The organism is Raoultella sp. T31 (assembly GCF_002806725.1).
Lineage (GTDB): Bacteria > Pseudomonadota > Gammaproteobacteria > Enterobacterales > Enterobacteriaceae > Klebsiella > Klebsiella electrica.
This window is the reverse complement of record NZ_PIBO01000005.1, coordinates 57,672-114,363: the sequence shown is the minus strand read 5'-3', so window position 1 is coordinate 114,363 and position 56,692 is coordinate 57,672. Positions and strand designations below refer to the sequence as shown.

Here is a 56,692-nt window from a genome sequence, read left to right as displayed (position 1 = left end):
AGCGCTTCATCGCGGAACTCCAGCTCAGCGCCTTCGAGGTTGAACAATGCCTGATACTGTTTAGTCAGGGCATTTTTCGGCTCTTTCAGGATCTGAATCAGCGCTTCTTCGCTCAGCTCATTCAGCGTTGCGACGACCGGCAGACGACCGATGAACTCCGGAATCAGACCAAATTTGATCAGATCTTCCGGCTCAACCTGCGACAGCAGCTCGCCTTCGCTCGCTTTGTCGGATTTGGCTTTTACCGTCGCGCCGAAACCAATACCTGAACCGGTTTCTACACGATGGGAAATGACCTTATCCAGACCGGCAAACGCGCCGCCGCAGATAAACAGGATCTTAGAGGTGTCAACCTGCAAGAACTCCTGCTGCGGATGCTTACGCCCGCCCTGCGGTGGTACCGCGGCAACGGTCCCTTCGATAAGCTTCAGCAGCGCCTGCTGCACGCCTTCACCAGAGACATCGCGGGTAATCGACGGGTTATCCGATTTACGCGAAATTTTGTCGATTTCATCGATGTAGACGATACCGCGCTGCGCTTTCTGTACGTCGTAGTCGCATTTCTGCAGCAGCTTCTGAATGATGTTTTCGACGTCTTCACCGACATAACCGGCTTCGGTCAGGGTGGTGGCGTCAGCCATGGTGAACGGCACATCCAGCAGGCGCGCCAACGTTTCCGCCAGCAGCGTTTTACCGGAACCTGTCGGCCCAATCAGCAGAATGTTACTTTTACCCAGCTCAACGCCGTTGCTGGTATCACCATTGCGCAGGCGTTTGTAGTGGTTGTATACCGCAACGGCCAGCACTTTTTTCGCCGGCTCCTGGCCGATAACGTAATCGTCCAGGTGATGGCGGATTTCGTGCGGCGTCGGCAGCGCACTGCGTTCACGATGCGGCGCGACTTCTTTAATCTCTTCGCGAATGATGTCGTTACATAAATCAACGCATTCGTCGCAGATATACACGGATGGCCCGGCGATCAGCTTACGTACTTCATGCTGGCTTTTGCCGCAAAAAGAGCAATACAACAGTTTGCCCGAACCATCTTTGCGTTTATCTGTCATGAGTCCAAACCTCTTATTAAGTTCTTTGTGCCGCACACGACGACGCAAATGCCATTATCAGGCGCAAGCCGCTGACACGCGTTGTGCCGCCCTACTCCAGACAAGTATAGCGGCCCCCTTACGCCAGGGGCATCAATTACGATGGGCCAAAATGGAATCGACCAGGCCGTATTCCACCGCTTCGGAGGCTGACAAGAAACGGTCACGCTCGGTGTCGTTCTCAATCTGCGCCAGGGATTGACCCGTATGGTGTGCCATCAGTTCATTCATCCGCCCTTTCACTTTCAGGATCTCGCGGGCGTGAATTTCGATATCCGTCGCCTGACCCTGATAGCCGCCCAGCGGCTGGTGGATCATCACGCGGGAGTTCGGCAGGCAGAAACGCTTGCCTTTTGCCCCTGCAGTCAGCAGGAATGCGCCCATCGATGCCGCCTGGCCCATACAAATGGTGCTCACGTCAGGCTTGATGAACTGCATGGTGTCGTAAATCGACATCCCGGCGGTGATCACCCCGCCCGGAGAGTTAATGTACAGATAAATGTCTTTTTCCGGGTTTTCCGCTTCCAGAAAAAGCATCTGCGCCACGATCAGATTCGCCATGTGGTCTTCCACCTGGCCGGTCAGAAAGATGACGCGTTCCTTGAGCAGACGGGAGTAGATATCAAAAGAACGTTCACCGCGCGAGGTCTGTTCAATGACCATCGGCACCAGGGCCATATGGGGTGCAAAGTTATCTCGTTCGCCACTGTATGACATTTCCGTCTCCTGGATTAATTTTGAATAAACCTGCCGCACTGATTGTAACCTTATGGACGGATTATCAGCCAGAGTCTTCTGTCCGTCATCATTCAAATTACCTGAATATCAACCTGACACCCACAACCTGAACGAATCCCGACAGACACGCTTCGTCATTATGCATGATTTCACGCATGCGGTTTCGTCTCCTCGTAGTGGGGGCGATGCAATCATAATTCAAGCATAACAAGCTTTTGTCGTAACGCTATCATTGATATCGCATTTTCGCACTCATCCTGAAGCTATTGCTGCGATAAAAAAAAACCCGCCGCCTCTCGGCAACGGGTTTTACCTGAACGTTAAACCGTGGGGCGAAATTACGCCTGCTGGTTCATCAGCTCATTGAAGGTGGTGGCTTTTTCAGACACTTTCGCTTTTGCCAGAACGGCTTCAACAGCCTGCTCTTCCAGCGCGACGTTGCGCATGTTGTCCATCAGTTCGTTGTTTTTGCTGTAGAACTCAACAACTTCTTTCGGATCTTCGTAAGCGGAAGCCATCTCTTCGATCAGGCCTTTAACGCGATCTTCGTCAGCTTTCAGCTCGTGGGTACGAATCACTTCGCCCAGCAGCAGACCGACAACAACGCGGCGTTTAGCCTGCTCTTCGAACAGTTCGCGCGGCAGTTCCAGAGCCTGTTTCTCATTGCCACCGAAACGCTGAGCAGCCTGACGACGCAGAACGTCGATTTCGCTGTCGATCAGGGCAGCTGGCACGTCGATGTCATTGGCTTTAACCAGACCTTCGATAGCCTGAGACTTCACGCGGTTACGCACGGCGCCTTTCAGCTCGCGATCCATGTTTTTACGCACTTCAGCGCGCAGACCTTCAACGGAACCATCTTCAACGCCGAAACGTTTGATGAATTCAGCAGTCAGTTCCGGCAGTTCGCGCTCTTCAACTTTCTTCAGGTTGATAACGAACTTAGCCGCTTTACCTTTCAGGTTTTCTGCGTGGTATTCTTCCGGGAAGGTCACATCGATAGTGAACTCTTCGCCCGCTTTGCGGCCTTTGATACCGTCTTCAAAGCCCGGGATCATACGACCCTGGCCCATCGCCAGTACGAAGTCAGACGCTTTGCCGCCTTCAAACTCTTCGCCGTCAACAGAACCGGTGAAGTCGATGGTTACGCGGTCTTCTGCATCAACAGCGCCATCTTTGTCTTTCCAGTTAGCCTGCTGCTTACGCAGAGTGTCCAGCATGGTGTCGACGTCAGCGTCGGTCACTTCAACAACCGGTTTTTCAACTTCGATTGTTTCCAGACCCTGCAGCGCAACTTCCGGGTAAACTTCGAACTCTACCGCGTAGGTGAAGTCTTCACCCAGCTTGTATTCGCCCGGAACGTAGTTCGGCGCGCCGGCCGGATTGATTTTCTCTTTGATGATCGCGTCAACAAACTGACGGCTCATCAGGTCGCCCAGCACGTCCTGGCGAACGGATGCGCCATAACGCTGAGCAACAACATTCATCGGCACTTTCCCTTTACGGAAGCCGTCAATGCGAACTTTTTTCGCCACGTTGACCAGCTCGCTTTTGACAGCATTCTCGATGCTGTCAGCGGCGATAGTAATCGTTACACGGCGCCCAAGGCCCTGAGTGGTTTCAACTGAAACTTGCATCTTGTTACCTCAAAAAAATCACAGTGCTCGGTCAACTCTGGAAGCGCGTGTACGTTGCTTCGCAGAACCGGGATGCCCTCTTCAAATCAGAAACACATTCCCTGTCGTCAGAATCATCCCGAAGACATTCATATAAGACGCGGCATTATAGCGGCATCACTTTTGTGAGTCGAGAACGGTTGTCGCCCACTGCTGCGGCATTTTTCACATTTCCCGCGCAAATTTGTCTTTAAAAGCGCCCACTGCGCACATTTTCAGACAAAACAAAACGGCCCGCAGGCCGTTTTTGATAAATCTTCACGCAACATACTGGAAAAGTTCCCGCGGTTGCAAATACGATTTCTAGGCGATAGTTCCCGCGCCGCGGCAAGGAGGAGAGGCAAAGACCGTGTCCTGGAGACCTTCCCACTCTTTAATCGTATAGGTATGCAGCGCCAGCGCATGCACAGTGCTCGACAGCTCCTCAGTCAGCGTACCGTAGATCATACGGTGACGGTTCAGAAAACGCTCGCCGGTGAACCGATCGCTCACCAACACCACTTTAAAATGACTTTCAGAGCCAGCCGGGACATTGTGGCGATAACTTTCATCCACGACTTCGAGATACACGGGGTCGAACGCTGCCCTAAGTTTTGCTTCGATCTGTTCACGTATCATCATGAATTTTCTCCTCCGACAACGCTGAGATGCCGCCATTCCTTTTAAATGTTAGCCGCTTTTACCGCTTCCATTAGGGGAAAACAACAAAAAATTAGCATTCTTCTGATATTTTCATTCAAAAGTATCAAGTTTACTGACTCTCTCCCGCCGAACAGCCGCCAGGATCGCGATAAAAATGGGAGAAGGCGATAAAATGTACAACGCGATGAATTTACATGCGCTGCTACTTCCCCTCGCCGTTGGCGATGTTATGATGGCGGTAATTTTCCTCAATGACCCCAAATAAAGTTGAGCGACGAAGGCTATAAACGGGAAAGTCCTCAGGCGCTTGCTGAAGTCAGCGACGAGGGCCAACAAGAGCCGCTAACGCAACCGTTGCTTGATGTATGACGGGTATAACAACACCATGCGCTGAGACCCTGAACATGTTTAAGAAAATTCTTTTCCCGCTGGTCGCGATGTTTATGCTGGCAGGATGCGCGACGCCTCCGACCACCATTGATGTATCGCCGAAAATGAGCCTGCCGCAGCAGGATCCAAGCCTGATGGGCGTCACCGTCAGCATTAACGGCGCGGATCAGCGTCCGGATCAGGCGCTGGCGAAGGTCACCCGTGATAACCAACAGGTTACGCTGACCGCGTCCCGCGATCTGCGCTTCCTGCTGCAGGAAGTGCTGGAAAAACAAATGACCGCGCGCGGCTATATGATTGGGCCGAACGGCGCAGTCGATCTGCAGATCATCGTGAACAAACTGTATGCCGACGTTTCACAGGGCAACGTGCGATACAACATCGCTACGAAGGCAGATATCGCGATTATCGCTACCGCCGCGAACGGCACCAAAATGACCAAAAACTATCGCGCAAGCTACTCTGTTGAAGGCGCCTTCCAGGCCTCCAACCAGAATATCGCCAATGCGGTGAACAGCGTCCTGACCGATACCATCGCCGATATGGCGCAGGACACCAGCATTCATGATTTCATCAAGCAAAACGCGCGTTGATCGTCAGCAAACCCGGCCTCGCGCCGGGTTTGCGTCATAAGCTATGTCCAACCACTACTTACGCATTTTCCAGCAGCCTAAATCAGCTATTTTGCTGATCCTTGGGTTTGCTTCCGGTTTGCCTCTCGCGCTGACCTCCGGCACGCTCCAGGCGTGGATGACCGTTGAAAACATCGATCTGAAAACGATCGGCTTCTTCTCACTGGTTGGTCAGGCCTACGTCTTTAAGTTCCTCTGGTCGCCGGTGATGGACCGCTACACGCCGCCGTTCCTTGGCCGGCGCCGCGGCTGGCTGCTGACCACCCAGTTTCTGCTGCTTATCGCCATTGCCGCGATGGGGTTCCTTGAGCCCGCCAGCCAGCTCCGCTGGATGGCGGCATTAGCGGTAACGATCGCCTTCTGCTCCGCATCGCAGGATATCGTCTTCGACGCCTGGAAAACCGATGTGCTGCCGGCCGAGGAACGTGGCGCTGGCGCGGCCATCAGCGTACTGGGCTATCGCCTGGGGATGCTGGTATCCGGCGGTCTGGCGCTGTGGCTGGCTGACCGCTGGCTCGGCTGGCAGGGAATGTACTGGCTGATGGCCGTGCTGCTGATTCCCTGCATTATCGCCACCTTACTGGCACCAGAACCGAGCGATGTGATTCCGGCGCCGAAAAGCCTCGAACAGGCGATCGCCGAACCGCTGCGCGATTTCTTCGGACGCAACAACGCCTGGCTGATCCTGCTGTTAATCGTCCTTTATAAGCTCGGCGATGCCTTTGCGATGACGCTGACCACCACGTTTTTGATTCGCGGAGTCGGTTTTGATGCCGGCGAGGTCGGAATGGTCAATAAAACGCTGGGACTTTTCGCGACGATTGTTGGCGCGCTGTACGGCGGCATATTAATGCAGCGCCTGACCCTGTTTCGCGCTCTGTTGATTTTCGGCGTGCTGCAGGGTGCCTCCAATGCCGGCTACTGGCTGCTGTCGATTACCGATAAACATCTTTATTCCATGGCGACGGCGGTCTTTTTCGAAAACCTGTGCGGCGGTATGGGCACGGCGGCGTTTGTCGCCCTGTTAATGACGCTGTGTAATAAATCGTTTTCCGCCACCCAGTTTGCTTTGCTGTCCGCGCTATCGGCAGTCGGTCGCGTGTACGTCGGGCCAATTGCCGGTTGGTTCGTCGAAACGCACGGTTGGCCAACGTTTTATCTGTTCTCTGTCTTTGCCGCCGTCCCGGGGATCCTGCTGCTGCTGCTCTGTCGGCAAACCCTGGAGTACACGCAGCGCACCGGCAACTTCATCCCGCGCACGCAATATCCGCAGACCTATACCCTGGCGCTGCTGATTCTGGCTACGGGTTCGCTGATGCTGGGCGTATGGCTGTTGCTGCTGATACTCAATGCCCTCGACTTCACCGCTTTTTCCTTCCTGCCCATGCTGCTGGAAATTGCGGCCATCACCGCTATCGTCGGCATTGTGCTCGGAAGTCTGCTTGACTACCTGGCGTTGCGGAAGAGCGCGCTGATTTAACGCGCACTTGTGGTGTTATTAGCCGTTGTAATCACTGATCGTAATTATAACGGCTTATTAACGATTTTATATTGTTCATTTTTCATTTGCTGTTTTGTGCGCTTTACATTTTGGGAAGTTATTGACAACTTTTACTCAAAACATTAAATAATTTAACCGATTCAGCAAAAACTGATTTAATATCGCCATAGCGCAATGTCTTTTATTTGATAATTAATTGTTAATTAGTTGTGTTATTTTTTGGTGTTTATACTCATTACCTCATAAGCCAATAGCTTCTTATCTCTTTCGTTATAGATCCCGCATGTAGCGGGCGTTGCAAGCATTAGCATCACACTCAGTTACATATGTGACAAAGCGAGCAGAACCTGCTAACACAGAACTGACACAGCTCCAATCATGTTTACAGTAATGCAACCTTCCCGTAAAATGCCCGAACACTTTAAGCGCCACCAGATTCCGTGGAATTGAGGTCGTTCAATGAGACTTAGGAAATACAATAAAAGTTTGGGATGGATGTCATTAATCGCAGGTACTGTATTACTCAGTGGTTGTGATTCTGCGCTCCTTGACCCAAAAGGACAGATTGGACTGGAGCAACGTTCTCTGATACTGACGGCCTTTGGCCTGATGATGATTGTCGTTATTCCCGCCGTCTTAATGGCAGTAGGATTTGCCTGGAAGTATCGTGCGAGTAATAAAGATGCGAAGTATAGCCCGAACTGGTCACACTCCAACAAAGTTGAAGCTGTGGTCTGGACGGTTCCTATTCTGATCATCCTGTTCCTGGCCGTTCTGACCTGGAAAACCACTCACGCACTCGAGCCAAGCAAACCGCTTGCTCACGAAGAGAAACCGATCGTCATCGAAGTCGTTTCGATGGACTGGAAATGGTTCTTCATCTATCCGGAACAGGGTATTGCTACCGTCAACGAAATCGCCTTCCCGGCGAACGTACCGGTACACTTCAAAGTGACCTCTAACTCCGTGATGAACTCGTTCTTTATCCCACGTTTAGGCAGCCAGATTTACGCAATGGCCGGGATGCAGACTCAGCTGCACCTCATCGCGAATGAAGCTGGCACTTATGACGGTATCTCCGCAAGCTATAGCGGCCCGGGCTTCTCTGGTATGAAGTTCAAAGCTATCGCCACGCCGGATCGTGCAACCTTCGATCAGTGGGTAGCGAAAGCGAAACAGTCGTCGAACACCATGGACTCCATGGCGGCTTTCGACAAACTGGCTGCGCCTAGCGAATACAACAAAGTGGAATACTTCTCTGACGTGAAACCGGATTTGTTTAAGGATGTTGTGAACAAATTTATGTCTCATGGCAAGAGCATGGATATGTCCCAACCTGAAGGCGAGCACGCAGCGCACGAAGGGATGGAAGGCATGGACATGAGCCACGCGGAAACCGCTCACTAAGGGGCCGAGGAAGAAAACGATGTTCGGAAAACTCACACTGGATGCAGTGCCCTACCATGAACCCATTATTGTGGTTACGGTGGCTGCGATTATCATCGGGGGACTGGCGCTTCTGGCGGCAATCACTTACTTCGGTAAGTGGTCCTACCTTTGGAATGAATGGCTGACTTCGGTCGACCACAAAAAACTGGGTATCATGTACGTTATCTTAGCCATCGTGATGTTGCTACGTGGCTTTGCTGACGCCGTTATGATGCGTAGCCAGCAGGTACTGGCCTCGGCCGGGGAAGCTGGCTTCCTGCCGCCTCATCACTACGATCAGATCTTTACCGCCCACGGCGTTATCATGATCTTCTTCGTAGCGATGCCGTTTGTTGTCGGCCTGATGAACCTCGTGGTTCCTCTGCAGCTCGGCGCGCGCGACGTGGCCTTCCCGTTCCTCAACAACCTGAGCTTCTGGTTCACCGTTGTCGGCGTAATTCTGGTTAACCTCTCTCTGGGCGTCGGTGAATTCGCACAGACCGGTTGGCTGGCCTATCCGCCGCTGTCGGGAATCGAGTACAGTCCGGGCGTTGGGGTCGATTACTGGATCTGGGCTCTCCAGCTCTCCGGTATTGGTACGACGTTAACCGGTATTAACTTCTTTGTAACGATTATCAAGATGCGTGCCCCTGGCATGACCATGTTCAAGATGCCGGTATTTAGCTGGGCATCTCTGTGCGCCAACATCCTGATTATCGCCTCCTTCCCAATCCTGACCGTCACCATCGCGCTGCTGACCCTGGACCGCTACCTGGGCACCCATTTCTTTACCAACGATATGGGTGGCAACATGATGATGTACATCAACCTGATTTGGGCCTGGGGCCATCCGGAAGTGTATATCCTGGTTCTGCCGGTCTTCGGGGTGTTCTCCGAAATCGCGGCGACCTTCTCGCGTAAACGTCTGTTTGGCTACACCTCGCTGGTCTGGGCAACAGTCTGTATTACCGTTCTGTCGTTCATCGTTTGGCTGCACCACTTCTTCACTATGGGTGCCGGCGCGAACGTTAACGCCTTCTTCGGTATTACCACCATGATTATCGCCATCCCGACCGGGGTTAAGATTTTCAACTGGCTGTTCACCATGTACCAGGGCCGCATTGTCTTCAACTCAGCAATGATGTGGACTATCGGCTTCATCGTCACCTTCTCTGTCGGTGGTATGACCGGCGTACTGCTGGCGGTACCGGGCGCGGACTTCGTGCTGCACAACAGTCTGTTCCTGATTGCCCACTTCCATAACGTCATCATCGGCGGTGTGGTATTTGGTTGCTTCGCGGGTCTGACCTACTGGTGGCCGAAAGCCTTTGGCTTCACGCTGAACGAAACCTGGGGCAAACGCGCCTTCTGGTTCTGGATAATCGGCTTCTTCGTGGCGTTTATGCCGCTGTACGTACTGGGCTTTATGGGGATGACCCGTCGCCTGAGCCAGCAGATTGACCCGCAGTTCCATCCGATGCTGGTTGTTGCGGCCTGCGGCGCGGCGCTGATTGCCTGCGGTATCCTCTGCCAGCTGATTCAGTTCTACGTCTCTATCCGCGATCGCGAGCAGAACCGCGACCTGACCGGTGACCCATGGGGCGGCCGTACGCTGGAGTGGGCAACCTCTTCTCCGCCGCCGTTCTACAACTTCGCCATCGTTCCTCACGTCCACGAGCGCGATGCGTTCTGGGAAATGAAAGAAAAAGGCGAAGCGTATAAGAAACCGGCTGGCTATGAAGAGATTCATATGCCGAAAAACAGCGGCGCGGGCATCGTTATTGCTGCTTTCGCAACGGTGTTTGGTTTCGCGATGATCTGGCACATCTGGTGGATGGCGATTGCAAGCTTCGTCGGTATCCTGGTGACCTGGATTATTAAGAGCTTTGACGAGGACGTGGATTACTACGTGCCGGTTGCAGAAGTCGAAAAACTGGAAAATCAGCATTTCGACGAGATTAACAAAGCAGGGCTGAAAAATGGCAACTGATACTCTTGCGCATAACGCCCACGCGCACGAACACGGGCACCACGATACAGGGCCGATGAAGGTATTCGGCTTCTGGATCTACCTGATGAGCGACTGCATTATCTTCGCCACCCTGTTTGCGACCTATGCCGTTCTGGTGAACGGCACGGCTGGCGGACCGAGCGGTAAAGATATTTTCGAACTGCCGTTCGTTCTGGTTGAAACCGCGCTGCTGCTGTTCAGCTCCATCACCTACGGCATGGCGGCTATCGCCATGTACAAAAACAACAAAAGCCAGGTGGTTTCCTGGCTGGCGCTGACCTTCCTCTTCGGGGCAGGGTTCATCGCGATGGAACTGTATGAATTCCATCACCTGATTGTTGAAGGTATGGGCCCGGATCGCAGCGGCTTCCTGTCAGCGTTCTTCGCGCTGGTGGGTACCCACGGTCTGCACGTCACCTCCGGTCTTATCTGGATGGCGGTGCTGATGGTTCAGGTTTCACGTCGCGGTCTGACCAACACTAACCGTACCCGTATCATGTGCCTGAGCCTGTTCTGGCACTTCCTGGACGTAGTGTGGATCTGCGTGTTCTCGGTTGTCTATCTGATGGGGGCAATGTAATGAGTCATTCTGGCGATCATCACGGCGCTTCTCACGGCAGCGTAAAGAGCTACATGACAGGGTTCATCCTGTCGATCATTCTGACGGCGATTCCGTTTGCTATGGTTATGAGTGGCTCCGCATCGCATGCGGCTATTCTGGGAACTATCCTCGTCACTGCTGTTGTGCAGATTGTGGTACACCTGGTGTACTTCCTGCACATGAACAGCAAGTCTGACGAAGGTTGGAACCTGACCGCGTTTATCTTCACCGTAATCATCATTGCTATCGTTGTTGTGGGCTCCATCTGGATTATGTGGAACCTGAATTACAACATGATGATGCACTAAGAGCGGCAAGTATGTTTAAGCAATACCTGCAAGTAACGAAACCTGGCATCATTTTTGGCAACCTGATCTCCGTGATCGGCGGTTTCCTGTTGGCCTCCAAAGGTCACATTGACTATCCGCTGTTTGCATGGACGCTCCTTGGGGTGTCCCTGGTGGTCGCCTCGGGTTGTGTATTCAACAACTACATCGACCGCGACATCGATCGTAAGATGGAACGGACGAAAAACCGGGTGCTGGTCAAAGGGCTGATCTCGCCACAAGTTTCGCTGGTATACGCCACCTTGCTGGGTATTGCTGGCTTCATGCTCCTGTGGTTCGGCGCGAATCCCCTGGCCTGCTGGCTGGGGGTCATGGGGTTCGTGGTTTATGTCGGCGTCTACAGCCTGTACATGAAACGCCACTCCGTCTACGGTACGCTGATTGGTTCTCTCTCCGGCGCGGCGCCGCCGGTGATTGGCTACTGCGCGGTAACCGGTCATTTCGATAGCGGCGCGGCGATTCTGCTGGCTATCTTCAGCCTGTGGCAGATGCCTCACTCCTACGCCATCGCGATTTTCCGCTTTAAGGATTATCAGGCGGCGAACATTCCGGTGCTGCCGGTGGTGAAAGGCATTTCCGTGGCGAAGAACCACATTACGCTGTACATCGTGGCTTTTGCTGTCGCCACGCTGATGCTCTCTCTGGGCGGCTACGCCGGGTATAAATACCTGGTCGTGGCGGCCGCGGTGAGCGTCTGGTGGCTGGGGATGGCGCTGCGCGGTTACAAAGTGGCGGATGATAAAGTCTGGGCGCGTAAGCTGTTCGTCTTTTCTATCGTCGCCATTACCGCGCTGTCGGTCATGATGTCCGTCGACTTTATGGTGCCCGATTCACACAATCTGCTGGCCTACGTCAGATAAGATTGTCGCTCTGACAAGCCCCGCTCCGGCGGGGTTTTTTATTGCCTGGAGTTACCCCACCAGCATCGCCTGCGCGCTATAGAGCAGATCCAGATGGTCGCGACACAACGCATCCAGCGAAGTCCGCGACTGGTGAGAAGTCAGGCTCAGCGCCCCCCAGTACAGCCCTTCCCTGTCGGATAAAGGCACCGCCAGAACCAGCATCCCAATTTCAAACTCCTGCTCGATAGCGGCAAACCCCTGACGCCGCACCACAGCAATTTTCTCCATCAGCATCGCCACGTCCGTCACCGTATACGGCGTGCGCTGTTCACGCTTAATACGCCGCAGAATCCTCTCGCACTCCTCTTCCGGCAGCGAGGCCAGCCAGAGCCGCCCGCCGGCGGTGCAAAATATCGGTACCCGCTCCCCTAACCGCACCGAGGTCGAGTTAAACGGCGTATGTTTGCTGCGCGCGATATACACCAGTTCATCTTCATCAACCACCCCCACCGACGCATGTTCTTCGGTGCGGCTGGCAATGTACTCAACGATGGGGCGGACCATACGCGGAAACTGTGCCGAATCGACATACGCCTGACCGAGGCGCAGCGCTTTTGGCGTCAGCCAGTAAGCGCGACCGTCGGTCTGCACATAGCGCTCGTGCAGCAGCGTCAGCAGAAAACGTCGTGCGGCGCTCTGCGTCAGGCCGCTCATTTTCGCCGCCTGAGGCACGGTGAGACGGGGAAACTCTTTGGAGAAAAGCTGAATCAAGGCCAGTCCTTTTTGCAGACCGACTATCAAATCGCGCGGATGTATTGTGTTTTGCATATCAGCTCACATTTTTGCAACATTACCATCGATTCACTGCGATTATCGCAGTGGTGGTGCGATTAACAACCAATACGTCCGAATTCTGCGTTGTCGCTCTCAGGTTCCGCTGAAATACTTTCACAACATTCATTTAACAAATGAGGTTTGAAATGGTCAGTGGATTCACGCAGGTGGTTGCCGTTATCGGCCATCCGATTACTCAGGTTAAATCCCCGGAGAACTTCAACCGCTACTTTGCCGACCAGCAGATGGACAGCGTCATGATCCCGGTCGATATCGCCCCGGAAGCGGTGGCGGATTATTTGCTGGCGTTACGTGGATGGCTGAACATGAGCGGCGTACTGGTCACCGTGCCGCACAAACAGCGCGCCGCCGCGCTGGTTGATGAGCTAACGCCGCGCGCCCGTCATCTCAACGCGGTGAATGTCATTCGCAAACTGGCGGATGGCCGCCTGCAGGGCGATATGCTGGATGGCGTCGGCTTCTCGCTTGCCGCGGCGGCCCACGGTTTTCAGGCTGAAGGGAAGACCGCGCTGCTCTCCGGCTGCGGCGGCGTCGGCAGCGCCATCGCCTGGGGACTGTGTGAAGCCGGGATTCGCCAGCTGGCGCTACACGACCAGAATCCGGCCACGTTACAGCTGCTGCATAACCGCCTCGCCACCCATTTCCCCCAGGTCCATCTCACTACGCTGCCCGACACCCTGAGCGGCCTTGATCTACTGGTGAACGGCTCCCCGGCCGGGATGGCAAACTTCGATCCGCTGCCGCTGCCGCAGGCTTTACTGGAGAGTCTGAGTCCGACAACCCACGTCGCGGACGTCGTGACCGCCCCGGCGATCACGCCGCTGCTGGCTTTCGCCCAGGCGCGCGGCTGCGTAGTACAAACCGGCCCCGAAATGGCGCTGGCGCAGATGAAACTCATGGGGCAGTTCATCGGAGCCATCCCGCAGGAACAAGGAGCCGCGGCATGAAAAGCTGGGATGTGATTGTCATCGGCAGCGGTGCCGGCGGGTTTGCCGCCGCCGTCACGGCCTGCTGCAAAGGGCTGTCGGTGCTGATGCTGGAAAAAGCGCCGCAGTTTGGCGGCACCTCGGCGATTTCCGGCGGAGCGGTATGGATCAACGATACCGACCAGGCACGCGCGCAGGGGAAAAGCGGCACCGCGGACGCGATCAAAACCTACCTGAAAACCATCATCGGCGAACAGAACTATCGTCCGGACATCGTCGATGCGTTTGTCGCTTCCGGGCGCGAGGCGCTGGCGTTCCTCGAACAAGAGGGCGCGGTGAAGTACAGTCTGCGCCCCCTCTCACCGGACTATTACCCTGATGAACCGGGCGCCGTAGACTGCGGACGCGCGCTGGAAGTTGTGGAGTACGACGGGCGCCAGCTCGGCGATCGCTTTCGCGATCTGCGCTCTCCCCCACCGGGGATGCTGTTATTTGGCGGCATGATGGTCAACCGCGTGGATATCCAGCATTTTCTGGAGATGCGCCGCTCGCTGCGCTCGTTATCGCACTGCGCGAAGCTGCTGCTGCGCTATGCGCGCGATCGCCTCAGCCACCCGCGCGGTACCCGGCTGGCGATGGGTAACGCCCTAATTGCCCGCATGGCCACCGTGGCGCTGCGCAAAGGCATGACGCTCCGGCTCAACGTCAACGTCCTTTCGCTGGTTGAACACGAGGGTGCGGTCACCGGCGTCAATATTGAATGCGACGGCCAACAGGAGACCTTACAGGCGCGCTGCGGCGTGGTGCTGGCCGCCGGCGGCTTTGCCGCAGGAGCGCTGGCGGCACGCTACCGGCCGCATACCCGCGAGCATTACTCCATGTCACCTGCCGCCAATGATGGCGCCGCATTCCGTCTCGCCGGCGCACTCCATGCCTGTGAAGGCGCCGACCTGTCGTCCAATTTTTTCTGGGCGCCGGTGTCGGTACTGCGCCACGCCGACGGGCGCGAAGAACGCTTCCCGCACCTGGTCACCGACCGGGCCAGGCCGGGGGTTATCGCCGTCAACCAAAAGGCGGAACGTTTCGTCAACGAATCAAACTCTTACCACCATTTCGCCAGCGCCATGCAAAGCCAACCCGAAAACGCCCCCTGTTTTCTGATCTGCGATGCCCTGGCGATGAAACGCTACGGCCTCGGTCTTGCGCGGCCCGCGCCGGTGAACAACGATGCGCTGATCGAGGCCGGCTACCTGCACAAAGCGGACTCCCTCGCCCGGCTTGCTCAACAGCTGGGGCTTGACGCACAAGCGCTCGCCGGGACGGTGGCCCGCTACAATCGCGATGCCGCGCAGGGAGAAGATCCGCAATTCGCCAAAGGCGGCAACAGCTATAACCGCGCGATGGGCGATCCGGCCCATCAGCCGAACGCCTGCAATGCCCCGCTGCTGAACGCTCCATTTTATGCCATCACCCTCTACACCGGTGATCTGGGCACCTCGCGCGGGCTGGTCACCAGCGAGAATGCCCAGGTTCTTAATCAACAACGTCAGCCGATCCAAGGCCTGTATGCCGTGGGTAACGATATGGACTCCATGATGGCGGGCACCTACCCCGGTCCCGGCATCACGCTCGGCCCGGCGCTGACCTTCGGCTATCTCTCTGCCCGCCATATGGCACAACAACAGACCCCATAACAGGAGAAACACCATGATCTATGAAAAACGCACCTACACCCTCAATCCGCTGAAAATGGCCGACTGGCTGGCGCTGTACAAAAGCGATGCTTACGCCGTCCAGACCGAGCACCTCGGTAAGCTGATCGGCTTTTTCTTCACCGAAATCGGTGTGGTCAATCAGGTCGTGCATATCTGGGCTTACGAGAGCCTCGACGATCGCCTGGTACGCCGGGCGCGCATGGCGCAGGACGAACGCTGGCTGACCTTCTCGCGTAAAAACCGCGAGCTGGCGGCCGTTGAGCGGCTGGAGTCGGTCCTGCTGCGTCCTGTTGATTTTTCACCGCTGCAATAGGGGGCCGGAGATGAGCGGGCATAAAAAGGTGGATGTGCTGGTCGTCGGTTCCGGCGCAGCGGGGCTTTCCGCCGCGGTGACCGCCGCCCTCAAGGGTGCCAGCGTCCTGCTGGCCGAAAAGGAGTCGGTCATCGGCGGCACCAGCGCCTGGTCAGGCGGCTGGCTGTGGATACCGCGCAATCCGCTCGCCCGCGAAGAGGGCATCCAGGAGCAAGAGGACGCGCCGCTGACCTATCTGCAGCACGAGATGGGCGGCCAGCCCGCCGATGCCCGCCTGCTCACCTTCCTGCAGCAGGGCCCGGAGATGATCGACTTCTTCCGCCGCCATACGGCGGTGCAGTTTCTCTCCGGCAGTCAGATGCCGGATTTTCACATGTCGCCGGGCTACGCCCGGGGTGGGCGTTCGGTGACGGCACAACCGTTTGATGGACGCTTGCTGGGCGACTGGCTGCACCGCCTGCGCCCGCCGCTGGAGACCATCAGCCTGGCCGGGATGGGCATCGCTGGCGGCAACGATATGGCGCACTTTTTTAATGCCACCCGCTCCCCGCGATCGGCGGTGTATGCCGCCCGGCGTCTGCTGCGTCACGGCTGGCAACGACTGCGCGCTGGCCGCGGACAGCATCTGGTTAACGGTAACGCGCTGATTGGCCGCCTGCTGCGGTCGGCGCTCGACGCAGGCGTCAGTATTCAACTGAATGCCCCTGTCGTTCGCCTGCTGACATCATCGACAGGGGTCAGCGGCGCGGTACTGCGCAGCGATGATGGCGATATTGAGGTTCAGGCCGATGCCGTAATCCTCGCCTGCGGCGGCTTTCCGCACGATCGTCAGCGCCTGGCGCAGCAGGTTCCGCACGCGGCGGGCGGCTACGGTCACTTCTCCGCCGCGCCGCCGGGTAATCAGGGCGACGGTATCCGGCTCGGGGAATCGGTCGGCGGTCAGTTCAACGCCTCGCTCAAACACGCCATGGCCTGGGCGCCGGTCTCCCGCGTCACCCTCGCGAGCGGCCTGCAGCTGGTCTTCCCGCACCTGGTGGAACGCGCTAAGCCGGGGTTTATCGCCGTCTTGCCCAACGGCAGGCGTTTTACCAATGAAGCCGACTCCTACCACGACTTTATTGCCGCGCTGCTCGCCGCAACGCCTGCGGGAGAACAGCCGGTAGCGTGGCTGCTGGCCGATAGCCGGACGCTACGTCGCTACGGTCTGGGCCACGCCCGCCCCTTTCCGTTTTCACCCGCAGCATGGCTGCGCACGGGCTATCTCCGCTCGGCCCCCACGCTGGCGGCGCTGGCGGAGCAATGCGCCATCGATGGCGGGCAGCTGGCGGAGACGGTGGCGCGCTTTAACGACTACGCCGCGCGAGGGGAAGACCCGGAATTTCAGCGCGGCGCCTCGGCCTATAACCGGGCGCAGGGAGATGCCAGACATCCTCATCATCCCACGCTGGGTCCGCTGCGCCACGCGCCCTTTTATGCGGTGCGTATTTTACCGGGTTCGCTGGGCTCTTTTAGCGGGCTGAAAACCGATGAACAGGCGCGCGTGCTGGATGCGCATCAGCAGCCGATCGCTGGCCTCTACGCCATTGGCAATGATATGTCGAGCGTGATGCAGGGGTACTACCCCAGCGGCGGTATTACACTCGGCCCGGCCATGACCTTTGGCTATCTGGTGGGGAAAACGCTGGCCGCCAGGATAACAAAAACAGCATCGTAACCGACATCTTACCAGGGACGGCAGTACACATAACAACAATCACCTGCAACTGTACCGGAGTCTTTAATGAACATGCGAACTCTGTCCCTCGCCGCGCTCACCGTGCTCGACGTTCCGCCACCGGAACAGGTGCGGATCGCGGCACAAACCGGCTTTACTCACGTTGGCCTGCGTCTGCTCCCCGCCACGCCGACCGATCCTGACTACGCTATGCTCGGCGATACCGCAACCGTTCGCGCGACCCTCTCTGCGCTGATGGAGACCGGCATTCACGTATCAGATGTCGAAATCGTGCGTCTGACAAGCGATTTTTCGCTTAATGCCCGCCTGGAAAGCTTTCTTGAAACCGCCGCGCGCCTGGGCGCCCGGCAGGTGCTGGTGGCCGGTAACGATAACCACCTGACCCGCAGCGCTGAAAATCTTGCCGCGCTCGCCGAAACCGGCCGGAAGTATGGTTTAACCATGAATCTGGAGCCGATGCCGTGGACCCAGCTGCGTACCATCGCTGACGCCAGACGGCTGATTTCCGCCAGCGGACGGGCGGACATCGGGATTCTGATTGACGCCATCCACTTCTGGCGCGCGGGAGAGTCGCTCTCCAGCCTCGCCGACCTGCCGCCAGAGTGCCTCAACTATATGCAGCTGTGCGATGCTCCGGCGCAGATTCCCGATAACGAACAGGAGTTGATCTATCAGGCCCGCGCCGCGCGGAAGGTGCCGGGCGAAGGCGGGCTGGATCTGCATGGTCTGATGTCCGCGCTGCCGACGACGCTGCCGGTCTCACTGGAAGTGCCGTTAAGCGGCGCCCAGGGCGCTCTGCCGGCCCTCAACCGCGCGCGGTTGCTGTTCAATGCCGCCCAGTCTTACCTGCGTGCTTGCGCATAAGGAAAACCCTATGACTCAGACCCAACGCCTGGATGTCAGAGAGTTAATCAACAACAATCCGCTCAGCCGTTTCCAGAAACTGGTGGTTTTCTTAGGCTTTTGCGTGATTGCGCTCGACGGTTTTGATATTGCGATTATGGGGTTTATCGCGCCGACGCTGAAGCATGAATGGGGCGTGACTAACTATGAGCTCGGCTTCGTCATCAGCGCGGCGCTGATTGGCCTGGCCCTGGGGGCGCTCCTCTCCGGACCGCTCGCCGACTGGCTGGGGCGAAAAAAAATCATCGTCAACAGCGTCTTTTTCTTTGGCTTCTGGACTATCGTCACCGCCTTCTCGCAAAACATCGAACAGATGATTTTCTTCCGTTTTATGACCGGACTGGGACTCGGCGCGGCGATGCCCAATATCGGCACGCTGGTATCGGAGTATGCCCCCGAGCGTCGGCGATCTTTTCTGATTACGGTGATTTTTTGCGGCTTTACCTTTGGCGCGGCGGCGGGCGGCTTTTCCGCCTCGTGGCTGATCCCGCGCTTTGGCTGGCATTCGCTGATGGCGCTCGGCGGGATTCTTCCGCTGCTGTTTGCGCCATTGCTCATCTGGCTGCTGCCGGAATCGGTGCGCTTTCTGGTGGTTAAACGCGCGCCGGCGGCACGTATCCGGGCGATATTACAACGGCTCTACCCGGGACAAATTGCGGATAACGCTGAATTTACGCTCCCGGCGCAGCCCGTCAACGCCAACGCCATGCGCCTTGTCCTCTCGCGCCAGTACCGCCTCGGCTCGCTGATGTTATGGCTGGTCTATTTTATGGGCCTGTTTCTGGTTTATATCCTCGGCAGCTGGCTGCCGACGCTGGTCAAAGAGGTCGGGCTGACCGTCAGCCAGGCCGCGGTGATGACGGCGATTTATCAGGCCGGCGGCACCATTGGCTCTCTGTTCGCTGGGTGGCTAATGGACCGCATTAACCCCCATCGGGCACTGGGGATGATTTACGCCATCGGCGGCCTGTTTACAATGGCCATAGGCTACGCCGCCGCCAGTTTTGCGCTGCTGTGCCTGCTGGCCTTCGTCAGCGGCGCTTGCCTGAACGGCGCGAATACCGGGATGAATGCGCTCTCCGCCCGCTACTATCCGACCCAGGCGCGCGCTACCGGATCCAGCTGGATGCACGGCGTCGGCCGAATGGGCGCCATCCTCAGCGCCTTTGCCGGCGCGGAAATGATGGCGCTGAATCTCAGCTTCGAAAGTGTCTTTTTAATCCTTGGGATCCCGGCAGCATTCACCGTCATCGGTCTGGTGGTGAAGGGGCTGTTTGCCAGCGATGCCGAATCAGCCTCCCCAACCCCCTCCCCCTCACTGAGGAGTCTGTCGTGAGCAAAATTCATCTTGCCGTCATTGGCGCGGGCGCCATCGGACGCAAACATATTGCGGTGCTTCGCGCTAACCCACGGGCTGAGCTGGTCGCCCTCGCCGATCCTTTGCCCGAAGCGCAGACACCTGGATATCGCAGGGTATGACAACGTTGAAGCCATGCTGGATGCGGTACAGCCGCAGGGCGTGATTAACGCCACGCCCAATCTTCTGCATGTGCCCTGCGCGCTGGCGATCCCGCAGATGCAGTGCTGGCGCTATGCGAAGCGGGCGGCTGGCCAGGCGGCCTAATCCGCATCCACAGGCACCGGCGCAATCCCGCATTGCGCCGACTTTTCAGCGCGCTTTGGCGTGCGAGGCAAAGGAAAAATAAATTTCATTTAAAGATAAAATGAATATTAATCGTTCATTATCTCAGCGTCCCACGTCGCAGCATCACGCTTTCCCGGCCAGACGCACCAGTTAAACCAGCGTTAATCATCTCATTTCATACGTTTTTAACCAAACGACCGTTCATCAGGTGCCCAGCGGACGGTGGGATAATCTTGATGATTTTTCGATCCTTCTCGCATAAATAAAAATTTAATTTCATATAATGAAAAAATGAAATAAATATTTTTATACCTGTTTTAACCTTCCTCAGGCCGCCGTTTGGTCGCCAGGCTGGCGCCAGGGTCCTGTCCCGCTTCCTCATGCAGGGAGCGAATCTCATCAGACATCCGTACTTTGTATCAAGGAGAACACCATGTTAAACGGCATGAAACCCCTGCCCCGCTCCCTGCGCTGGGGAATGGTCGGCGGCGGAGCCACCAGCCAGATTGGCTACAGCCACCGATCGGCCGCGCTGCGTGACAATGTCTTTACCTTGCTGGCCGGCGCCCTGGATATTGATGCCGAACGCGGACGCCAGTTTGGTGAACAGCTAGGGATCGCGCCGGAGCGCTGTTATGCCGATTATCAAACGCTGTTTCGCGAAGAGGCGCTGCGTCCTGACGGTATAGAAGTGGTATCGGTAACCACGCCGAACAATACCCACTTCGCCATTACCAAAGCGGCGCTGGAAGCCGGACTGCACGTGGTCTGTGAAAAACCGCTCTGCTTTAGCGCCGCCGAAGCCCAGGAGCTGCGGGAGCTGAGCATCAAGCATAACAAAATCGTCGGCGTCACTTACGGCTATGCCGGGTATCAGATGATTCAGCAGGCGCGGCAGATGATTGCCGACGGGCTGCTCGGGCAGATTCGGATTATCAATATGCAGTTTGCCCATGGTTTTCATAATGAAGCCGTCGAACTGCAGGCGGAGTCCACCCGCTGGCGCGTCACGCCGAAGTATGCCGGACCAAGCTACGTGCTGGGCGACCTGGCAACGCATCCGCTCTTTGTCGCCGAAACGATGGCGCCGCACCTCAACATTCGCCGCCTGATGTGTTCCCGCCAGAGTTTCGTCGCATCGCGCGCGCCGCTGGAAGATAACGCCTTTGTGCTGATGGAATACGACAACGGCGCCATCGGCTCAATGTGGACCAGCGCGGTCAACAGCGGCGCTATGCACTCGCAAAAGGTGCGGATCGTCGGAGAGAAAGCCAGCATCGAGTGGTGGGATGAGCATCCCAACCAGCTAAGCTATGAGGTACAAGGTGAGCCGGCGCGGGTGCTTGAGCGCGGCATGCCGTATCTCAGCGCCGCGGCCCTGGCCGACGATCGGATCGGTGGCGGTCACCCGGAAGGGCTGTTTGAAGCGTGGGCAAACCTCTACCGGCGCTATGCGATAGCCATCGATGCGATGGATCGCGGCGATCGTGGGTTTCTGGAGCACTTCTGGTACCCGGATGTTGAAGCCGGTCTGCACGGCGTCTACTGGGTCGAGCAATGCGTGAAATCCGCCGACGCCGGCAGCCAATGGGTTGACTTTAATTTACAATAAATGCCATCAACCAGTGGAGCCTTCGCCACTGGTTTCTTTATTTTCCCCGCGCTTACCGCATCATGCAACACAGCGGTAATATCTGTTAAACAAACATTTATTTACGCTTCTGGCTGCCACCACTACACTAGTCGCAGTTTGTAGATTGAGGTGGTAATGAACGACAATAAAATGACGCCAGGTGAACTGCGCGCGACCTGGGGTCTGGGGACCGTATTCTCGCTGCGTATGCTCGGCATGTTTATGGTTTTGCCGGTTTTGACCACCTATGGCATGGCATTACAGGGCGCCAGCGAAGCGCTGATTGGCCTGGCTATTGGTATTTATGGTCTGGCTCAGGCCATATTCCAGATTCCGTTCGGCCTGCTTTCCGACCGCATTGGCCGTAAACCGCTGATTGTCGGCGGCCTGCTAATCTTCGTTATCGGCAGCATGCTAGCTGCGCTGAGCGACTCCATCTGGGGCATCATTCTTGGACGCGCGCTGCAGGGTTCCGGCGCGATTGCCGCGGCGGTCATGGCGCTCCTCTCCGATTTAACCCGCGAACAGAACCGCACGAAGGCGATGGCCTTTATTGGCGTCAGTTTCGGCGTCACCTTTGCCATCGCCATGGTGCTGGGGCCGATTATTACTCACCAGCTGGGCCTGCATGCGCTGTTCTGGATGATCGCCATCCTGGCGACGATCGGCATCCTGCTGACGCTGTGGGTGGTGCCGAACAGTCACAACCACGTCCTGAACCGCGAATCCGGCATGGTGAAGGGCTGTTTCAGCAAAGTGCTTGCCGAGCCGAAGCTGCTGAAGCTCAACTTCGGCATTATGTGCCTGCATATTATGCTGATGTCCACCTTTGTGGCCCTGCCAGGGCAGCTGGAAGCCGCCGGTTTCCCCGCCGCCGAGCACTGGAAAATTTACCTGGTCACCATGCTGATTTCGTTTGTTTCGGTGGTGCCGTTTATCATCTACGCCGAAGTGAAGCGCAAGATGAAACACGTGTTCCTGTTCTGCGTCGCGCTGCTGCTGGTGGCCGAAATTGTCCTGTGGGGCGCGGGCGGCTATTTCTGGGAGCTGGTCGCCGGCGTTCAGCTGTTCTTCCTCGCTTTTAACCTGCTGGAAGCCCTGCTTCCCTCTTTAATCAGTAAAGAGTCGCCGGCGGGCTATAAAGGCACCGCGATGGGCGTCTATTCGACCAGTCAGTTCCTTGGCGTGGCGATTGGCGGCGCGCTGGGCGGCTGGGTAGACGGCTTCTTTGATTCGCAAACCGTATTCCTGCTCGGCGCGCTGCTGGCGATGCTGTGGCTGCTGGTTGCCGGGACGATGAGCGAACCGCCGTACGTCAGCAGCCTGCGGGTCGAAATTCCCGATCAGGTGGTGGCTGATAGCGCGCTGCAGGAGCGTCTGCAGAGCACAGAAGGGGTCAAACAGGTGCTGGTGGTCCCCGACGAACGTTCGGTGTATATCAAGATCGACAGCAAGGTGACCAACCGCTTCGAAATTGAGCAGGCCATCAAAGGGGCGTAAAAAAAGCGGGGACTTCCCCGCTTTTTTTATTGGCTGACGTTTGCAGATGATACGCCAGCGCCGCTCCGGCTTAGTCGCGGAAGTTTTTGAACTGGAACGGCTGTCCCAGGTCGCCACCGCGCACCAGCGCCATCACCGCCTGCAGATCGTCGCGCGCTTTACCAGTAACGCGAATCTCTTCGCCCTGAATTTGCGCCTGCACCTTCAGCTTGCTGTCTTTGATCAGCTTGACGATTTTTTTCTGCGTCGCGCTCTCAATCCCCTGCTTCAGCTTCGCATCGACGAACCAGGTTTTCCCGCTGTGCACGAACTCGTCCGGCACTTCGATAGAACTGCCTTCAATGCCGCGTTTTAACAGCTTGGCACGCAGAATATCCAGCAACTGGTTAATCTGGAAATCAGACTCGCTGAGGACCTTGATGGTCTCGTTTTTTTCGTTCAGTTCGAAGCTTGCTTCAACGTTACGAAAATCAAAACGCGACTCCACTTCACGGGTCGCATTCTCTACGGCATTTCGAACTTCCTGAAGATCGACTTCAGAGACAATATCGAAAGATGGCATCTTTTCCTCTCCTTCTGTTTCTTTTGCGTTGCATAATACCCGCAACGCGACATAACTCAACTGGTTATCCCGCAAGCATAGCCGATGTTCTGATGCTCAAGGCGCGGCTGCAGCCGGCAGCGCAACGAGTATATACTTTAGCTATAAATGCCTGGGGTAGTCGCAGGTGAGGAGGAACAATGAAAGTAACCGTACTCGGATGCGGTGCGCTGGGGCAACTGTGGCTAACCGCGTTATGCAAACACGGACACGATGTCCAGGGCTGGCTGCGCGTCCCACAACCCTTCTGTAGCGTCAATCTGATTGAGACCGACGGGACAATTTTTAATGAGTCGCTAACCGCCAACGATCCTGACTTTCTCGCCAGTAGCGACCTGCTGCTGGTGACCCTGAAAGCCTGGCAGGTCTCTAACGCGGTAAAAAATCTGGCCCAGACGCTACCCGCCTCGTCGCCGATCCTGCTTATCCATAACGGCATGGGAACCGTCGATGAGCTGAAAGGCGTGCAGCAGCCGCTGCTGCTGGGCTCCACGACCCAGGCTGCGCGCCGCGACGGCAACGTCATTGTGCACGTCGCCAGCGGCACGACGCATATCGGCCCGGCGAAAGACTATCCGCAGGATTACAGCGACCTGGCCGATACCCTGCAAAGCGTCCTGCCGGACGTCGCCTGGCATAATAACATCCGCCCGGCAACGTGGAGCAAACTGGCGGTCAACTGCGTGATTAACCCGCTGACGGCGCTGAAGGAGTGCCGCAACGGCGATTTGCGCGACTATCCGCAGGAAGTTGAGGTCATCTGCCGGGAGGTCGCCGCGGTCATGGAGCGCGAAGGTATTCATACTTCACCGGAAAACCTGTTATTTTATGTTCATCAGGTCATTGAAAGTACGGCAGAAAATATCTCTTCGATGTTGCAGGATATCCGCGCGCAGCGTCGTACGGAAATCGACTATATCACCGGTTTTCTACTGAAGCGCGCCCGCGCTCACGGCCTTGCCGTACCGGAAAACGCCCGTTTGTTTGAACTGGTAAAGCGTAAGGAGAATGAATATGAGCGCGTCAGCACTGATTTGCCTCGCCCCTGGTAGCGAAGAGACCGAAGCGGTCACCACCATGGATTTACTGGTCCGCGGCGGCGTGCAGGTCACCACGGCCAGCGTCGCCAGCGATGGCAGCCTGACCATCGTCTGCTCGCGGGGCGTCAAGCTGCTGGCCGATGCGCCGCTGGTCGAAGTCGCCGACGGCGATTATGACATTATCGTCCTTCCCGGCGGGATAAAAGGCGCGGAGTATTTCCGCGACAGCCCGCTGCTGGTGGAAACGGTCCGCCAGTTTCATCTTTCCGGACGCATTGTTGCCGCCATCTGCGCGGCGGCGGCGACCGTACTGGTGCCGCATAACCTTTTTCCAGTCGGCAACATGACCGGCTTTCCGGCCCTCAAAGATCGTATCCCTGAAGATCAGTGGCAGGACAAACGCGTGGTCTGGGACCCGCGGGTCAACCTGCTCACCAGCCAGGGGCCGGGAACAGCGATTGATTTTGCGCTCAAAATGATCGACCTGCTGGTCGGGCGTGAAAAAGCTTATGAGGTTGCATCGCAACTGGTGATGGCGGCGGGGATTTATAACTACTACGAAGCCTGAGCCACAGACGGCTACGCAACCGGTAGCCCGGATAAGGCATGACTGCCGCTATCCGGGATTCTCTTCACGCGAAGCGGCTTACGGGCGGTAAACCTTCACGTTCTCAAAGCCCTGCTCACGCAGGTACAGCGCCTGCAGACGGCTCATCACGCCACGCTCGCACCACAGCAGCCAGGTTTTGCTCTGGTCGAGATTGCCGAACTGGGTGCTCAGCTTGTAGAACGGCAATGACACGACTTCAACGCCTTCAACCTTCAGCGGCTTTTCATCCTGTTCGTCTACGGAACGAATATCCAGAATGACGTCGTTCGGGCTAAAGCCGGTCACGGTTTCTACTTCCACCACGTCCTGCTGAGTCTGCTGGGCGATATCGCGAATATCCACGTTATTCGCTTCCGCCACCACTTTATCGAGGATGCTAAAGTCGAAGTTCTCTTCTTCCGCCTCAATCTTCGCCTTCACCGCTTTCACGGTCGGGCTCTTCGAAATCACGCCGCAATATTCCGGCATGGTGCGGGCAAAATCTTCGGTGCCGATTTCACGGGCCAGATCGATGATGTGCTCTTTATCGTGCGAAATCAGCGGGCGCAGAATCAGGGTGTCGGAGACATTGTCGATCAGACGCAGGTTGGTCAGGGTCTGGCTGGACACCTGGCCCAGCGCTTCGCCGGTCACCAGCGCCTGCACGCCATAGCGTTCGGCGACTTTCGACGCCGCACGGACCATCATGCGCTTCAGCACTACGCCCATCTGCCCGTCGTCGACTTTTTCGAGGATCTCCCCCACCACCGGTTCGAAGTTAATCGCCACGAAACGCACGCGGTGTGAGCTGCCGAAGCGGTTCCACAGGTAGTGCGCCACCTGACGAACGCCGATTTCATGCGCCGCGCCGCCGAGATTAAAGAAGCAGTAGTGTACGCGACAGCCGCGACGCATCAGCATGTAGCTGGAGACGCCGGAGTCGAAGCCGCCGGAAATCAGCGACAGCACATCTTCCTGCGTGCCGATCGGGAAACCACCGATGCCTTCGTAGCGCCCTTTGACCAGCAGCAGGCGATCGTTTTCAATTTCCAGATTGACCGTAATGTCCGGGTCAGTCAGCTTCACGCGCGCCGTTTCGATATGCTGGTTCAGACCGCCGCCGACATAGCGCTCCACTTCGATAGAGGTAAACTCATGCTTCCCGCGACGTTTTACGCGCACGCAGAAGGTTTTGCCTTCCAGCGTTTCACGCCACAGCGGTAGCGTTTGCTCAAAAATATCGTGCAGTGAAGTAAACGGGACGTCTTCGACTTCCAGAATATGGTGGATACCCGGGATTCGGGTCAGCGCATCGCGAATCACCGGACGCTGATTTTCGTCTTTCGCGCGAACTTCGATATGATCCCAATGACGAACGACGGCAAGCGTCTCATCATAGTTTTTAAGAACGTTACGAATGTTCCCGGTTAAGATCTTAATGAAGCGCAATCTCACGGATTGGCTTTTGATGGTGATTTCCGGGAACAATTTAATGATAAACTTCATGGCGACAATAGTTCGTTGGCAAGCCCGACGGGCTTTAAGCAAAAGTTGTACTGCAGCGCACCGCGGTGCCTGCATCCAGGGAGCGCAGTATATCACCATTGCGTACATTGCGCCTCGCATTGCGCGTTTTACATAAAATCATTCAGGATGCGCCCGTGCGGCGGGGGCATAACCCACTTGTCAGCCACCCGTTTGCGCGTTTTCGGCAACGATTCCGCGAAAGGATGAGGTGTATATTTGCTTAACCACGTGACTTCGTTACCATATTGCTGTCGCGACATTACAAGAGTCTATATTCACTATGCCAAAGAAAAATGAGGCCCCGGCCAGCTTTGAAACCGCCCTGGGCGAGCTGGAGCAGATTGTTAATCGTCTGGAAAGCGGCGCGCTGCCGTTAGAAGAGGCGCTCAGCGAATTTGAGCGCGGCGTACAGCTGGCGCGTCAGGGGCAGGCCCGATTGCAGCAGGCCGAACAGCGCGTCCAGATTCTGCTGGCCGACAGCGAGGATAGCCCGCTGACGCCGTTTACACCGGATGCTGAATAAATGGACTTCTCGCAACAATTACATGCTTGCGTTGAGCAGGCCAACGACGCGCTACGTCGTTTCCTCGCTCCGCTGCCTTTTCAGAACACTCCACTGGTTGAAGCCATGCAGTACGGCGCACTATTAGGCGGAAAACGCCTGCGCCCGTTCCTCGTCTATGCCACCGGCGACATGTTCGGCGTCAGCCGCGCGACGCTGGACGCCCCGGCCGCCGCCGTCGAATGCATCCATGCTTACTCTCTGATGCATGACGATCTGCCCGCCATGGACGATGACGATCTGCGTCGCGGTCTGCCGACCAGCCACATTAAATTTGGTGAAGCAAACGCAATTCTTGCCGGAGATGCCCTACAAACGCTGGCATTTTCTATACTGAGTGATGCGCCAATGCCTGAAGTGCCGGACAGCGATCGTCTGGCCATGGTTTCGACGCTGGCGCAGGCCAGCGGCGTCGCCGGAATGTGCGGCGGACAGGCGCTGGATCTGCAAGCCGAAGGCCACCAGGTTGACCTGCAGGCGCTGGAGCGCATCCATCGCCACAAAACCGGCGCGCTGATATGCGCCGCGGTGCGTATGGGCGCGCTGAGCGCAGGTGAACGCGGCCGGGCGGCCCTGCCGGCGCTCGATCGCTTTGCGCAAAATATCGGTCTCGCCTTCCAGGTCCAGGATGACATTCTTGACGTGGTAGGGGATACTGCGACCCTTGGCAAACGCCAGGGAGCTGACCAGCAGCTAGGCAAAAGCACCTATCCTGCGCTTCTGGGACTTGAACAAGCGCGTAAAAAAGCGCATGACCTGATTGAAGACGCCCGTCAGTCGCTGAGTGAGCTGGCCGCGCAATCTCTGGATACGACGGCACTGGAAGCGCTCGCGAATTACATAATTCAGCGTGATAAATAAACAATAAGAGTCTCTGATGAGTTTTGATATTGCCAAATACCCGACCCTGGCGCTGGTGGATTCCACCCAGGAGTTGCGTTTGTTGCCGAAAGACAGCCTGCCGAAACTGTGCGACGAACTCCGGCGCTACCTGCTGGACAGCGTCAGCCGTTCCAGCGGGCATTTTGCCTCCGGCCTCGGCACGGTCGAACTGACCGTGGCGCTTCACTACGTCTATAACACGCCTTTTGACCGTTTAATCTGGGACGTGGGCCACCAGGCCTACCCGCATAAAATTCTGACCGGACGCCGCGATAAAATCGGCACCATTCGGCAGAAAGGCGGACTGCATCCGTTCCCGTGGCGCGGCGAAAGCGAATATGACGTCCTGAGCGTCGGCCACTCATCAACCTCCATTTCTGCGGGCATCGGGGTGGCGATCGCCGCCGCGAAAGAAGATAAACAGCGACGTGCGGTGTGCGTCATTGGCGACGGCGCGATTACCGCAGGTATGGCGTTTGAAGCCATGAACCATGCGGGCGATATCAAACCCGATCTGCTGGTGGTGCTCAATGACAACGAAATGTCGATTTCGGAGAACGTTGGCGCGCTGAATAACCATCTGGCGCAACTGCTCTCCGGCAAACTGTACTCCACGCTGCGCGAAGGCGGCAAAAAGGTCTTCTCTGGCGTACCGCCGATTAAAGAGCTGCTCAAACGCACCGAAGAACATCTCAAAGGGATGGTCGTGCCCGGTACCCTGTTTGAAGAGCTGGGCTTCAACTACATCGGCCCGGTGGACGGCCACGATGTACTCGGCCTGGTCAATACGCTGAAAAATATGCGCGACCTGAAAGGGCCGCAGTTCCTGCATATTATGACCAAAAAAGGTCGCGGCTATGAGCCGGCGGAAAAAGACCCGATTACCTTCCACGCGGTGCCAAAATTTGACCATACCAGCGGGGTTCTGCCGAAAAGCAGCGGCGGCCTGCCCTCCTACTCGAAAATTTTTGGCGACTGGCTGTGCGAAACCGCGGCGAAAGACAGCAAGCTGATGGCCATTACGCCCGCAATGCGCGAAGGCTCGGGGATGGTCGAGTTTTCGAGGAAATACCCTGACCAGTATTTCGATGTGGCGATTGCAGAACAGCACGCGGTGACCTTTGCCGCCGGCCTGGCGATCGGCGACTACAAGCCGGTGGTGGCCATTTACTCCACCTTCCTGCAGCGCGCCTACGATCAGGTGATCCATGATGTCGCCATCCAGAAGCTGCCGGTTCTGTTTGCCATCGACCGCGCGGGAATCGTCGGCGCCGACGGACAAACGCATCAGGGCGCATTCGATCTCTCCTTCCTGCGCTGTATCCCGGATATGGTGATCATGACGCCGAGCGACGAAAACGAGTGCCGTCAGATGCTCTACACCGGCTATCACTACAATGAAGGGCCAAGCGCGGTTCGCTACCCGCGCGGGACCGGCACCGGCGCCACCCTGCAGCCGCTGGCCTCGTTGCCGATCGGCAAAGGCGTGGTAAAACGCACGGGCGAAAAAGTGGCGATCCTCAACTTCGGTACTTTGCTGCCGGAAGCGGCGCAGGTGGCAGACAAGCTCAACGCCACGCTGGTCGATATGCGTTTTGTCAAACCTCTCGATGATGCGCTTATTTTGCAGCTGGCCGCCGACCACGATGTGCTGGTGACGCTGGAAGAGAATGCCATTATGGGCGGCGCGGGCAGCGGCGTGAATGAGCTGCTGATGGCCAATCGCCGTGCGGTTCCGGTGCTGAATATTGGCCTGCCGGACGTTTTTATTCCCCAGGGAACGCAGGAAGAAGTGCGCGCCGACCTCGGTCTGGATGCCGCCGGTATCGAAGCGAAAATCACCACCTGGCTCGCATAACCCCCGCAACGGCTCCTGCTATGCTTAAAAGACCCCCTTTTTTAAGCGCATAGCAGGAGCAAATCAATGCAATACATCACGCCTGAAGCCACCCACCTGCGAGTTTCCCGGCTGTGTCTCGGCTGCATGACCTTTGGCGAGCCGGATCGAGGCAAGCACGCCTGGACCCTACCGGAAGAGAGCAGCCGACCGCTCATTCAGCGTGCGCTGGAAGGCGGCATCAACTTTTTTGATACCGCGAACAGCTACTCTGACGGCAGCAGCGAAGAGATTGTTGGCCGCGCGCTACGCGATTTCGCCCGCCGCGACGAAGTGGTGGTGGCGACAAAAGTGTATCACCAGGTCGGGGATCTGCCGGAGGGCCTCTCGCGTGCACAGATCCTGCGCTCTATCGATGACAGCCTGCGCCGCTTAGGTATGGAATATGTCGACCTGCTGCAGATCCATCGTTGGGACTACAGCACGCCGATTGAAGAGACCCTGGAAGCGCTAAATGAGGTTGTTAAGGCCGGGAAAGCGCGCTATATCGGCGCCTCATCGATGCACGCTCGCCAGTTTGCGCAGGCGCTACAGCTTCAGGAGAGCAACGGCTGGGCGCGCTTTGTGACCATGCAGGATCATTACAATCTGATTTATCGCGAAGAAGAGAACGAGATGCTGCCGCTGTGCCAGCGCTCGGGCGTATCGGTCATTCCCTGGAGTCCGCTGGCGCGGGGCCGACTCACCCGTCCGTGGGGCGAAACCACCGCCCGGCTGGTATCCGATGAGTTTGGCAAATCGCTCTACAGCGCCAGCGATGAAAACGATGCGCTGATTGCGCAGAATCTGGCTGAAGTGGCGGAAGAAGTCGGTGCCAACCGCGCCCAGGTGGCGCTGGCCTGGCTATTGAGTAAACCGGGTATCGCCGCGCCAATCGTCGGCGCCTCCAGGCAGGAGCAGCTCGACGACCTGCTGGGCGCGGTGGATTTAACGCTGACGCCCGAACAGGTAGAAAAGCTGGAAGCGCCGTATAAGCCGCATCCGATTGTCGGGTTCAAGTAACTCATTGTTCCCACGAGGCTCCCGGCTCCCGGCTCGCGCTGCGCTTAGCCGGGCTACAGGTTCACCAACGCCTGCGGGCCGGTAGCCCGCACAGGTGCGCAGCACCGCCTCCGGGAAACGCCTGCCTGCTCGATTTCCCAGGGGCGCTACGCAGGACCGTATTTAGAAAAGACCAATCGGCCAGTGATGGCCTATGACGTACAGCACGCCGGCAGAGATCACCCCGGCGACGATATCATCGACCATGATCCCCATCCCGCCGTGAATATTGCGGTCAAACCAGCGAATGGGCCACGGTTTCCACATATCAAAAATACGGAAAATCACAAACCCGGCGGCGACCCATTGCCAGTCAAGCGTCGGCAACGCCATCAGGGTGATCCACATCCCGACAAACTCATCCCAGACAATACTGCCGTGGTCGTGGGTGCCCATATCTTTCGCCGTGCGGTGGCAAATATACACCCCGATACAGATGCTCATCATCACCACCAGCGAATAGAGCTGCCAGGGGAGAAATGTCATCAGATACCAGAACGGGATTGAGGCCAGCGAGCCCATCGTACCGGGCACCACGGGGCTTAACCCGCTACCAAAACCGGTCGCCAGCAAATGCCACGGATTGCGCATATTGAGGCGACTTTTTGCGACATCTTTACTACGCACCAAAGTGATCGTACCCCTGTAAATCCAGCTGGACCGGTTTACCGGATTGCATCAGCTGCAAACCGTCCGCCTCGGCGCTAATCTGTCCGATGCAGGTAAAGCGCGCCCCAAGCTGGCCGATAGCCACATCAAGCGCGCCGCGGTTAAGTTCAGGCACGGTAAAGCACAGTTCGTAGTCTTCACCGCCAGAGAGCGCCCAGCGCAGCGCCTGCTCCCTCTCTGCATGGCGCAGCAGCGCATCGGATAACGGCATCGCGTCAAGGTCGATCCGCGCGCCGCAGCCGCTGGCCTTAAGAATGTGCCCCAGATCGGAGATCAGACCGTCGGACAGATCGATAGCCGAGCTGGCCAGATCGCGCAGCGCCTGTCCTTGCAATACGCGCGGCATCGGGCGCAAATGGCGCGCCAGCAGGTAGTCGGCATCAGCGGCTGACGCTACCACAAGACGGTCCTGCAAAATAGCCAACCCTGCGGCGCTGTCGCCGGGGGTGCCGGTGACATATACCCAGTCGCCGGGTTTCGCCCCGGAACGCTTCAGCGCGCCCCCCGGCGGGACAAAACCGTGAATACCCAGGGTCATCGACAGCGGACCGCGAGTAGTATCACCGCCGATCAACTGCATATCGTAATAGTTGAGCTGCATGAACAGGCTGTCGCTGAACGATTCCAGCCAGGCTTCATCCGCTGCCGGCAACGTTAACGCCAGCGTTAACCACGCCGGTTCAGCGCCCATCGCCGCGAGATCGCTCAGATTGACCGCCAGCGCCTTGTAAGCGAGATCGGCAGGATCGATATCAGGTAAAAAATGGTTGCCCGCCACCAGGGTGTCGGTGCTGATTGCCAGCGTTTTTTTCTCGGGAATGTTCAGGAGAGCGCAGTCATCGCCGATGCCGGTTTCCACATCGAGACGCCTGCTTTTTACGCGATCAAAATAACGGGCAATCAGGGAAAATTCGCCGCATGCCATACGTTATGCCTCAGCAAAAGAAAAGAATAAGGCCGGACCTTGCGTGGATGACATCCCGCGAGACCCGGCCTGGAGTTTACTTTTTGTTGGGACGAATTGCCGGGGCTGCTTTGTCCAGCACGCCGTTAACAAACTTGTGGCTATCTTCGGCGCCGAAGGTTTTCGCCAGTTCGATAGCTTCGTTAATCGCAACTTTGTATGGCACATCGTCACGTTTAGACAACTCGAACAGGGCGATACGCAGTACCGCTTTCTCTACCTGACCCAGCTCTTCAAGCAGGCGGGACAGGTACGGCTTCATCAGGCCGTCGAGGTATGCGCTGTTAGTCGCCACTCCGGACAGCAGTTCGCGGAAATACAGAACGTCAACATCTTTGACATCCTGCTCCGCCAGGAACTGGTATTCAACATCAGCGATGTCGTTCTGGGACAACTGCCAGGAGTAAAGCGCCTGGACAGCACACTCACGGGCGCGGCGACGAGCAGCAGGTTTCACGGAATTCCCCTTACAAAAAAATTCAGGCCTTGATGGCTTTCAATACGTTAATCATTTCCAGCGCGGTCAGCGCAGCTTCTGCGCCTTTGTTACCGGCTTTGGTACCAGCGCGTTCGATGGCTTGTTCAATGCTTTCTGTCGTCAGAACACCAAAGGCTACCGGGATTTCGCTGTCCTGCGCGACATGTGCGAGGCCATTGCTTGCTCCGCCAGCCACATATTCAAAGTGCGCGGTACCCCCACGAATCACCGTACCCAGAGCAATCACCGCGTCATATTTACCGGTTTTAGCCAGCACGCCAGCCGCCAGCGGCAGCTCATACGCGCCTGGAACCCAAACAACGGTAATATTTTCATCTTTTACCTGACCGATGCGCTTGAGAGCGTCAATAGCGCCTTCCAGCAGGCTGTCATTGATAAAGTTGTTGAAACGCGCAATGGTGATGGCGACGCGAGCGTCCGGGGTAGCAACGTTAGCTTCAATAATGTTCATACTCTTCCTTCGGGTTCATATAGCCCCGCAAGGGGGGCGGATTCTATCATAATAATTTATACACTTCATCCTTCAAACTGCCTGCGCGTTGGCAGCGCCTGTCGACCCCGGTCGCTTACCGCTGTAAGCAAGCAGGATTCTCCGGTTGGCCGCCTCGACGCATCCTGAATGAATGCGTGTAGCGATGCTGCTTTCCCTGTCGGTCAGGGAGATTATGCGCCGACTAAATGCAGGCAAAGATCGGGACCTGTCTGGCGTATCTCGTTGAATTTGAAATGGGGGACATCGGCCAGTTTCTCAAGCCCCGGTAGCACGCATAGCCCGCGCGCGTCGCTGCCTAACAGTTTAGGCGCAATATAGACGATAAGCTCGTCCACCAGCCCGGCCTGCAACAGCGCGCCGGCGAGCGTCGGGCCCGCTTCCACCCAAATGCTGTTAATCTGCTGTTTGCCAAGCTGCATCATCAGCAACACCAGATCGAGATGGCCGTTGTGTTCCGGCACCATCAGCGTTCGCACGCTTTCCGGCCAGCTGCGGTCATCGGCCCGGGTGCTAGCGAACAGCGTCTCTCCGGGCTGATGCACGATGCGGTGCTCAGGGGTAACGCGATTATGGCTATCGACAACAATACGCAGCGGCTGGCGCAGATTTTCCTGCGGGTAGCGCGCGCGAATATCGGCACCGAGCTCTTCCCAGCGTACGGTTAATGCCGGATCGTCTGCCAGCACGGTCGCGCTGCTGGTCAGGATCGCATGGCTTTGCGCCCGCAGGCGCTGCACGTCGCGTCGCGCCTGCGGCGAGGTGATCCACTGGCTTTCTCCGCTGGCCATCGCGGTGCGACCGTCCAGTGAAGCGCCCATTTTTAGCTGTACGTAGGGGAAACCGGTGCGCATCCGCTTGAGGAAACCTTTGTTCAGCGCTTCGGCTTCGCCGATCATCAGGCCATGGCTGACGTCAATACCGGCCTGCTGCAGGCGATACAGGCCGCGCCCCGCCACCTGCGGGTTGGGGTCCTGCATAGCGGCCACGACGCGGGTCACGCCCGCGGCAATCAGCGCGTCGCAGCACGGCGGCGTGCGGCCATGATGACTACAGGGCTCCAGGGTCACATAGGCGGTGGCGCCGCGGGCTTTTTCGCCGGCCATACGCAGCGCATGCACTTCCGCATGCGGCTCGCCGGCGCGATAGTGAAAACCTTCGCCGACGATCTCAGCGTCCTTGACGATCACACAGCCGACATTCGGATTGGGATGGGTGGTGAAGCGCCCGCGCTGCGCCAGCTTAAGCGCTCGCGCCATGTACATTTCGTCATGCATGGCTTAATCCTGTAAGCGGGCGATCTCTTCGCCGAATTCTTTGATATCTTCAAAACTACGATAGACGGAAGCAAAGCGGATATAGGCGACTTTATCGAGCTTTTTCAGCTGCTCCATCACCAGGTTGCCGATCATTTTGCTCGGGACTTCGCGCTCGCCGGTACCGCGTAAATGGGTTTTGATATGATTGAGCGCCATTTCCACATCATCGGCGCTGACCGGCCGTTTTTCCAACGCTTTCAGCATTCCGCTGCGCAGTTTATCTTCATTGAAGGGTTCCCGCACATCGTTGCTCTTGACCACTCGCGGCATCACCAGCTCCGCCACCTCGAAGGTGGTGAAACGTTCGTTACAAACCAGGCACTGCCGACGACGACGCACAGAAGAGCCCTCGCCCACCAGACGAGAGTCGATCACTTTGGTATCTACGGCGAAACAGAAAGGGCAATGCATAGCGCGTCCTGACAGGAAGTTAAACTGACAGGTAGTTTACCGCGAAGTGCCGCGACAACAAAGAAAGAGCTTTTGAGACAAAGGATCTATGGCTCGTGGACGGAGACGATCTACCATGAAATATCCCCCTGAAAACGGAATCCATGACCATGACAAGACGTTATTTGAAGCTGGCGATGCTGACCACGCTGTTTACCCTCAGCGCCTGCGCACAGCAAAGTGAAGTCCGTCAGATGCATGAAAGCGTGAGCACATTGAGCAAAGAGATGACTCAGCTTAATCAGCAGACGGTGAAAATCACCCAGCAAAACGCACTGAATGCGAAATCGAGCAGCGGCGTTTATCTTTTGCCCGGCGCCAGGACCCCGGCGCGCCTCGAAAGCCAGATAGGCACACTGCGTATGTCGCTGCGTGATATCGCCGCCGACGCCGACGGTACCCGCCTGACGCTGCGTATTCAGGGGGAATCAAACGACCCGCTACCGGCGTTCAGCGCCACCGTCGCCTGGGGGCAACTCACCGGCACCACGCAGAATTACCGGGAGGTTAACGTGCGCGATCGGCTGATTAGCGCCCCTGCCAGCATCCTGGCGCCGAGCGACGTCGATATTCCGCTCCGCCTGAACGGCGTCACGCCTCAGCAGCTTGGCTTCCTGCGTATTCACGATATCCAGCCCGCAAGCGCACAATAATCGCCTTCGCCGGGTGTCGCCGATACCCGGATTCGACCGCCCCAAAATCCATTTACAGTTTTTCCAAACAGTTCAGTAAAAATTGACCGTCTGGATCAATTTCAGTGGCATTCTGCCAGGAAATGCATAGAATCGTGAACGCAATCGATTACGTATGTTTACGTTATGTGAAACAACACGTATTTTTGTGAGCAATGATTTCTATAATAGACCCCCACAGAGATACGAAATATTTAGCAACGCTTCGGCAGCGTTCTTCACGCCTTTTGGCTTAATTCAAAACAGTGGCATCCTTATGAAAAAAACATTACTGGCAGCAGGCGCCGTACTGGCGCTGTCCACATCGTTCACTGCTGGCGCGGCAGAAAACGACAAACCGCAGTATCTGTCCGATTGGTGGCACCAGAGTGTGAACGTGGTGGGTAGCTACCACACCCGTTTTGGACCGCAAATTCGTAACGATACCTATCTGGAATACGAAGCATTTGCCAAAAAAGACTGGTTTGATTTCTACGGTTACATGGATGCGCCGGTATTCTTCGGCGGTAACAGCACGGCCAAAGGTATCTGGAACCACGGTTCCCCACTGTTTATGGAAATTGAGCCGCGTTTCTCTATTGACAAGCTGACCAATACCGATCTCAGCTTCGGCCCGTTCAAAGAGTGGTATTTCGCCAACAACTATATCTACGACATGGGCCGCAACGCGTCCGGTCGTCAGAGCACCTGGTATATGGGTCTCGGTACCGATATCGATACCGGTCTGCCGATGAGCCTGTCTCTGAACGTCTATGCGAAATATCAGTGGCAGAACTACGGCGCATCCAACGAAAACGAATGGGATGGCTACCGTTTCAAAGTGAAATACTTTGTCCCGCTGACCGACCTGTGGGGCGGTTCGCTGAGCTATATCGGCTTCACCAACTTTGACTGGGGTTCCGATCTGGGCAATGACAACTTCTATGACTTGAACGGCAAGCACGCACGCACCGGCAACTCCATCGCCTCCAGCCATATCCTGGCGCTGAACTACGCGCACTGGCACTACTCGATCGTCGCTCGTTACTTCCATAACGGCGGCCAGTGGGCCGATGATGCGAAGCTGAACTTCGGCGATGGCGATTTCAACGTTCGCTCTACCGGCTGGGGTGGTTACTTCGTGGTGGGTTACAACTTCTAATCCTGCCTGATGATCCCCGGCCTCGGCGCCGGGGATATCGATTGGCCCGCCTTATGGCTCACGCTCTTCACACCTCACCTTACGCAGAAAATCGCTCAATGACCGGTCGGCCCGCTCGCTGAAAAGGCGCCCGGTGGCAGCCACGTCCAGGCAGCGATCGAGACGAAAGCAGCGATAATCGTCGCGGAGCTCGCACCAGCTCACCAGCAGCCAGCGCTCCCCCCAGAAAAAGAGCCCCAGCGGCAGCACTTCGCGCTGCGACACCTTTCCCGCTTCATCGCGGTAATGCAGCGCCAGCACCCGCTGGCCGGAAACCGCCCGATGCACCAGATCAAACTGCGCTTTGCTGTACCCCTGGGCGCCAAAATCCGGCGCAAACAGCCGCGATTGCTCGGCCTTACGCCGACTCTCTTCAGGTAAAATCGCGAGCACCTTTTCCCGGGCCGACTCCAGTGACTGGGACAGTGATTCGCCTCCCCAGGTTTGCAGTAGCCGAATGGCGGCCACCAGCGCTTCCGACTCCTCGGTCGTCAGCATCAGAGGCGGTAAACTGTAGCCTGCCAGCAGGCGATATCCGCTTCCGGCCTCGCCCTCCACCGGCACGCCGGAGAGCGACAGGTCGCGGATATCCCGGTAGATAGTGCGCTCCGATACGCCGAGCCGCTCCGCCAGCAGCCCGGCGGTGGTTAACCTTCTCCCCCGCAGGATCTGCACGATTTGAAAAAGGCGGTCGGCGCGTCGGCTCATTTTTAACTTATCTCATGGTTTAAGCCTGCCCACTGGCGTCAAGAGCGTTAGTGAGACAGGTGTTTAGGTTGATGCAAGCCAATCCGGTTCCCTTCGCTATCCATAAACAGCGCGATGGTGCCAATATCGTCCGCCAGTTCAAGCGGGCCAAAGACGCAGCTCCCGCCAGCGGAATTCACGCGGTCGAGCGTGGCGGCCAGATTGTCAGTATGCAGATAGATAATACATCCCTGATCGGCAGGTTTAACCCCGTCAAACTTTGCCAGCGCGCCGCCGGGTGCCGGGTCCTGATACGGGAAAACGGCCATTTCAGCGCAATCCATATTTTCCCGACGCAGGGTCACCTGCAGCACCGGCTCGTAAAACGCCACGGCGCGATCCATATCGGCGACCGGAATTTCAAACCAGTTAATTACGGTGTTCATACATCCTCCTGTCCATTGTTTGGGTTCAGGAGGAGTGTATGGCAGGGCTACTGACAGCGTACTGTCAGTAGGGATCGACATCCCTGCGGCCACACCGTTTGCCGCTGGCGATTAACCCGCCGTGCAAACCAGAGCCCGCTGCTTATCAAGCAGCCAGGGGCGGAGATAGCCGACGGTGTTCGACAACGGCAGCACCGCCTCCGGTAGCGCAATCCCCAGTCGTTCCCGGATATAGCGATGTCGGGTGACGATACGCTGCCAGAGCTCCGGATACGCCTGCGCCAGCTCGTGGCGCAGAGACTCGTCCGCCAGCGCCACGGTGTCTTCAATGCTGACACCGGCGTAACCCGCTCGCGAAGGAATAATGTCGATTTGCAGAATCATCCCGCTTCGCAAACAGGCGTCGGCGTTCGGCCCGATCGGCGAACAGAGCCACTCTTCATCAGCCACCAGATGCCCAGGATTAAGATGCCAATGGTACTCCGCCTTCGGCAAAACCCGCTCGATCAGGGCGTACATCTCGCCGCCGGGCATACCGATACGCAGATGCTCCAGCCAGCTGACCACCGCCCGGAAATAGGGTTTCGCCACCACATCAAGGTAGTCCGCCACCTCCGGCGCCAGCTCCGTCTCATCGCTGACCACGTAGGCGGCCCGACTGCTTAAGCCGCCTTTAAACCCAGTGGTGAGCGAAAATTTATCGCCGCGACGGATAACCTTATCGCCAGGATAGAGACGGGCATCGGCGAAGCGATCGCCGGTGGCGGCAATCATCACCACGCTGTTGGGCTGGCCATCTGCCGCCAGCAGAGCGCCGATCTGTTTTTCCGTTTTTCCCGGCTCGATGGCATTCAACGCCGTGAGGATCGCCGTCGACGCCAGGTTGGCGCCATATTCATAGTGGGCCAGCTCATTGGCAGAATTGACCGTTCTCACTCCGCCATCCGGAGCGATAAATAATGCCGTGGCATTGAGCACCACCGCCTGCTGTCCGGCGGCCTGGCGAATCGCGTCCACGATAAAAGCGGGCAGATCGAACATCTGTGAACGGTCGTCAGCGCTGCCGGTAAACAGCTTCCAGCCCACCAGGCCCAGACTTTTCCCGCGGCTGATACCGGCATCCTGCAGCAGCTGCGGCAGACTTTTTTCATTGCTCATCGGCTGATTCGGCAACGAGAACCACGGCGCATGGATCGCCCGGTTTTCCAGGCGAGCAAAGGCCGCCAGCTTGAGATTTTCATTGCCCAGCACCAGCACCGCCTCCCCTTCGCGATGCAATACCAGCAAGGCTTCTTCAAACCGCGGGATAAAGCCGGTGAGATATTCGAAGTTTCCGCCGTGCTCTTTATCGGCATACACGATCAGCGTGTCGTAGCCATGCTGGCGCATTTGCGCAAGCACCCTGGCTTTACGCTGGCGTAGCGTTTCATCACTGAGCGTAACGGAAGGCACATCGTGCCAGACGGTCGGTTGGGCGACGGCAGAAAGGACTATGGCGGCCATGGGGGATCTCCATCTCATCAAGCGTTAAGAGTGGAGAGTAGCGAAATTTGGCCGGGCTGTAATAAAAAAATCCCGGCCTTGCGACCGGGATTGCGTTATCAGAACGGGACTGCCTTACGGCAGAATGGACGGCTGATCCGCCCCTTCTTTTTCTACTTTCTGCTGCAGCATATGCTCACGCTTCATGCCCAGCTTCAGCGCCAGTGCGGACGCAACGTAGATAGACGAGGCCGTACCGATAGAGACACCGATCAGCATGGTCAGCGAGAAGCCTTCCAGTACCGGGCCACCAAAGAGATACAGCATCAGGATCACCACCAACGTGGTTCCGGAGGTGATCAAGGTACGATGCAGCGTCTGGGTCAACGACACGTTGAAGATCTCATACGGCGTACCGCGGCGGATCTTACGGAAGTTTTCACGGATACGGTCAGATACCACGATGCTGTCGTTCAGCGAGTAGCCGATAACCGACATCAGCGAAGCGACGATAGTCAGGTCAATCTCGATATGGAACAGCGAGAGGATGCCCATCGTAATGACCACGTCGTGCGCCAGCGCGATAACCACCCCGGCGGCAAGACGCCACTCGAAACGGAAACCAACGTACACCAGGATACAGATTAACGCCGCCAGCAGCGCCAGCGCGCCGCTTTGTGCCAGGTCAGCCCCGACGCTCGGCCCCACGAACTCGATACGCTTAACCGTCGCGTCCTGGCTGGTCGATGCGTTAATCACGCTAACGACCTTGCTGCCCAGCTCCTGACTGACGTTGACATCATGCACCGGCGGCATACGCACCATAATGTCGCGACTGCTGCCGAAGTTCTGCACCTGCGGCTCTTCAAAGCCCGCCTTCTGCAGCGCCTGACGCATCTGGTCCAGTTCGGCCGGTTTTTCGAGGGTGATTTCAATCACCGTACCGCCGGTGAAATCCAGACCCCAGTTAAATCCGCGCACGCCCATCACGACAATGGCGGCAATCAGCAGAAAACCTGAAATGCCGAAAGCCCAGTAGTCCCAGCGCATAAAGTCATAGACTTTACGGCCGTGGTTCAATTGTTCAACAGTATATTCCTGTGCCACAACGCACTCCTCAGATAGACAGCTTTTTAACGCGCTTGCCGCCGTACAGCAGGTTCACGATGGCACGGGTGCCGACGATAGCGGTAAACATCGAGGTTGCCACACCGATACCGGTGGTAATCGCAAACCCTTTAATTGCACCGGTACCGACCGCGTACAGGATGATAACTTTGATCAACGTCGTAATGTTCGCATCGAAGATCGAGCTGAATGCACCCCGGTAACCTTCATCAATCGCCTGCTGAACGGAACGTCCGTTGCTCAACTCTTCTTTAATACGTTCGTTGATCAGTACGTTAGCATCGACCGCTACCGCAAGGGTTAACACGATACCCGCAATCCCCGGCATACTCAGCGTAGCCCCAGGCAGCAGGGACATGATACCGACGATCAGGACCAGGTTAGCCACCAGCGCAGAGGTCGCGATCAGACCGAATTTCTTGTAGAAGAAAATCATGAACAGGATAGACACCACCAGACCGGCCAGACACGCTTCCAGACCCTGTTTGATGTTCTGCATACCCAGAGTCGGGCCGATAGTACGTTCTTCAACGATCTGAATCGGCGCAATCAGCGCCCCCGCACGCAGCAGCAGAGAGAGCTGACGCGCTTCATTCGGGTTGCTGATACCGGTAATACGGAAGCTGTTGCCCAGGCGAGACTGGATATTGGCGATGTTAATCACCTCTTCCTCTTTCGCCAGAATCGCACGACCGTTGGCATCTTTCTTACCGCTGTCTTTGTACTCCACGAACAGGGTCGCCATCGGTTTGCCGATGTTGTCCTTGGTGAAGTTAGACATGATGTTACCACCGGCGCTGTCCAGCGAGATGTTAACCTGCGGCTGGTTGAACTCGTCCATGCTGGAAGTGGAGTCGGTGATATGGTCACCGGTCAGAATCACGCGCTTGTACAGCACAACCGGCCGACCTTCGCGAGTATATTTCACTTCCGAGTCGCCAGGGACACGGCCAGAAGCGGCAGCGGCGCTGTCAACGTTGCTGTTCACCAGACGGAATTCCAGCGTCGCCGTGGCGCCCAGAATTTCTTTCGCCCGCGCGGTATCCTGAATACCCGGCAGTTCAACCACGATACGGTCGGCGCCCTGACGCTGTACCAGCGGCTCGGCAACACCCAGTTGGTTCACACGGTTACGCAGAATGTTGATGTTCTGCTGTACGGCGTATTCGCGAGCTTCTTTCAGGCGGTCATCGGTCATCACCGCTTTCAGGCCGGTAGCGCCCTGCGTGGAGATAACCAGATCGCGGTGACGCGGGCTCAGCCAGGAGATGGCCTGATCGCGCGCTGCGCTATCGCGAAAAGCGATGCTCAGACCATAATTGTCTTCCTTACGCACGGTAGCGTAAGGGATGCCTTTTTCACGCAGTTCGCTGCGCAGGCTGTCGATATTTTGTTCCTGCAGTTTGCCCAGCGCGGTGTCCATATCCACTTCCATCAGGAAGTGTACGCCGCCGCGCAGGTCAAGACCCAGCTTCATCGGCTCGGCATGGATAGCCGCTAACCAGCGAGGCGTCGCCGGAGCTAAGTTCAGCGCCACGACGTATTTATCACCTAACGCGTCCACCAGCACTTCACGTGCGCGCAGCTGGACATCGGTGGTATCGAAGCGCGCAAGGATTGCGCCCTCTTCCAGTGCCACAGACTTAGCGGTAATTTTTTCTTCTTGTAACGTTTTCTGGACCTGGATCAGCGTTTGCTCACTGGCGGCGACACCGCGCGCGCCAGTGATTTGAACGGCCGGATCCTCACCATACAGGTTGGGGAGCGCATACATCAGGCCGACGATAATCACGACGACCAGCATGATGTACTTCCACAAAGGATAACGGTTTAACACGGCAGTTCCCTTAGGGAAAAGTGGATTACAGTGCCTTCATGGTGCCTTTCGGCAGAACGGCAGCTACGAAGTCACGTTTGATAACCACTTCAGTGGTGTCGTTCAGCGCGATAGCAATGTATCCGCTTTCAGCAACTTTCGTGACGCGACCCACCAGGCCGCCATTCGTCAGCACTTCATCACCTTTGGCGATAGAGTTCATCAGGTTTTTATGTTCTTTGGTGCGCTTCTGCTGTGGGCGCAGGATCATGAAGTAGAAAATCAGACCGAACACCACCAGCATCAGAATCAGAGACATCGGGCTACCCTGCGCCGCGCCACCGGTTGCTGCTACCGCATCAGAAATAAAAAAGCTCATTCAAATTCCCTCATTATTAAAATTAATCAACGTTCAAAGGAGGAACAGGTCGCCCCTGACGTTGGTAAAAATCGGTCACGAAGCTCTCTAATTTACCCTCTTCGATAGCCTTACGTAAACCAGCCATTAAACGCTGATAGTAGCGAAGGTTATGAATGGTATTGAGGCGCGCGCCCAATATTTCGTTGCAACGATCGAGATGATGCAAGTAAGCGCGTGAATAATTGCGACATGTATAGCAATCACACTCGGCATCCAGCGGCGCGGTGTCGCTTTTATGCTTCGCATTACGAATCTTCACCACGCCATCGGTGACGAACAGGTGGCCGTTACGCGCGTTGCGCGTTGGCATGACGCAGTCGAACATGTCGATACCGCGACGCACCCCTTCAACCAGATCTTCTGGCTTGCCGACGCCCATCAGATAGCGTGGTTTGTCGGCCGGGATCTGCGGGCAAACGTGCTCCAGGATACGGTGCATGTCTTCCTTCGGCTCACCGACAGCCAAACCGCCGACAGCGTAGCCATCAAAACCGATATCTACCAGACCTTTAACGGAGATATCACGTAAATCTTCGTAAACACTGCCCTGGATAATGCCAAACAGCGCGTTTTTGTTACCCAGACCATCAAAACGGTCGCGGCTGCGCTTGGCCCAGCGCAGAGACATTTCCATCGAGCGCTTAGCGTAATCCCAGTCCGCCGGGTACGGCGTACATTCGTCGAAGATCATCACGATATCGGAACCGAGATCGTACTGAATCTCCATCGATTTTTCCGGATCGAGGAAGATAGGATCGCCGTTGATCGGGTTACGGAAGTGGACGCCCTGCTCGGTAATTTTACGGATATCGCCGAGGCTGAACACCTGGAAGCCGCCGGAATCGGTCAGGATGGGTCCTTTCCACTGCATAAAATCATGCAGGTCGCCGTGCAGCTTCATGATTTCCTGACCCGGGCGCAGCCACAGGTGGAAGGTGTTGCCGAGGATAATTTGCGCGCCGGTGGCTTCCACTTCTTCCGGCGTCATCCCTTTTACGGTGCCGTAGGTCCCAACGGGCATAAAGGCTGGCGTTTCAACCACGCCGCGATCAAACACCAGGCGGCCGCGGCGAGCGCGTCCGTCGGTGGTATCCAGTTCAAATTTCATGTTAACTCCTGCGTCAGAAAAACAGTCTGACGTTAAATACTCATGTCGCGGCGTTATTCCCCGACACGCTCAAAAATAGCCTGCGGATTGTACGTGATAAACATCGCGTCCCCGTAGCTAAAAAAGCGATATTTTTGTTCTACCGCAGCCTTGTAGGCATTCATGGTGTGCTGATAGCCGGCAAAGGCTGAAACCAGCATAATCAGAGTCGATTCAGGGAGATGGAAGTTGGTCACCAGCGCATCAACCGCTTTGTACTGATATCCCTGATAGATAAAAATCTGTGTGTCGCCGAAAAACGGCTCAATCAGGTCTTTTTTCGCCGCCTGCGCCGCGCTCTCCAGCGAACGGACGGAGGTGGTGCCCACCGCGATGACCCGGTTGCCGCGCGCTTTCGCCGCCAGCACCGCATCAACAACCTCCTGCGGCACTTCGGCGTACTCGGAGTGCATGATGTGATCTTCAATGGTCTCCACGCGCACCGGCTGGAACGTCCCCGCGCCAACGTGCAGCGTCACAAACGCCATTTCAATCCCTTTCTCGCGCAGCTTCTCCAGCATCATATCGTCAAAGTGCAGGCCCGCGGTCGGCGCGGCCACCGCCCCCGGCCTGGTGCTGTAGACGGTTTGATACAGTTCGCGGTCGGCGTCTTCGTCCGGACGAGCGATATACGGCGGCAGCGGCATATGGCCGATGCTGTTAAGGATCTCCAGTACCGGACGTGGGTCGTTAAATTCGACTTCAAACAGCGCGTCGTGACGCGCCACCATCGTGGCGTTGATGCTTTCATCATCGCCCAGCAGCAGCTCCGCTCCCGGCTTCGGCGCTTTAGACGCGCGAATGTGCGCCAGAATGCGTTTGTCATCCAGCATGCGCTCGACCAGCACTTCAATCTTGCCACCGCTGGCTTTACGGCCAAACAGGCGCGCCGGGATCACCCGGGTATTGTTAAAGACCAGCAGATCGCCCGGGTTAAGTTTGTCGAGTAAGTCAGTGAAAGTTCCATGCGTCAGCGCTCCCGTCGGACCGTCTAACGACAGCAGGCGACAGCGACTGCGCTCAGGCTGCGGGTAGTGGGCTATCAGGGATTCGGGTAGTTCAAAGGAAAAATCGGTAACGCGCATGACGATGGCTCAGACGAAATAAAGAGGCGGGTAGTCTAGTGCCGGGGCGTCCTCCCTGCAACCTTTACCCCTCTGGATGAATAACATAATCTATACACAAAACCATTCAAGATGCATCGACGCGGCAGTTGAATGACAAATTCGTCAGGAACAGATTTGAACGCTGCGGAGTGGCGGCCCGGGAGGGCGAGGCTCAAAGATGGGCCGGGTAGCTTAGCCAACAAAGAGGCAGTTTGAAGGATAAAAGGTCTATGAATTTTCTCGCACACCTGCATTTAGCCCATCTCGCCGACAGTTCCCTGCCCGGCAATCTTCTGGCAGATTTCGTTCGCGGCAATCCCCAGGCGGACTATCCGGCCGACATTGTCGACGGCATTTTTATGCACCGGCGCATCGACGTCATGACCGATAATCTGCCGGAAGTCAAAGCAGCGCGCGACTGGTTTCGCCCGCAGACCCGCCGCGTGGCGCCCATTACGCTGGATGTCATGTGGGATCACTTCCTGTCGCACCACTGGGCACGCATTTCACCCGATATGCCGCTCAACGAGTTTGTCCGCTATGCCCAGGCACAGGTCACGCCGGTATTAGCCGATTCGCCGCCGCGCTTCGTCAATCTCAATGCCTATTTGTGGTCGGAGCGCTGGCTTGAACGCTATGAGGATATGGACTTTATTCAGAGCGTCCTCAACGGTATGGCCAGTCGTCGTCCGCGCCTTGATGCCCTGCGCGACTCCTGGCAGGATCTGGATACCCACTACGATAAACTCGAGCAGCAGTTCTGGCAGTTTTATCCGCGCATGATGGCGCAGGCCACCAGGCGTGAACTATAAAGATTGCGCTTTCTCACAAAAAGGCTATTCTGAACACCATTTCCCGATATAAATTGATAGGAAAAACCTATCTCATTGATTGTCAACGTCACGTTGAGTTCGCATGAACCAGTCCCTATACTTGCCCGCGTTGCGTTCCAATTAACCTTATTATTAACAGGAGAATCATATGGTTCTGGTCACTCGTCAGGCTCCGGATTTTACCGCTGCAGCTGTTTTAGGTAACGGTGAAATCGTTGAGAAATTCAACTTCAAACAACACACCAACGGTAAAGCGACCGTCCTGTTCTTCTGGCCGATGGACTTCACCTTCGTGTGCCCGTCTGAGCTGATCGCTTTTGACAAACGTTACGAAGAATTCCAGAAGCGCGGCGTAGAAGTGGTTGGCGTCTCCTTCGACTCTGAATTCGTTCACAACGCATGGCGTAACACCCCGGTAGACCAGGGCGGTATCGGTCCGGTTAAATACGCGATGGTTGCTGACATCAAACGTGAAATCCAGAAAGCCTACGGTATCGAACACCCGGACGAAGGCGTGGCGCTGCGCGGCTCCTTCCTGATCGATGCTAACGGCGTGGTTCGCCACCAGGTGGTTAACGACCTGCCGCTGGGTCGTAACATCGACGAAATGCTGCGTATGGTTGACGCGCTGCAGTTCCACGAAGAGCACGGCGAAGTTTGCCCGGCGCAGTGGGAAAAAGGAAAAGAAGGTATGGCCGCTTCTCCGGAAGGCGTGGCTAAATACCTGACCGAGAACGTGTCCAGCCTGTAATCGGCCCATGTTCAGAAGAAGGCTCGCGCATGCGGGCCTTTTTTGTTTTCTTAACCCGTCAGACGCGTTTCTGACTTAAACCCGGGAAACGAACTGGAGGAGTGTCCTGTCGTTTTCTGTAACCGTTGATGTCGTCAGGAATGTCAGATAACCCATTGGAGCCAGAGCATTGGGTGAAGAAGATGGTAGTGATGAAGCATCAATAATGGCCAAATCCGCGAAGCCCAGAATGATTGCGGACAGGCGGAGAACTTTATAACCGACAGATAAAAATAGCATGACGTAGGCTTCTCATGGTCCGTAAACCAGCAGATAATGCCCCGTTCGGGTCGTTTAATGACCGTTTTCGCGACGCGTGTCTGAACGTTTACGGGTTCAAGTCACTGGCAGATGTGATACCGGGAATAGAGTGAGAGTATAGATATAGATAATGCTGGCAATAGATAAATACTCTCGATGAAGCATTCATATACTATTTGTCTGTTCACCGTAAACTTTCCGGCAAGGGATATATATCTTGTACCTGAGACTGGTATGTAATGCTTTTACATCGAGATAGACACTAATGGATAAATCGATACCAAACCTACAGGATTTAATTTACTTTGTGATTACAGGGAGATCATCAAGTATAACCGCAGCAAGTATTGAATCGGGTATTCCAGTTGCAACATTATCAAGAAGGATCTCAGCCCTGGAAAAAAGGGTTAATATCCAGCTATTCACCAGAACATCTCGAGGAATAGTTCTGACTGAAATTGGCAGACACTATCTTAAGTACGCGGATGCTATTATTAAAAACGCGACAGATCTGGAACGTGAGATGAAGGACTCACACAATTCTCTTTCCGGGGTATTACGCGTTTCTTTACCGGTGGATTTTGGTATATCTTTTATATCCCCGCTTATGAATAGATTTTCTACTTCCTATCCCAACATCAGATTTATTTTCGATACCACCCCTGTCAAAGTCAATATCACTGAAAGGCAAATAGATATATGCATTCGCATCGGTGACATTAGTGATATGTCTCTTATCGCCAGGCCTGTCGGTTTTCTATGTCGCAAACTATATGCCTCCCCTGCTTATCTGAGACAATATAAAACCCCTGAACATCCGGATGATCTTATTCACCATCAATGCATTCTGCCTTCATACATGAAAGAGCCGGAAAAATGGATTTTGTTCAGAGGAAATGATATTACCCGAATCAATGTCTCTGGCATTTACTCTGCAAACAATATATCCATGATGCTAAAACTCTCGGAGAATAATGGCGGAATTGCTGTTTTGACGCCTGAAATCATTCACCGAGAGCTGAGCTCCAGGGCTATCGTCCCCATTCTGGAAGAGTGGTCTTTTAAGCCTTTACCTGTATATATCATTACAGGCACCAGAAATATTTCAAAAAGCGCTCGTCTTTTCCTGGATTATATTAATAGCCAGCTTAGTGTAATCCTCAATAGTCACTGAGCCCTCTTACACAGCTATAGGGGGCGTGGTAGCACTCCCCCACAACCCGGTAAATCGATTAAAGTTGCTTTTAGTATAGAGTACCGTATGTCGAATATTCCGGTGCCCTAAATAATCCTGAATCAATCTGGTATCAGTTCCACGTTCAGCAAGTTTATATCCACATGAATGACGTAACATATGAGGATGAACTCTGAAACCTATGTTACTTTCAACGCCACATTTAGATATAATTTTCCAGGCCTGCGAACGCGAGATTGCTGCCCCTGAGGAAGTCGTAAATATGGCCTCAGATGTCACGCTGGTGGATGTCATTTTTTTCAAACTTAACCATTTACTTAAAGCATGACATTCATCTTCTGACAACGGATGATATACTGAAAAACCATTTTTAAGTCTTTTTACATAAATAACTCCTGATTGTATATCAACATCCGCCATCGTGAGAGCAAGAAGTTCACTTATTCTGAACCCATGGCGATATGCCATCAAAATCATACAGTAGTTCCTCTCTGCATTCATGCCCTTATTTGCAGAATCTAAAAGTAAGTTTATTTCATGCTCTGTGAGATATTTTCTTTTTTTCATATTAATACCCGGCATTGATTTATTATTTTCTTAGTTCACTTCAAAACATAAGGGATTCTATTTTATGTAAGCAGCAAGGTAAGTAAATAGACATTATTGATAATAAGGATTCCATTTATGGAAACGTAATGACGACGAGACTACGACTCTCCCATTCGCGGCGTCTAGGCCATTGCCGTAATAACAGCGGGAGTGATCATCTATGTCTGTCCTCAGAGATAGCCGGCCACCGCGCCAGCAGCCATCCCCGTCGCAATTTTTACCCGGATATTTATTTCCTGAGATTCCTTTCCCAGAACGATATGGCATCTCAGCGCACATAGCGCCAGACGTAAGACGGCACCCGGTCAAAAAACTGCCCCGTGACTAACTCCGCCCGCCGATGGTCGGCGGCCGATCGCAGGACCTCCCGCTGGCCCGACGGCAGCTTCCCCTCCATGTGTGCCACCACTAATTCCAGCGTTTCCTTACTGTGAATACGCCGCAGTTTACGAACCAGCTCCATCCTGCCCGGTAATTCTGCCTTCTCTCTCATACGCTGACCTCACCCCCACAGCCGCCAGAAAAACCACACGGCAAAACCACACCACGCGCACCATATCGCCTTGCGCAGCAGCGCTAACCCCCATTCTGGAAAAGAGCCGGACTCATTTTCACTCTTCATCCCGGTCCCCCTACAGCAACAACCGGTACAGTAAACATCCAACGCCATACCAGAACACCACGCAGAACATCGCGCACGCCAGCCACACTTTTCCCCTGAATGACAGTCCCATCCCACCTCTCCTCGCTCTTTTATCTTGTTCTTTCATCTTTGATCTTCTTTTTCAGATCCAGGATTTCATACCCGCAGCGGGGTCCCCCTGGTTTCTGCATTTGCGCAATGCGCCATGAAAACGTCATCTGCCGCCCCTGGTCTGACCGCTTCGACAGGTTTTGCCGGTAAGCCGCCACCGTCCTGTAACTGATATTCATCACTTTCGCCGATGTCTTCAGTCCCAGACCGTCTGCCTGTGTCACCAGACACTCCAGCTCATGTGGCGTCAGATTCACCTCGCGGGTCAGCATCAGCCCCTCGGTCACGGCCGGACTCATGACGGTATCCGGCCACGCGCCCCCAGCCATCCGCAGAGCCTGCCGTAGTACGCCCAGCGATTCCTGGCGCAGAACCACGACTGACGGACTGCGGTTCACGACCGCCTTCAGCAGAAGCGGGTCGGTCTGCGCCGTGCACACCATCACCCGACAGCGCCCCCCCTGGCACAGCCCCTGCAGTGCATCCAGCATCGCTATCCCTTCCTGCAGACTGCTCTGCTGATCCAGCAGTTCAGTGATAATCAGCACCCGGGCCTCCGGCTGACTGGCGCGCAACGCCACCAGCCGTTCGTACAGGGCACTCAGACTGGGCAGCAGTTCGCTGCAGGGTCGTCCTGCCGCCTCGTCAGCCAGATCGCACAGCACCATTCCGGTCAGGGCCAGACTGTCCATCACCAGAGTCCGGTCAAAAACCAGAAGAGGTTCAGGCATGCCGTCCCCCATAGCCCGGTGGTTGCAGGGCATACCAGTCCAGCGGACTGTTTCCGTCCTTCGGATTAAGGGAATAGACCTGGTCCTGGGGGCCGGTACTGATCTGCACCAGAATGTGACGGGCAGGCACCATGAGCATCACCGTCAGCGGCCGGTCCGTACGCGGTGTCGGCCTGTTATACCCGCCCCCAGACTGGAGGATCGCCAGCAGTGGCAGCAAGAGAGGTATCAGCCAGATAAAAAAAGATCTCATCGGTTATGCTCCGTCAGTGAGGGCAGATGATCCGGCAGGTCGGCCAGCTGCGCCGCCGCCACCTCAGGCCACAGCCATCCCTGGCAGGCATCAAGTCCCGAGCAGGCCACAACCTCCAGCAGTTCCTGAGTCTCAACGCCCTCAGCGATAAGCTGTGCTCCCTGAGCCCGCACAAGAGTGGCAAGTGAGCATAGAAACGAGGGCCCCTCCGGCAAGGCGGTCAGGTCCCGGAACAGGTGCCGGTCAAGCTTCACGCCCTCAAACACCCCGGACAACAGCCAGGTGAGTCCCGTGGTTCCAGCCCCAAAGTCATCCAGCCACAGCGGCGCCAGCGGCTGTAGGGCTGACAGAAGCGGGTCCTGCTCCGGCCGGTTATCCGGACTGAGGAAGCGTTCGCTGACCTCCAGGCGCAGCCAGGGCGCAAGCAGACTGGCCGACTCCGATACATCCGGATCGGCAAGGATCCGCAGAGCCAGAGTACGAGAGACATTAAGACTGACCGACAGGCGTCGGGTGGCACACCAGGGGGCCAGCAGCGTCAGGACTTCAAGCTGCCAGACCAGGATGCGTCGTTGTTCCGTCAGGGGGATCTGGGCAAAAAACATCTCCGGGGAGGCCGCCACCCCGCTGTCACGGTCGGCGATACGCGACAGCATCTCCAGGGCTATCAGGCTACCGTCAGGGGAAAAAATCGGTCCGAAGACCGGCGAAAGCTGCCAGACCCGGCCAAAGGCCGGAACGGTCAGCAGCAGTGATGACGTCACCATATCCGGTACCGGGATGCGGGTTATTACCATGTTGTTCTCTCCGCCGGTATTCTCCGGCGCTGGTGTATATACTGATATCAGCGATGTGGTCAGGTAGGGTTTCCCCCGGTGCCTGACCCGTTCTCTGGCTCCCTGGTGTGGCGCCGGAGAGATGGCGGTGACGGTTCCATCACCGCACTGTTGTTATTTTTTACGGCCCCGCTCTCCCGCCAGGAAAAATGTGACAGGACAGCAGGAGCATCAGAAGGTGTAGCGCAGGCCCAACTGAAGCGTGTGCAACTGAAGATGAGTGTGGCTTTTCCAGGTCGAGGTGATGATGCCGTTACTGGCCGTCCCCTCAGTGGTGACATCACCGGCGTTAGTGAACAGATATCCAGCATCAAGCGACAGAGCAGGCGTGAGAGCCCAGGCAACCCCGGCCCCCAAAGACCAGGCCATCTGAGTGTTGTTCTGACTGAAGGTGTCAGAGCTAAAAGATAGCCCGGCAGACGACTGACTCAGCGAAGCGGCATTTTTCAGCAATGCCACACCAACCCCGCCTGTGATATAGGGCGTGAATGGCGTCCCGGTGGTGTAATCGTAATAACCGTTCAGCATCAGTGTGCTGACCCGGGTCTTCTGTTGACGCTGTACTGATACGGGCAGGTTCTGAATGAATTTGCCACTATCGACCCAGCCACTGGTCATGGTAGTGTTCAGCGTGCTGTTCTGACTGACCTCTCCACCGGCAAGATATGCCAGTTCGAGGCGGACAGGCTGCTCCCAGTCGGTAGAAAACTCATACCCCATTGCAAAAGAAGGGGTAAAATTGGTTCTGTTGGCCGACGGAACATCGATCTCCCCGACGGTATTATTCAGTCCCCCGGCCAGCATGGAGCTGGACAGAGTATTTTCCGTTGAGCGCACCTGCGTGGCCCCGGCTTTTGCAGCAACATAAAATCCGGATGCACTGGCCATTCCGGTATGCCCGGCCAGAATAACGGCAATCCCCAGTATTAATTTATTCATCATTGAGTCCTCACAACCAGTTATTTCATTCCGTTCAGCATGCGGAGTCGGGGGTCGGTATTAAATTAATAACAACACAGACCATGACATAAAACCCCGTCAGAATAAGAATGCATTTAAATTTTCTCATTAAACAGCTTTCAAAGAATGCACATTAAAAATGTGAAATATCATGATAATTTTAAGTTTTAAAAACGCATTACTGGTAAATAAATGTCACACCAATAAGTGACTGCACATTACCAGCTATTACTTGCCCCCCGGTCAGGGCATAGTTTGCCTTTAACCCCAGGTCAACCGCAGATGCTCCGACAGTACCAAGGGATACATTACTGCCAGTAGAAAGCACCCCATTTGCATTGGAGATCTCTATTCCCACACCTTGAGCAGAAGACGAACTGGCTGTGTTTGAAAAAATATTATTACCTGTATTCGCAACTGCACCTGAAATATAATAAGAAAGTTTCTGGCTTTGTAAACAACTAACAGTGAGAGGAACTGGTGTCATACTACCAGGATAATCCGGCAAATTAACAATTACATTTCTGGATGAAACGTCACAACCACCAGTTGGCACGACTGTATTGTTATTTGCATATATATACCATGTCATAGAGGTATTACCTGATGAATGACCAGCTCCACTCCCTGTGCTATAATATGCTTGCTTAAATAAATTTAACACAGTAATCAGATCACCCTGTTTAATTGACGTTCCGGATACATTATTCCCGATCGGGGTTAAATACATCATTAGATTTAATGGTTGATACTGCCCCCAGGTATATTGAAAATAAGATGTGGGCGAAGAAAGTGGAAGATTATATGAAGTACCATAGTAACTCAATGTGCCATGAAATGAATTCAAAACACCAGAATATGACGAACCTGCCTCAATTCTTGCATAATCCCAGAAGTTAGCTGGATCGTCATTTCTGCAACTTATACTATCCCCAAGATTAACAACCAAAACCTGACCAGATGATAATTGAGGCGCCAGGTTAACATATACGTTAGCCGATCCCCCACCATCATATATAGGCCCTGCTGTTGTCATACAGGAAAATGCAAAGGTTTTCGCACTTAAAATAAATAAAAATATAAAAAAAAATAATTTCGAGCTTAATGTGATGTTTTTTATCAAATTCAACATTTATTCCACCTCTTCTTCAGGAATATGTATAGGTAACATTAACCACAGCCTGAATACTCCCCTGCGTGGCATTCCCGTTCACCGTAATCGCCCGTACCTGCAGCGGAAAACTCACTGTCTGCGCCGGATAGCTTACGGCCAGCTGCTTTGTCGCCCCATTCGGCAGGTTGGTTCCGGCATTGTCCGCCAGCTGCAGAGCGATGCTTCCCGCCCCGCCCTGGTTGGCATAGTAAAGTCCGGAGCTGTCCGCCGTCCCGCTGAACGTCGCTTTCACCTGCGAAGTCCCAACCGGACAGTTCGTCAGATCCAGACTGACCGACTGCCAGCCCGACGTCGAACCGGCAGAAACCAGATCAAAGGTAAATAAATTTCCCAGATCCACCGTGGTGGACGTCGTCGATACCGTACACGGCCGGGCCACCACCTTTCCGTTCACAGTAATGGTCACGTCGGCAGCCCGGGCCGGCACACCGCTGGCCAGCAGCAGGGCCGCCCCCAACAGACCACACCACCGGGATGCCGTTAAATTGTTCTTCATCTGCCGCTCCTCACTGAAACTCCAGTGTAAAATTTGCCGTTGCACTGACCGCACCGGCCACCACCGACGTCTGCGTTGCCATCATCCGGGCATAAAAACTCAGCGTGTTGGCCTGCCCTCCGCTCAGCGCCGACCAGTTCAGGTTCTGGGAGCTGGCGTTAATCGCCAGCGGATTTTTACCCGCATCCAGTATCTGGATCCCCAGTCCCGCCGCCGCCCCGCTGCCGCCATCAATTTTCAGCAGGGTCGCGTTATCCGGGTCCGCCGTCCCCGTAAACCCCACCTTCACCCCCGTGGCCGCCGCCCCGCAGGGTGACAGGGTGATACTGAACGGTACCGGGTACCAGGTGGTCTCTCCGGGTTTAAATAGCTGCTTCGCAGAGTTCGTCATCAGGTCCACGGTCTGATTCTGGGAGCCTGCAGCAACGCGGCACATGTTGTCCCGGACATAACCGGTAATGGTGATGGTGCTGTCAGCCGCCTGCACCGGCAGCCCGACGGTAATGGGGGACAGCAGCATCAGCGCCATTACTGTTCTTTTCATCATTGATCTGCTCCTCACCGGCATTCCGCCGTGACATCACTCAGGGCCTGTTTCTGACTGTCCGCCGGCAGTTTGTAAGCGACATGGCACTGCCCGTCTGCACTGTCATTCCATTTCGCCGTCAGCGTTCCCTCCTGCGCCAGCCCTGTCAGGTACACCTGTCCGCCGTCCGCCACGATGCTGCTGTTCTTCCCGTCCTCCGTGGACACCAGCGCACCAAACGGTACCGGTTTCCCGTTATGCATCAGCGTCATCAGCACCTTCATCCCCACCCGCGCCGTGAATTCCGCCCGCACTATCGCCCCGTGCGTCGGTACCACATTCGCCACGGCATCATCCAGGTCCACATTATCCGGCAGCGTGTTCGTATTCAGCGCAATCCGGTTCTCGCGATAATCCGAGGCATATGGCAGAACGGCATACCCCCGCCAGTCCGTTTTCACCCCGGACTGATTCTCCAGCGCCACATTCCCCGCCCCCGGCGCCTTCACCAGCACGGCGGTATCGTTCAGCGGCTGACTCAGCGTCACACCATCTGCGTGCGCCAACACCCCGCCACTCAGGCCATAGTAGAGCTGGTTAAAGCCGCTGCCCCGGCTGAAGCCCACATTACTGTTCGCCGACGCCCCGCGGTAACTTAGCGACGCTGACCCGGTACTGCCGCTGCTGCCGGCATTTCCCCCGCTCGCATACCCGCTCTGTACGCTGTAGCTCAGGTTGTTCCCCTCCAGCAGGGTGCCGTAAATCCCGGCCTGGTTGGTCATTCCACCTTTCAGGTCATCCGTCATGCTGTAACTGGCACTGGCGTTACGGAAGACAGACCGGCTGTCAGAACGCATCCACAGACTGAACGGCACGTTCACGTTCAGCGACAGCGTCTGGTCGTAGCCCCCGTTCATCTGCCAGGCATACTTCGACACCCCGTAGCCCAGTGTGTAGTTCACCCCGTAGACATCGCCGCTGTAGCCCGCCTGCAGTTGCACATCGTTACGGTCCGTCGCCCAGTAACTCTGGTGACTTCCGGTCAGATACAAGGTTGCCGTACGTCCCACCTGTTGGGACAGCGTCAGCTGTAACCGCCCGCGTTTGTTGTAGCGCAGATTGTAATAATCGGTATATTTCGGCACTACCTGGATGGCCTGATCCTCAGTAACCACCGTATACCCGCTCATCCGGTTGTACGCCGTATCTGCCAGGGTAAAATACCCCTGGGTCGAATACCGGTAACCAACCAGCTGAATGTTGGTGCCCAGCTCAGTCAGCGACTTGCTGTACAGGAAACGCAGGGACTGCCCCTGGCGGGAGCTGTCATCCGGGAGTGTGGCATTCGCCTGCGTGATATCCGCTGACACGGCCCCGAACACCCCCATGTTCTTACCCACGCCCAGGTTAAATGCCCGGTAGTTATCCGATAACTGAGTGCCGCCATATGCCGTCCAGCCATCATTCAACCCCCACAGTACTGTCCCCTGAGCGAAAGTCGGT

General features: G+C 56.0%; 59 protein-coding genes (2 of these 59 only partly in view). 29 read left to right on the top strand and 30 right to left on the bottom strand.

The window, feature by feature from the left end; all coding sequences use genetic code 11:
* The 4 genes from clpX to bolA all read right to left on the bottom strand — a co-directional run.
* Positions 1-1,064, bottom strand: partial view of an ATP-dependent protease ATP-binding subunit ClpX gene (clpX, locus tag CWM52_RS05340; protein WP_004858716.1) — the 5' portion only. It extends 211 nt beyond the left edge of the window; 1,064 of the gene's 1,275 nt are visible here — the first part of the coding sequence; the start codon lies at positions 1,062-1,064; its stop codon lies beyond the left edge, outside the window.
* Between the two features lie 132 nt (positions 1,065-1,196).
* Positions 1,197-1,820, bottom strand: a complete 624-nt coding sequence (gene clpP / locus CWM52_RS05335) for an ATP-dependent Clp endopeptidase proteolytic subunit ClpP (RefSeq protein ID WP_100683132.1) — start codon at positions 1,818-1,820, stop codon at positions 1,197-1,199.
* 359 nt (positions 1,821-2,179) lie between these two features.
* On the bottom strand, positions 2,180-3,478 hold the full coding sequence (gene tig, locus CWM52_RS05330) for a trigger factor (RefSeq protein ID WP_100683131.1): 1,299 nt from the start codon (positions 3,476-3,478) through the stop codon (positions 2,180-2,182).
* A gap of 342 nt (positions 3,479-3,820) precedes the next feature.
* Positions 3,821-4,138 carry a transcriptional regulator BolA gene (bolA, locus tag CWM52_RS05320; protein WP_100683130.1) on the bottom strand — a complete coding sequence of 106 codons (318 nt, stop codon included), beginning with the start codon at positions 4,136-4,138 and terminating at the stop codon, positions 3,821-3,823.
* A 425-nt stretch (positions 4,139-4,563) separates the two neighbouring features.
* Here bolA and CWM52_RS05315 point away from each other — a divergent pair, with 425 nt between their 5' ends.
* The 7 genes from CWM52_RS05315 to cyoE all read left to right on the top strand — a co-directional run bounded on the left by CWM52_RS05315 (position 4,564) and on the right by cyoE (position 11,929).
* Entirely contained in the window at positions 4,564-5,142 is a 579-nt protein-coding gene (locus CWM52_RS05315; protein ID WP_004858708.1) for a lipoprotein, read from the top strand.
* Between the two features lie 43 nt (positions 5,143-5,185).
* Entirely contained in the window at positions 5,186-6,661 is a 1,476-nt protein-coding gene (gene ampG, locus CWM52_RS05310; RefSeq protein WP_100683129.1) for a muropeptide MFS transporter AmpG, read from the top strand.
* 480 nt (positions 6,662-7,141) lie between these two features.
* Entirely contained in the window at positions 7,142-8,089 is a 948-nt protein-coding gene (cyoA, locus tag CWM52_RS05305) for a cytochrome o ubiquinol oxidase subunit II (RefSeq protein ID WP_100683128.1), read from the top strand.
* A 19-nt stretch (positions 8,090-8,108) separates the two neighbouring features.
* Positions 8,109-10,100 carry a cytochrome o ubiquinol oxidase subunit I gene (cyoB, locus tag CWM52_RS05300; RefSeq protein ID WP_100683127.1) on the top strand — a complete coding sequence of 664 codons (1,992 nt, stop codon included), beginning with the start codon at positions 8,109-8,111 and terminating at the stop codon, positions 10,098-10,100.
* Positions 10,090-10,701 carry a cytochrome o ubiquinol oxidase subunit III gene (locus tag CWM52_RS05295; RefSeq protein WP_100683126.1) on the top strand — a complete coding sequence of 204 codons (612 nt, stop codon included), beginning with the start codon at positions 10,090-10,092 and terminating at the stop codon, positions 10,699-10,701. The genes cyoB and CWM52_RS05295 overlap by 11 nt, the downstream gene beginning before the upstream one ends.
* Positions 10,701-11,030, top strand: a complete 330-nt coding sequence (locus CWM52_RS05290) for a cytochrome o ubiquinol oxidase subunit IV (RefSeq protein ID WP_100683125.1) — start codon at positions 10,701-10,703, stop codon at positions 11,028-11,030. Before CWM52_RS05295 ends, CWM52_RS05290 begins: the two co-directional genes overlap by 1 nt.
* Positions 11,031-11,041: 11 nt before the next feature.
* Entirely contained in the window at positions 11,042-11,929 is an 888-nt protein-coding gene (gene cyoE / locus CWM52_RS05285; RefSeq protein WP_100683124.1) for a heme o synthase, read from the top strand.
* A gap of 51 nt (positions 11,930-11,980) precedes the next feature.
* On the opposite strand, the gene CWM52_RS05280 is transcribed toward cyoE, so the two are convergent.
* Positions 11,981-12,739 (bottom strand): IclR family transcriptional regulator domain-containing protein, encoded by a 759-nt coding sequence (locus CWM52_RS05280; protein WP_100683123.1) that lies wholly within the window; start codon positions 12,737-12,739, stop codon positions 11,981-11,983.
* A 152-nt stretch (positions 12,740-12,891) separates the two neighbouring features.
* Here CWM52_RS05280 and CWM52_RS05275 point away from each other — a divergent pair, with 152 nt between their 5' ends.
* The 10 genes from CWM52_RS05275 to CWM52_RS05230 all read left to right on the top strand — a co-directional run bounded on the left by CWM52_RS05275 (position 12,892) and on the right by CWM52_RS05230 (position 23,136).
* Positions 12,892-13,713: a shikimate dehydrogenase family protein gene (locus tag CWM52_RS05275; RefSeq protein ID WP_100683122.1), complete on the top strand. Its 822-nt coding sequence runs from the start codon at positions 12,892-12,894 to the stop codon at positions 13,711-13,713.
* Positions 13,710-15,386 (top strand): FAD-dependent oxidoreductase, encoded by a 1,677-nt coding sequence (locus CWM52_RS05270; protein ID WP_100683121.1) that lies wholly within the window; start codon positions 13,710-13,712, stop codon positions 15,384-15,386. The genes CWM52_RS05275 and CWM52_RS05270 overlap by 4 nt, the downstream gene beginning before the upstream one ends.
* A 13-nt stretch (positions 15,387-15,399) precedes the next feature.
* Complete coding sequence (locus CWM52_RS05265) at positions 15,400-15,720, top strand: NIPSNAP family protein (protein WP_004858687.1); 321 nt, start codon at positions 15,400-15,402, stop codon at positions 15,718-15,720.
* A 10-nt stretch (positions 15,721-15,730) separates the two neighbouring features.
* On the top strand, positions 15,731-17,434 hold the full coding sequence (locus CWM52_RS05260; RefSeq protein ID WP_100683120.1) for an FAD-dependent oxidoreductase: 1,704 nt from the start codon (positions 15,731-15,733) through the stop codon (positions 17,432-17,434).
* Positions 17,435-17,500: 66 nt separating this feature from the next.
* Positions 17,501-18,319, top strand: coding sequence for a sugar phosphate isomerase/epimerase family protein (locus CWM52_RS05255; RefSeq protein WP_100683119.1), 819 nt, complete (start codon positions 17,501-17,503; stop codon positions 18,317-18,319).
* 10 nt (positions 18,320-18,329) lie between these two features.
* Positions 18,330-19,694 (top strand): MFS transporter, encoded by a 1,365-nt coding sequence (locus CWM52_RS05250; RefSeq protein ID WP_100683118.1) that lies wholly within the window; start codon positions 18,330-18,332, stop codon positions 19,692-19,694.
* A complete protein-coding gene (locus CWM52_RS26680; protein ID WP_227521259.1) occupies positions 19,691-19,837 on the top strand; it encodes a Gfo/Idh/MocA family oxidoreductase in 147 nt (48 codons plus the stop codon). Before CWM52_RS05250 ends, CWM52_RS26680 begins: the two co-directional genes overlap by 4 nt.
* A gap of 13 nt (positions 19,838-19,850) precedes the next feature.
* The gene (locus tag CWM52_RS26975; protein ID WP_255410860.1) at positions 19,851-19,982 is read left to right on the top strand and encodes a hypothetical protein; all 132 of its coding nucleotides are present in this window, start codon (positions 19,851-19,853) and stop codon (positions 19,980-19,982) included.
* A gap of 454 nt (positions 19,983-20,436) precedes the next feature.
* Positions 20,437-21,615, top strand: coding sequence for a Gfo/Idh/MocA family protein (locus CWM52_RS05235; protein ID WP_100683116.1), 1,179 nt, complete (start codon positions 20,437-20,439; stop codon positions 21,613-21,615).
* A 156-nt stretch (positions 21,616-21,771) separates the two neighbouring features.
* Positions 21,772-23,136: an MFS transporter gene (locus tag CWM52_RS05230; protein ID WP_100683115.1), complete on the top strand. Its 1,365-nt coding sequence runs from the start codon at positions 21,772-21,774 to the stop codon at positions 23,134-23,136.
* Between the two features lie 70 nt (positions 23,137-23,206).
* On the opposite strand, the gene CWM52_RS05225 is transcribed toward CWM52_RS05230, so the two are convergent.
* Positions 23,207-23,698, bottom strand: coding sequence for a YajQ family cyclic di-GMP-binding protein (locus tag CWM52_RS05225; protein WP_004858653.1), 492 nt, complete (start codon positions 23,696-23,698; stop codon positions 23,207-23,209).
* Between the two features lie 179 nt (positions 23,699-23,877).
* On the opposite strand from CWM52_RS05225, the gene panE reads away from it, so the two are divergent.
* Together panE and yajL are read left to right on the top strand one after the other, a co-directional pair.
* On the top strand, positions 23,878-24,789 hold the full coding sequence (gene panE, locus CWM52_RS05220; RefSeq protein WP_100683114.1) for a 2-dehydropantoate 2-reductase: 912 nt from the start codon (positions 23,878-23,880) through the stop codon (positions 24,787-24,789).
* Positions 24,752-25,345: a protein deglycase YajL gene (gene yajL / locus CWM52_RS05215; protein WP_100683113.1), complete on the top strand. Its 594-nt coding sequence runs from the start codon at positions 24,752-24,754 to the stop codon at positions 25,343-25,345. Before panE ends, yajL begins: the two co-directional genes overlap by 38 nt.
* A gap of 78 nt (positions 25,346-25,423) precedes the next feature.
* Here the strand turns inward: yajL and thiI are convergent, their stop codons facing one another.
* Positions 25,424-26,872 (bottom strand): tRNA uracil 4-sulfurtransferase ThiI, encoded by a 1,449-nt coding sequence (thiI, locus tag CWM52_RS05210; protein WP_100683112.1) that lies wholly within the window; start codon positions 26,870-26,872, stop codon positions 25,424-25,426.
* Between the two features lie 301 nt (positions 26,873-27,173).
* Here thiI and xseB point away from each other — a divergent pair, with 301 nt between their 5' ends.
* The 4 genes from xseB (at position 27,174) to CWM52_RS05190 (ending at position 31,236) form a co-directional block, all read left to right on the top strand.
* Positions 27,174-27,416: an exodeoxyribonuclease VII small subunit gene (gene xseB / locus CWM52_RS05205; protein WP_004858644.1), complete on the top strand. Its 243-nt coding sequence runs from the start codon at positions 27,174-27,176 to the stop codon at positions 27,414-27,416.
* Positions 27,417-28,316, top strand: a complete 900-nt coding sequence (gene ispA / locus CWM52_RS05200) for a (2E,6E)-farnesyl diphosphate synthase (RefSeq protein ID WP_100683111.1) — start codon at positions 27,417-27,419, stop codon at positions 28,314-28,316.
* A gap of 16 nt (positions 28,317-28,332) precedes the next feature.
* Positions 28,333-30,195 (top strand): 1-deoxy-D-xylulose-5-phosphate synthase, encoded by a 1,863-nt coding sequence (gene dxs / locus CWM52_RS05195; RefSeq protein ID WP_100683110.1) that lies wholly within the window; start codon positions 28,333-28,335, stop codon positions 30,193-30,195.
* Positions 30,196-30,261: 66 nt separating this feature from the next.
* A complete protein-coding gene (locus tag CWM52_RS05190) occupies positions 30,262-31,236 on the top strand; it encodes an aldo/keto reductase (RefSeq protein ID WP_100683109.1) in 975 nt (324 codons plus the stop codon).
* A gap of 162 nt (positions 31,237-31,398) precedes the next feature.
* Here the strand turns inward: CWM52_RS05190 and pgpA are convergent, their stop codons facing one another.
* The 6 genes from pgpA to nrdR all read right to left on the bottom strand — a co-directional run bounded on the left by pgpA (position 31,399) and on the right by nrdR (position 35,627).
* Positions 31,399-31,905 carry a phosphatidylglycerophosphatase A gene (gene pgpA, locus CWM52_RS05185; protein WP_100683108.1) on the bottom strand — a complete coding sequence of 169 codons (507 nt, stop codon included), beginning with the start codon at positions 31,903-31,905 and terminating at the stop codon, positions 31,399-31,401.
* On the bottom strand, positions 31,895-32,869 hold the full coding sequence (gene thiL, locus CWM52_RS05180; RefSeq protein ID WP_100683107.1) for a thiamine-phosphate kinase: 975 nt from the start codon (positions 32,867-32,869) through the stop codon (positions 31,895-31,897). The genes pgpA and thiL overlap by 11 nt, the downstream gene beginning before the upstream one ends.
* Before the next feature lie 76 nt (positions 32,870-32,945).
* Entirely contained in the window at positions 32,946-33,365 is a 420-nt protein-coding gene (gene nusB, locus CWM52_RS05175; RefSeq protein WP_004858621.1) for a transcription antitermination factor NusB, read from the bottom strand.
* A gap of 22 nt (positions 33,366-33,387) precedes the next feature.
* A complete protein-coding gene (gene ribE / locus CWM52_RS05170) occupies positions 33,388-33,858 on the bottom strand; it encodes a 6,7-dimethyl-8-ribityllumazine synthase (protein WP_004858618.1) in 471 nt (156 codons plus the stop codon).
* Positions 33,859-34,070: 212 nt separating this feature from the next.
* Positions 34,071-35,174, bottom strand: a complete 1,104-nt coding sequence (ribD, locus tag CWM52_RS05165) for a bifunctional diaminohydroxyphosphoribosylaminopyrimidine deaminase/5-amino-6-(5-phosphoribosylamino)uracil reductase RibD (RefSeq protein ID WP_100683106.1) — start codon at positions 35,172-35,174, stop codon at positions 34,071-34,073.
* A 3-nt stretch (positions 35,175-35,177) separates the two neighbouring features.
* Entirely contained in the window at positions 35,178-35,627 is a 450-nt protein-coding gene (nrdR, locus tag CWM52_RS05160; protein ID WP_004858609.1) for a transcriptional regulator NrdR, read from the bottom strand.
* A gap of 149 nt (positions 35,628-35,776) precedes the next feature.
* Between nrdR and CWM52_RS05155 the strand changes: the two genes are divergently transcribed.
* Positions 35,777-36,319, top strand: a complete 543-nt coding sequence (locus CWM52_RS05155) for a DUF3251 domain-containing protein (RefSeq protein WP_100683208.1) — start codon at positions 35,777-35,779, stop codon at positions 36,317-36,319.
* Positions 36,320-36,614: 295 nt separating this feature from the next.
* Positions 36,615-37,499 carry a nucleoside-specific channel-forming protein Tsx gene (locus tag CWM52_RS05150; protein WP_100683105.1) on the top strand — a complete coding sequence of 295 codons (885 nt, stop codon included), beginning with the start codon at positions 36,615-36,617 and terminating at the stop codon, positions 37,497-37,499.
* 51 nt (positions 37,500-37,550) lie between these two features.
* Here the strand turns inward: CWM52_RS05150 and CWM52_RS05145 are convergent, their stop codons facing one another.
* From CWM52_RS05145 to queA, 8 genes are all read right to left on the bottom strand, one after another.
* Positions 37,551-38,246 carry a helix-turn-helix transcriptional regulator gene (locus tag CWM52_RS05145; RefSeq protein WP_100683104.1) on the bottom strand — a complete coding sequence of 232 codons (696 nt, stop codon included), beginning with the start codon at positions 38,244-38,246 and terminating at the stop codon, positions 37,551-37,553.
* Positions 38,247-38,293: 47 nt separating this feature from the next.
* Positions 38,294-38,671, bottom strand: coding sequence for a VOC family protein (locus CWM52_RS05140; protein ID WP_100683103.1), 378 nt, complete (start codon positions 38,669-38,671; stop codon positions 38,294-38,296).
* A 111-nt stretch (positions 38,672-38,782) separates the two neighbouring features.
* Positions 38,783-40,174, bottom strand: a complete 1,392-nt coding sequence (locus tag CWM52_RS05135; RefSeq protein ID WP_100683102.1) for a M24 family metallopeptidase — start codon at positions 40,172-40,174, stop codon at positions 38,783-38,785.
* Positions 40,175-40,288: 114 nt separating this feature from the next.
* Entirely contained in the window at positions 40,289-41,260 is a 972-nt protein-coding gene (gene secF / locus CWM52_RS05130) for a protein translocase subunit SecF (RefSeq protein ID WP_100683101.1), read from the bottom strand.
* Positions 41,261-41,270: 10 nt separating this feature from the next.
* Complete coding sequence (gene secD / locus CWM52_RS05125; protein WP_100683100.1) at positions 41,271-43,118, bottom strand: protein translocase subunit SecD; 1,848 nt, start codon at positions 43,116-43,118, stop codon at positions 41,271-41,273.
* Positions 43,119-43,143: 25 nt separating this feature from the next.
* The gene (gene yajC / locus CWM52_RS05120) at positions 43,144-43,476 is read right to left on the bottom strand and encodes a preprotein translocase subunit YajC (RefSeq protein ID WP_004099423.1); all 333 of its coding nucleotides are present in this window, start codon (positions 43,474-43,476) and stop codon (positions 43,144-43,146) included.
* Positions 43,477-43,498: 22 nt separating this feature from the next.
* Positions 43,499-44,626: a tRNA guanosine(34) transglycosylase Tgt gene (gene tgt, locus CWM52_RS05115; protein ID WP_100683099.1), complete on the bottom strand. Its 1,128-nt coding sequence runs from the start codon at positions 44,624-44,626 to the stop codon at positions 43,499-43,501.
* Positions 44,627-44,679: 53 nt separating this feature from the next.
* Complete coding sequence (gene queA / locus CWM52_RS05110) at positions 44,680-45,750, bottom strand: tRNA preQ1(34) S-adenosylmethionine ribosyltransferase-isomerase QueA (RefSeq protein WP_100683098.1); 1,071 nt, start codon at positions 45,748-45,750, stop codon at positions 44,680-44,682.
* Positions 45,751-46,001: 251 nt separating this feature from the next.
* Here queA and acpH point away from each other — a divergent pair, with 251 nt between their 5' ends.
* From acpH to CWM52_RS05095, 4 genes are all read left to right on the top strand, one after another.
* Entirely contained in the window at positions 46,002-46,583 is a 582-nt protein-coding gene (acpH, locus tag CWM52_RS05105) for an ACP phosphodiesterase (protein WP_100683097.1), read from the top strand.
* A gap of 169 nt (positions 46,584-46,752) precedes the next feature.
* Positions 46,753-47,355, top strand: coding sequence for a peroxiredoxin (locus tag CWM52_RS05100; RefSeq protein WP_004858569.1), 603 nt, complete (start codon positions 46,753-46,755; stop codon positions 47,353-47,355).
* A 293-nt stretch (positions 47,356-47,648) separates the two neighbouring features.
* Positions 47,649-47,768 carry an integrase core domain-containing protein gene (locus CWM52_RS27065; protein WP_117433772.1) on the top strand — a complete coding sequence of 40 codons (120 nt, stop codon included), beginning with the start codon at positions 47,649-47,651 and terminating at the stop codon, positions 47,766-47,768.
* A gap of 152 nt (positions 47,769-47,920) precedes the next feature.
* A complete protein-coding gene (locus CWM52_RS05095; protein ID WP_100683096.1) occupies positions 47,921-48,829 on the top strand; it encodes a LysR family transcriptional regulator in 909 nt (302 codons plus the stop codon).
* Between the two features lie 6 nt (positions 48,830-48,835).
* Here the strand turns inward: CWM52_RS05095 and CWM52_RS05090 are convergent, their stop codons facing one another.
* The 9 genes from CWM52_RS05090 to CWM52_RS05045 all read right to left on the bottom strand — a co-directional run.
* Positions 48,836-49,417, bottom strand: coding sequence for a tyrosine-type DNA invertase (locus tag CWM52_RS05090; RefSeq protein WP_100683207.1), 582 nt, complete (start codon positions 49,415-49,417; stop codon positions 48,836-48,838).
* A gap of 310 nt (positions 49,418-49,727) precedes the next feature.
* Positions 49,728-49,952: an Hha/YmoA family nucleoid-associated regulatory protein gene (locus tag CWM52_RS05085; protein ID WP_100683095.1), complete on the bottom strand. Its 225-nt coding sequence runs from the start codon at positions 49,950-49,952 to the stop codon at positions 49,728-49,730.
* A 260-nt stretch (positions 49,953-50,212) separates the two neighbouring features.
* The gene (locus CWM52_RS05080) at positions 50,213-50,944 is read right to left on the bottom strand and encodes a LuxR C-terminal-related transcriptional regulator (protein WP_165785343.1); all 732 of its coding nucleotides are present in this window, start codon (positions 50,942-50,944) and stop codon (positions 50,213-50,215) included.
* 249 nt (positions 50,945-51,193) lie between these two features.
* Positions 51,194-51,994: an EAL domain-containing protein gene (locus CWM52_RS05070; protein ID WP_100683092.1), complete on the bottom strand. Its 801-nt coding sequence runs from the start codon at positions 51,992-51,994 to the stop codon at positions 51,194-51,196.
* A 210-nt stretch (positions 51,995-52,204) separates the two neighbouring features.
* Positions 52,205-52,972: an outer membrane protein gene (locus CWM52_RS05065; RefSeq protein WP_165457112.1), complete on the bottom strand. Its 768-nt coding sequence runs from the start codon at positions 52,970-52,972 to the stop codon at positions 52,205-52,207.
* 199 nt (positions 52,973-53,171) lie between these two features.
* Positions 53,172-54,125: a fimbrial protein gene (locus CWM52_RS05060; RefSeq protein WP_100683090.1), complete on the bottom strand. Its 954-nt coding sequence runs from the start codon at positions 54,123-54,125 to the stop codon at positions 53,172-53,174.
* A gap of 16 nt (positions 54,126-54,141) precedes the next feature.
* On the bottom strand, positions 54,142-54,663 hold the full coding sequence (locus tag CWM52_RS05055; RefSeq protein WP_100683089.1) for a fimbrial protein: 522 nt from the start codon (positions 54,661-54,663) through the stop codon (positions 54,142-54,144).
* Positions 54,664-54,673: 10 nt separating this feature from the next.
* Positions 54,674-55,210: a fimbrial protein gene (locus tag CWM52_RS05050; protein ID WP_407081240.1), complete on the bottom strand. Its 537-nt coding sequence runs from the start codon at positions 55,208-55,210 to the stop codon at positions 54,674-54,676.
* An 11-nt stretch (positions 55,211-55,221) separates the two neighbouring features.
* A protein-coding gene (locus CWM52_RS05045; protein ID WP_100683088.1) for a fimbrial biogenesis usher protein crosses the window boundary here: on the bottom strand, positions 55,222-56,692 show its 3' portion. Its footprint extends 1,142 nt past the window's final position; the window shows 1,471 of its 2,613 coding nt (coding positions 1,143-2,613); its start codon lies off the right edge, out of view; its stop codon occupies positions 55,222-55,224.

Bases quoted from the DNA above. Each gene is read 5' to 3' on its own strand.
- CWM52_RS05135 (WP_100683102.1), bottom strand. From the start codon at position 40,174: ATGGCCGCCATAGTCCTTTCTGCCGTCGCCCAACCGACCGTCTGGCAC.
- cyoA (WP_100683128.1), top strand. From the start codon at position 7,142: ATGAGACTTAGGAAATACAATAAAAGTTTGGGATGGATGTCATTAATC.
- ispA (WP_100683111.1), top strand. From the start codon at position 27,417: ATGGACTTCTCGCAACAATTACATGCTTGCGTTGAGCAGGCCAACGAC.
- nrdR (WP_004858609.1), bottom strand. From the start codon at position 35,627: ATGCATTGCCCTTTCTGTTTCGCCGTAGATACCAAAGTGATCGACTCT.
- CWM52_RS05265 (WP_004858687.1), top strand. From the start codon at position 15,400: ATGATCTATGAAAAACGCACCTACACCCTCAATCCGCTGAAAATGGCC.
- tgt (WP_100683099.1), bottom strand. From the start codon at position 44,626: ATGAAATTTGAACTGGATACCACCGACGGACGCGCTCGCCGCGGCCGC.
- CWM52_RS05295 (WP_100683126.1), top strand. From the start codon at position 10,090: ATGGCAACTGATACTCTTGCGCATAACGCCCACGCGCACGAACACGGG.
- CWM52_RS05275 (WP_100683122.1), top strand. From the start codon at position 12,892: ATGGTCAGTGGATTCACGCAGGTGGTTGCCGTTATCGGCCATCCGATT.
- CWM52_RS05055 (WP_100683089.1), bottom strand. From the start codon at position 54,663: ATGAAGAACAATTTAACGGCATCCCGGTGGTGTGGTCTGTTGGGGGCG.
- CWM52_RS05260 (WP_100683120.1), top strand. From the start codon at position 15,731: ATGAGCGGGCATAAAAAGGTGGATGTGCTGGTCGTCGGTTCCGGCGCA.
- clpP (WP_100683132.1), bottom strand. From the start codon at position 1,820: ATGTCATACAGTGGCGAACGAGATAACTTTGCACCCCATATGGCCCTG.
- xseB (WP_004858644.1), top strand. From the start codon at position 27,174: ATGCCAAAGAAAAATGAGGCCCCGGCCAGCTTTGAAACCGCCCTGGGC.
- thiI (WP_100683112.1), bottom strand. From the start codon at position 26,872: ATGAAGTTTATCATTAAATTGTTCCCGGAAATCACCATCAAAAGCCAA.
- CWM52_RS05085 (WP_100683095.1), bottom strand. From the start codon at position 49,952: ATGAGAGAGAAGGCAGAATTACCGGGCAGGATGGAGCTGGTTCGTAAA.
- CWM52_RS05070 (WP_100683092.1), bottom strand. From the start codon at position 51,994: ATGGTAATAACCCGCATCCCGGTACCGGATATGGTGACGTCATCACTG.
- CWM52_RS05095 (WP_100683096.1), top strand. From the start codon at position 47,921: ATGGATAAATCGATACCAAACCTACAGGATTTAATTTACTTTGTGATT.
- CWM52_RS05190 (WP_100683109.1), top strand. From the start codon at position 30,262: ATGCAATACATCACGCCTGAAGCCACCCACCTGCGAGTTTCCCGGCTG.
- CWM52_RS05100 (WP_004858569.1), top strand. From the start codon at position 46,753: ATGGTTCTGGTCACTCGTCAGGCTCCGGATTTTACCGCTGCAGCTGTT.
- CWM52_RS05155 (WP_100683208.1), top strand. From the start codon at position 35,777: ATGACAAGACGTTATTTGAAGCTGGCGATGCTGACCACGCTGTTTACC.
- bolA (WP_100683130.1), bottom strand. From the start codon at position 4,138: ATGATGATACGTGAACAGATCGAAGCAAAACTTAGGGCAGCGTTCGAC.
- CWM52_RS05090 (WP_100683207.1), bottom strand. From the start codon at position 49,417: ATGAAAAAAAGAAAATATCTCACAGAGCATGAAATAAACTTACTTTTA.
- dxs (WP_100683110.1), top strand. From the start codon at position 28,333: ATGAGTTTTGATATTGCCAAATACCCGACCCTGGCGCTGGTGGATTCC.
- CWM52_RS05250 (WP_100683118.1), top strand. From the start codon at position 18,330: ATGACTCAGACCCAACGCCTGGATGTCAGAGAGTTAATCAACAACAAT.
- CWM52_RS26975 (WP_255410860.1), top strand. From the start codon at position 19,851: ATGCTGGATGCGGTACAGCCGCAGGGCGTGATTAACGCCACGCCCAAT.
- tig (WP_100683131.1), bottom strand. From the start codon at position 3,478: ATGCAAGTTTCAGTTGAAACCACTCAGGGCCTTGGGCGCCGTGTAACG.
- CWM52_RS05140 (WP_100683103.1), bottom strand. From the start codon at position 38,671: ATGAACACCGTAATTAACTGGTTTGAAATTCCGGTCGCCGATATGGAT.
- thiL (WP_100683107.1), bottom strand. From the start codon at position 32,869: ATGGCATGCGGCGAATTTTCCCTGATTGCCCGTTATTTTGATCGCGTA.
- CWM52_RS05235 (WP_100683116.1), top strand. From the start codon at position 20,437: ATGTTAAACGGCATGAAACCCCTGCCCCGCTCCCTGCGCTGGGGAATG.
- panE (WP_100683114.1), top strand. From the start codon at position 23,878: ATGAAAGTAACCGTACTCGGATGCGGTGCGCTGGGGCAACTGTGGCTA.
- yajL (WP_100683113.1), top strand. From the start codon at position 24,752: ATGAGCGCGTCAGCACTGATTTGCCTCGCCCCTGGTAGCGAAGAGACC.
- CWM52_RS27065 (WP_117433772.1), top strand. From the start codon at position 47,649: ATGGTCCGTAAACCAGCAGATAATGCCCCGTTCGGGTCGTTTAATGAC.
- CWM52_RS05050 (WP_407081240.1), bottom strand. From the start codon at position 55,210: ATGATGAAAAGAACAGTAATGGCGCTGATGCTGCTGTCCCCCATTACC.
- queA (WP_100683098.1), bottom strand. From the start codon at position 45,750: ATGCGCGTTACCGATTTTTCCTTTGAACTACCCGAATCCCTGATAGCC.
- CWM52_RS05280 (WP_100683123.1), bottom strand. From the start codon at position 12,739: ATGCAAAACACAATACATCCGCGCGATTTGATAGTCGGTCTGCAAAAA.
- CWM52_RS05150 (WP_100683105.1), top strand. From the start codon at position 36,615: ATGAAAAAAACATTACTGGCAGCAGGCGCCGTACTGGCGCTGTCCACA.
- yajC (WP_004099423.1), bottom strand. From the start codon at position 43,476: ATGAGCTTTTTTATTTCTGATGCGGTAGCAGCAACCGGTGGCGCGGCG.
- CWM52_RS05060 (WP_100683090.1), bottom strand. From the start codon at position 54,125: ATGTTGAATTTGATAAAAAACATCACATTAAGCTCGAAATTATTTTTT.
- CWM52_RS05225 (WP_004858653.1), bottom strand. From the start codon at position 23,698: ATGCCATCTTTCGATATTGTCTCTGAAGTCGATCTTCAGGAAGTTCGA.
- CWM52_RS05270 (WP_100683121.1), top strand. From the start codon at position 13,710: ATGAAAAGCTGGGATGTGATTGTCATCGGCAGCGGTGCCGGCGGGTTT.
- CWM52_RS05080 (WP_165785343.1), bottom strand. From the start codon at position 50,944: ATGCCTGAACCTCTTCTGGTTTTTGACCGGACTCTGGTGATGGACAGT.
- CWM52_RS05065 (WP_165457112.1), bottom strand. From the start codon at position 52,972: ATGAATAAATTAATACTGGGGATTGCCGTTATTCTGGCCGGGCATACC.
- CWM52_RS05145 (WP_100683104.1), bottom strand. From the start codon at position 38,246: ATGAGCCGACGCGCCGACCGCCTTTTTCAAATCGTGCAGATCCTGCGG.
- ampG (WP_100683129.1), top strand. From the start codon at position 5,186: ATGTCCAACCACTACTTACGCATTTTCCAGCAGCCTAAATCAGCTATT.
- ribE (WP_004858618.1), bottom strand. From the start codon at position 33,858: ATGAACATTATTGAAGCTAACGTTGCTACCCCGGACGCTCGCGTCGCC.
- CWM52_RS05290 (WP_100683125.1), top strand. From the start codon at position 10,701: ATGAGTCATTCTGGCGATCATCACGGCGCTTCTCACGGCAGCGTAAAG.
- acpH (WP_100683097.1), top strand. From the start codon at position 46,002: ATGAATTTTCTCGCACACCTGCATTTAGCCCATCTCGCCGACAGTTCC.
- cyoB (WP_100683127.1), top strand. From the start codon at position 8,109: ATGTTCGGAAAACTCACACTGGATGCAGTGCCCTACCATGAACCCATT.
- CWM52_RS05315 (WP_004858708.1), top strand. From the start codon at position 4,564: ATGTTTAAGAAAATTCTTTTCCCGCTGGTCGCGATGTTTATGCTGGCA.
- CWM52_RS05230 (WP_100683115.1), top strand. From the start codon at position 21,772: ATGAACGACAATAAAATGACGCCAGGTGAACTGCGCGCGACCTGGGGT.
- cyoE (WP_100683124.1), top strand. From the start codon at position 11,042: ATGTTTAAGCAATACCTGCAAGTAACGAAACCTGGCATCATTTTTGGC.
- CWM52_RS05255 (WP_100683119.1), top strand. From the start codon at position 17,501: ATGAACATGCGAACTCTGTCCCTCGCCGCGCTCACCGTGCTCGACGTT.
- ribD (WP_100683106.1), bottom strand. From the start codon at position 35,174: ATGCATGACGAAATGTACATGGCGCGAGCGCTTAAGCTGGCGCAGCGC.